Source organism: Streptomyces geranii, assembly GCF_002954775.1.
GTDB lineage: Bacteria > Actinomycetota > Actinomycetes > Streptomycetales > Streptomycetaceae > Streptomyces > Streptomyces geranii.
The window spans coordinates 1-57,671 of sequence record NZ_PJME01000049.1 but is presented as its reverse complement, the minus strand read 5'-3'; the positions used below and the strand labels follow the sequence as shown (position 1 = coordinate 57,671).

The window sequence follows — 57,671 nt, the reverse complement described above, 5'->3', positions numbered from 1 at the left end:
GCGGCCAGACCCCCACGGGCATCCCGGGCGGCCAGACGGAGGAGGAGAACGGCCCCAGCCGTCAGAAGATCTTCGTCGACTGGACGCTCTGCCGGGGCCACGGCCTGTGCGCCGACATCCTCCCCGAGGTCTTCGAACTCGGCCCCGACGGCTTCCCCACCGTCGCCCAGGCGAAGGTCCCCCGGTACGCGGAGGCGAAGGCGCTGCGCGCGGTACGCCGCTGCCCGGCACTCGCGCTGCGCATCGAGGAGGACACCAGGGCCTCGGCCCCCGACCGCCTGCCGGTGCTGTCCCAGCGCGGCGGACGGGGCCGCAGGGCCCTCGGCAGCGGTCGCTGACGCTCGTTCGTAGTCACAGAGGGGGGAGGGCCACCGCGGTGGCCCTCCCCCCTCTGTACGTGCCGAGTCCGTACCTACTGAGCAACGCCGAAGGCGGGCCATCCTGATCGGATGACCCGCCTTCAACTTCCTGTGGAGCTAAGGAGAATTGAACTCCTGACCTCCTGCATGCCATGCAGGCGCTCTACCAACTGAGCTATAGCCCCGCGCGGTGTTGCGACCGGGTTCCCCCGGCGCGACGCCAACATTACCGGTCCCCCCGGTGGACCACCAAATCGTTTCCCGGGGTCAGGCCGTGACGAACGAGTAGAAGCGTTTGAGGGTGCAGTGCTCCTCCAGGAGCCGGCCGTAGATCGGCTCGCCCTCCAGCTCACGGTAGGTCTCGATCGGGTCGCCTTTTATGATCAGCGCCCGTGCGCATTCCTCGCACCAGTACTGGTAGTCATGGTTCACCGGCTCCATGTCACGGACGATCGGCGTACCACTGCCGCACCAGTCGCATTTCCTCCTGTGTGCACCCATCGATCAGCTCCAGCTGTGGCCGCAGGCCGTGCACACGTAGGAAATGCCACCGTTGTCACCGAGCACCTGGGCGACATGGCCGGAACCGCAGGAAGGGCAGCTGAGACGGGTTCTCCTGCCTCGTATGACCGCCGCTTCAGGGAGGTGACCGACCTCCCTGAGGATGCTCGCAGGCATCGCAACTCCCTCCCGTCGGGCCGCGCCCCCTTCCGGCCGTTTGATTCTGCCACGACCGGACCAATACGGTCAGCGACGCCTTCGTACCAGTCCGGACACGGGACCCGCCGAGGCCGTCCCTGCCGGTACGAACGCGCACGTAAGAAGAGCTTCCGCAGAGGTATACGCCTCCGGGCCCCAAGTGACTCAAGCGGGGCGCACGAAAAATCCCGTCCCCCGGAGGGGACGGGATCTTGATCCACGATCATCTGCTGTGGAGCTAAGGAGAATTGAACTCCTGACCTCCTGCATGCCATGCAGGCGCTCTACCAACTGAGCTATAGCCCCGCGTGTTCCTCTCCGGCCTGGCCGGGCGAACAAGAAGAACTTTAGCCTGTGGCCTGCCGGAAAGTGAAATCCGGGTCAGTCGTCGTCACCGAGCACCGGCTCGGGCAGCGTGCCGGCGTTGTGCTCCAGCAGACGCCAGCCGCGGGCGCCCTGGCCGAGCACGGACCAGCAGCAGTTGGAGAGGCCGCCGAGGCTCTCCCAGTGGTGGGACTCCAGGCCGAGGAGGCGCCCGATGGTGGTGCGGATGGTGCCGCCGTGGCTGACCACCACGAGGGTGCCCTGCTCGGGGAGTTTCTCGGCGTGCCTGAGCACCACGGGGGCGGCGCGGTCGGCCACCTCGGTCTCCAGTTCGCCGCCGCCCCTGCGGACCGGCTCACCGCGCTTCCAGGCGGCGTACTCGTCGCCGTGGCGGGCGATGATCTCCTCGTGCGTCAGGCCCTGCCAGACGCCCGCGTAGGTCTCCCGCAGGCCCTCGTCGTGCGTGACCGTGAGGCCGGTGAGGTCGGCCAGCTCCCGCGCGGTGTTCGCCGCCCGCCGGAGGTCCGAGGCGACGATCGCGTCGGGCTTCAGGGAGGCGAGCAGCCGGGCGGCGCGGCGGGCCTGGCCGACGCCGGTCTCGGTAAGTTCGACGTCCGTGGTGCCCTGGAAGCGCCGCTCGACGTTCCACGAGGTCTGGCCGTGCCGCCACAGGATGAGGCGGCGGCCCGGACCCGACCCGCGCGCGGGGGCGCTCAACGCAGCCCTCCGAAGTCGGCGGTGTCCTCCTCGGTCTGGAGCTTGGCGTGCTCGGCGGCCTTGCCGCGGGTGGCCTTCGCGTCGGCGGGCAGCTCCAGTTCGGGGCAGTCCTTCCAGAGGCGCTCCAAGGCGTAGAAGACGCGCTCCTCGCTGTGCTGGACGTGGACGACGATGTCGACGTAGTCCAGGAGCACCCAGCGGGCCTCGCGGTCGCCCTCGCGGCGGACCGGCTTGGTGCCGAGTTCCTTGCTGAGCCGCTCCTCGATCTCGTCGACGATCGACTTGACCTGACGGTCGTTGGGAGCCGAGGCCAGCAGGAAGGCGTCCGTGATCGACAGCACGTCGCTGACGTCGTAGGCGATGATGTCGTGCGCGAGCTTGTCGGCCGCCGCCTGCGCGGCGGCGGAGATCAGCTCGATGGAACGGTCAGTGGCGGTCACTACATGGCTTTCGGTCGGCGGTCGGGGAAACCGTACGGGTACCACTACGGGTACTGCTACGGATACCCAAGGGTCTCACGGACCGCCGACACCACCCCACGTCATTAAAGGGATCACCATTACGGGATCACGAGTACGGGATCACGAGGCGGGCTCGTAGTCCTGGCCGAGGATCACGGAGACGTTCGCGTTCGAGGTGACCGTGCCCTTCTTGACCGCACTGGTGGGCAGGCCCAGCGTCTTGGCGGCCTCGGTGGCGTTCTCCTTGTCGGCGGCGTCGGCGTAGAGCACCTGGGAGGTGGCGGCCGGGGTGCCGGCTGTACCGGCCTCCAGGAAGGTGAAGCCGCCGTTGAGGAGGACCACGCGGGCCTTCTCGGTGTCGGTCTTGTCGCCGGTGGCGTTCTGCACGGAGACACGCACCGCGGCGTCCTTGTCGGGGCTCTTGGCGGTGCCGCCGAGGACCGTCTTGACGACGGAGGAGCTGGCCTGGGCGCTCAGGGTGCCGTCGCCCTGGACGGGCAGCAGCGAGGTCTTGTAGTCGCCGCCCTTGGCGAGGTCGGCGAGTTTGGCGAGGAAGCCGCCGAGGTCCTTGTCGGTCAGCGAGGGGTCGAGGATCTGCGCGAGCGTCTGCACGGTGACGGTCGCCGCCTGGGCGTCGGAGGACAGCTTGCGCAGCACGCCCTGCATGACCGCCCCGAACCGCTCCAGCTGGGCGTCCTGGGTCTCGCCGGAGGCGAGGTAGGTGGCGTAGGCGACGGCCATCTTGCCGCTGAGGGTCTGGTCCTCGCCCTTCTTCACCAGGGGCGCCGTGCCCTTCTTGGCGCTGTCGGGGTCGGGCACGTCCGCGTTGGTGTCGATGTCGATGTTGCCGACCAGCTCGACGAGGTTCTGCAGGTAGGGCGTGTCCAGCCGCCAGGTGCCCTCGATGTCGGTCCCCAGGACGGTGTCCAGGGCGTCGCGGGTCCCGGAGGAGCCGTCGTCGTCCACGGACTTGGCGAGGGTGGTCGTGGAGCCGTCGTCGTCGGTCAGGGCGAGGGAGTTGGGCAGCAGGACGGTGGCGCCCTGCTTGGTGGTGGCGTTGTCGACGAGCAGCACCGTGGAGGTGCCGCCCTTCTTGGTGTTGTGCAGGTGCACGACGACGACGTCCCGCTTCTGGGCCGCCGTGCTGGTCGCACCGCCCGCCTTCGTGTCCGAGGAGGACGTCCCGGGCAGCTTGCCCGCGTACCAGAGGTAGCCGACGCCGCCGACCGCCACCAGGGCGAGTACGACGACCAGGGCGACGGCACGCCCGCGCGCGCGTCGCTTGGCCTCCTCGCGGCGCTCGGTGCGGTTCTCGGTGAAGTTCAGCCAGTCGATGACGTCCTCGGAGTCGCCGTCCGGCTGCTCGACGAAGGCGAACTGCTGGGTGCTGTAGTCGCGTTCGCCCGCGGGCTCCTGCGGGGCCACGGCGGCCTGGGAGACGTCTCCCGCGGTGGGCGGGCCGCCCTGCTGCGGTACGAAGGCGGCCGGTTCGGCCTGCGCGGTGCGTGCGGCCGGTGCGGCGGGCGCCTGCTGCTCGGCGACCCGGGGCTGCTGCCCGCTGCTCGCCGGCTGCCCGTAGGGGTCGTACCCGGTGGCGGGGTTCGCGGTGCCGTAGGGGTCGTAGGAGGGCGCGGCCTGCTGCTGCCCGGTCGCGTAGGGGTCGTAGCCGTACCCCTCGTACCCCTGCTGCTGGGGCGCCTGCTGCCCGTAGGGGTCGTACGACTGCTGCCCCGGCTGCACGTGCTGCTGCTGGTACGGCTGTTGCTGCGGCGGCGGTACCGGCTGGTACACAGGCCGGCCGTAGTCGTCGTAGCCGACGAGCTCGTACTGCTGGTCGCCGTCGTACCCCGAGTCGTATCGGTCGTTCACCGGTGCCCCTCTCGGCTCACTCGCCGCGGTACAGCTCGCGCTTGTCGATGTAGCGCACCACACCGTCCGGCACCAAATACCAGACCGGGTCGCCCTTGGCGACCCTCGCACGGCAGTCTGTGGACGAGATGGCCAGGGCGGGAACCTCGACCAGCGAGACACCGCCCTCCGGGAGTCCCGGGTCGGTCAGGGTGTGACCCGGCCGGGTGACCCCGATGAAGTGCGCGAAGGAGAACAGTTCCTCGGCGTCGCGCCAGGTGAGGATCTGGCCGAGCGCGTCGGCGCCCGTGATGAAGAACAGGTCCGTGTCGGGATTGAGCGCGCGCAGGTCGCGCAGGGTGTCCGTGGTGTACGTCGGGCCGCCGCGGTCGATGTCGATGCGGCTGACCGAGAACTGGGGGTTCTCGGCGGTCGCGATGACCGTCATCAGATAGCGGTCCTCGGCCGGTGACACACTGCGGTCGCTCTTCTGCCACGGCTGCCCGGTCGGTACGAACATCACCTCGTCGAGGTGGAACTGCGCGGCGACCTCACTGGCCGCCACGAGGTGTCCGTGGTGGATCGGGTCGAATGTCCCGCCCATGACGCCGAGGCGGCGCTTGCCCGGGTTCGACGGGCCGGTAGGCATGTCCTGCTCTCCCATGCCTGCAGACACTACCGGCCCCGTCTGAGGGGACCCTACTCAGCGGTCACGGTTGAAACGGGTGGTGATCCACAGCAGGAGCATCAGGATGAAGAAGGCGCCGCCACCGGTGAGGTAGGGGCTGAGGCTCTCGTGGTTGCCGCCGTGCTCCTCGCCCTCGGCGGCAAGGGTGACCAACTGGGCTGCGGTGCTGTGGAAGCTCATCTTCGGCAGGACCTATCCGGTGAGGGCGGGATAAAGACGTCGGCCCATCGTAAGCGTGCCCGCCGACGGGGATCACGCCGACTCCGCCGACAGGCCGCGGCGGGGCTCCGGCGGGGAACTTCCGGGCGCTTTCAGTCGTCCTTCTCCCTGTACCCCCGCAGCAGGAACCACGCGGTCAGGATGCAGCCGAAGAACATCACGATCAGCACGACCCGGAGCAGATCGCCGGATCCCTGTCTCTCGGCGGCTTTCGCGGCCTCGGTGATCCAGTCGCTCGCGGGGGTGTGGTCCATCGGATCCATCGGATCGCTCCTTACGGTGTGCTGCCCCGCCACGGTATCTCCGCCTAGGCTGGGCCCCGCTTCGGGGGGCACATAAGGGCAATCGACGCATGGGGGAACACATGTCCGACGACAGCCACGAGAGCAACGGGCACGGGCCCGGCGAGGGCCCGGACGCCCACGAGAACGTGCCGAGCAGGCAGCGCAGGCGCTTCCCGGGGATCTCCTCGCGGGCGTACGAGCACCCGGCCGACCGCTCCGCCCTGGTCGCCCTGCGCAAGCTCAGCGGGTTCGACACCGTCTTCAAGGCGCTCAGCGGACTGCTCCCCGAGCGCAGTCTGCGGCTGCTGTTCCTGTCCGACTCGGTGCGGGTCTCGGACCAGCAGTTCGTCCACCTCGACGCCATGCTGCGGGACGCCTGCGCCATCCTGGACCTGGAGAAGGTCCCGCCGATGTACGTCAACCAGGACCCCCAGCCCAACGCGATGTGCATCGGCCTGGACGAGCCGATCATCGTCGTCACCACCGGCCTGGTCGAGCTGCTCGACGAGGAGGAGATGCGGGCCGTCGTCGGCCACGAGGTGGGCCACGCTCTCTCCGGCCACTCCGTCTACCGGACGATCCTCCTCTTCCTGACCAACCTGGCCCTCCGCGTGGCCTGGATCCCGCTGGGCAACATCGCGATCATGGCGATCGTCACCGCCCTGCGCGAGTGGTTCCGCAAGTCGGAGCTGTCCGCCGACCGCGCGGGACTGCTCGTCGGCCAGGACCTCAAGGCCTCCATGCGCGGCCTGATGAAGATCGCGGGCGGCAACCACCTGCACGAGATGAACGTGGACGCGTTCCTCGCCCAGGCCGAGGAGTACGAGGCGGGCGGCGACCTGCGCGACTCGGTCCTGAAGATCCTGAACGTCCTCCCGCGCACCCACCCCTTCACCACGGTGCGCGCCGCCGAGCTGAAGAAGTGGGCGGAGTCCCGCGACTTCCAGCGGATCATGGACGGCCACTACCCGCGCCGCACCGAGGACAAGGACACGTCGGTCTCCGGCTCGTTCCGCGAATCGGCGTCGAGCTACGCGAGCAACGTCAAGAACTCCAAGGACCCCCTGATGAAGCTGGTCACCGACATCGCGGGCGGAGCGGGCGACCTGGGCGGCAGGGTACGAAGGGGCTTCGGCGGCTCGACACAACCGCCACGAGACACAACTCCGGACGACTGAAGCACCCTCACACCGTCGGCTGCGCCCCCGCCGCGAGCGACCCGCACAACGCCGTCGTACCGTCCGTGGCGAACGGGTCGGTACCGGCGGGCCCACCCGCCTTGGCGGTCTGTCCGGCCAGCAGCGGCCGAAGGTAACCGACGGAGTCCTCCGCGCAGGACAGCGGCCCCGCCTGGACGTACGAGACGACCAGGCGGGCCTGGTGCATCCGCAGGTCGTCGCGGTCGAAGCTGAAGTGCAGCTCGCGCCGGACGGTGAACAGGGAGGCCTTCGCCTTGTCGCCGGCGCCGGTCGGCCGCAGCGCGTAGACGAAGGTGTGGTCGGCGACGACCTCCAGGGTCGCCGAGTCGGCCTCGGCGGCCCGCAGGGTGCCCCGTACGCGGATCCTGTCGTCGGCGAGCTGGGCGCGGGAGGGGTCGAAGCGGACCAGCCAGCCGGTGGGCGCGTGCCTGCCGTCGGCGGACGGCTGGTCGAAGCTCTGGTCGAACTGGTCGAGCTGGTCGGGGTCGAGCATCACCCGCACGGCACGGACCTCGCCGCCGGTGAGCACCGCCGGGTAGAGCGAGGACTCGACTATGTAGTCCTTGGCGGTGGTCAGGGCGCTGACGACCTGGCTGTCCGAGAAGTGCGCGGTGCTCCGGACGGCGGGCAGCGCGATGCCCTCGGCGCCCACGCCGAACTGGGCCGCCGGGCTGTGTGCGAACAGTTGTTCGGGATCAGTCGCGCCGGGCACGGCACCCTGCGGCGCGAGCGGGATGACGGTCATCCGCAGCGGCTCGGGGGCCCGCTCGGCGACCGGGCTCTGGTAGGGGTTGCGTACGCCCATGTAGATCGCGGTGCCGAAGGCGAGGGCGATCAGTACGACGAGGATCAGCGCCTGCCGGGACAGTCCCCGGTGCAGGGGCTGGCGGCGGCGTACGGCGGGTGCGTGGTCGTCGAGGCGCTCCTGGGCGGAGAACTCCTGGAGCCGGGCAGCACGGACGAACGACTCGTCGAAGACGACGGATCGGTACTCGTCCTCGCCGCCCCCAGGGGCAGCCTCGGGTGTCCCCTCAGGTGGGTCTCCTGGTCCGCCCATACATTCAGAGTAGGTCGCGGGAAGCCCCGGTAAACGCCCTCTCGTACGACAAGTTCTGACAGGTTCTCACCAGGAAGAAACAGGGCGCGGACAGGTTTGGGTCAAGGAGTGCGCGGGATCGCCGAAACGGCCGGCTGGGAGTAGTCGGCGGAGGCCGAGGGAGTCGTCGCGCTGCCCTGTTCGAGGCCGGTCGAGGCGGGCGGCGGCACATGCTCCTGGCGGCTGGAGGACGCCCCTCGGTAGACCGCCGTGAAGGCCAGCGCGACCATGCCGATCCCCATCACGAGGGCCAGCATCCAGGCGACGGGACGGTGCCAGCGGGAGACCTGCTTGCCGTGGGTGCCCGGAGCGCCGTAGCGACCCTCGAGAACCTCGGCGTCGTCCAGATCGTCAAGATCCGGATCGTGGCCGAAATAGCCGGGGTCGTCAGGCCCGAAGCCGTCCTCGAAGCGCTCGTCGTCCCCTCTGGGGCCTCTGGTGTGCGCCCGGCGGGCCTCGGCCTCGGAGGCCTCCGCTCTCGCCTGCGCGGCGGCCAGGAGGCGCTCGACGGCGGTCGGCTCGTGCACCACGGCCGCCCGTACGAAGGCCTCGTCGAAGACCACGGAGGCGAACTCTTCGTCCGACACCCCGCGGTCGTGGTCGTCTTCGGGCTCCCAGCCGTCAGGGAAGAACGGCGTGCCCCCCACGTCCTCCGGCACACGTCCAGAGTAGACCGGGGGTGTCAATTTGGGCAGGCGGTAGGGAAATTCAGCTCCTGGATGAGATGCGTTTCATGCGCCGCAGTACGCGGTGGGGCACGCGATACGCCAGAGGCACGGCACCGCTCGAACACCGGGCACCCGACGCGGAGCCACGATCGCCCAGGTCCGCCCCCGGGGCACTCGCTCCGGCCACACCCGCCGACACGCCTTTCTGCCGGGGGTCCGGGGGTCGCCCCCCGGAAAGGCACAGCATGCGCCGCAGCAGTCCGTGGGGCACGGGATGCGCCAGAGGCGCGGCACCGGTGGGCGCTCGCGTCCAGGCGGGCGCCCTTCTCGCGCTGCCGTGATCGGGCGGCTCAGCGGCGGATGTGGCCGTCGCCCGTCACGATGTACTTCGTGCTGGTCAGTTCCGGGAGGCCCATCGGGCCCCGGGCGTGGAGTTTCTGGGTCGAGATGCCGATCTCCGCGCCGAAGCCGAACTGGCCGCCGTCCGTGAAGCGCGTCGAGGCGTTGACGGCGACCGTGGTCGAGTCGACGAGCTGGGTGAAGCGGCGGGCCGCCTGCTGCGAGGTCGTGACGATGGCCTCCGTGTGGCCGGAGGTCCACAGGCGGATGTGTTCGACGGCCTTGTCGAGGGAGTCGACCACGGCGGCGGCGATGTCGTAGGACAGGTACTCGGTGTCCCAGTCCTCCAGCGTCGCCTCGACGACGGTCGCCTTGGAGTCGGCGGCGTACGCCAGCACGCGCGGGTCGGCGTGCACGGTCACCCCGGCCTCCGCGAGGGCGTCCAGGGCGCGCGGCAGGAACTCGGCGGCGATGTCCTGGTGGACCAGGAGGGTCTCGGCGGAGTTGCAGACGCTGGGGCGCTGGGCCTTGGAGTTGATCAGGATGTCGACGGCCATGTCGAGGTCGGCCTGGGCGTCGACGTAGACGTGGCAGTTGCCGACGCCGGTCTCGATCACGGGGACCGTGGACTCGCTGACGACTGTCTGGATGAGGGAGGCGCCGCCGCGCGGGATGAGGACGTCCACCAGGCCACGCGCGCGCATCAGCTCCCGTACGGACTCGTGGCTCTCGCCGGGCACGAGCTGGACGGCGTCCGCGGGCAGCCCGGCCCCTCCGACGGCGTCGCGCAGGACCCGTACGAGGGCGGTGTTGGACTCGTACGCGGAGGACGAGCCGCGCAGCAGTACCGCGTTGCCGGACTTCAGGCAGAGGGCGGCGGCGTCGACCGTCACGTTCGGGCGGGCCTCGTAGATGATGCCGACGACGCCCAGCGGGACGCGGACCTGGCGCAGGTCGATGCCGTTGGGCAGGGTCGAGCCGCGGACGACCTCACCGACCGGGTCGGGCAGCGCCACCACGTCCCGGACGTCGGAGGCGATCGCGCGCACCCGCTCCGGGGTGAGCGTCAGCCGGTCGATGACCGTCTCGCTGGTGCCGGCCTCGCGCGCGCGGGCGATGTCCTTGGCGTTGGCCTCGACGATTTCACTCGTACGGACTTCCAGCGCGTCCGCGATGGCCAGGAGCGCGTCGTCCTTCTCGGCCCGCGGGAGGGGGGCGAGGTCGGCGGCGGCTGCCTTGGCGCGGTAGGCGGCCCGGGTGACCGGGGACATCGAGTCGTACGGCGAAAGCGTGGTCATGGGGGAAGCGTAGTGCGCCGGGCGAAACCGTCCACCGGCTATCCCAAACCCCGAGACAACCCTCTCAGAGCCCGCAAATCAGCCGGGCGGGCCCCTGGAGGCATGCCCCTAGAAAGGGTGGACGCCGACCGGGGTCGCCGGGAGGGGGCCGTAGCCCTCGGCGATGCGGTGGTGGTAGGTCTCGCGGTCGATGACCTCCAGGCCGACGATCTCCCAGGGCGGCAGCTGCGCGGTCTGGCGGTGCTCGCCCCACAGCCGCAGGGCGACGGCCGCGGCGTCGTGCAGGTCGCGGGCCTCCTCCCAGTAGCGGATCTCGGCGTGGTCGTTGGCGTAGCGGCTGGTCAGGAGGAAAGGGTGGTCGTGGGCCAGCTGTTCCAGTCCGCGTCTGACCTCCTTGAGCGGGGCCTCGGCGCCGGAGACGCTGAGCGTGACATGCCACAGCCGGGGCACGTCCTTGGGCTCCTCGTACGCCTCCTCGTAGCGGGCGCCGGCCACGACACTCGTCAGGGCGCGCTCCTCGCCCACCTTGCGGGAGGCGGTTCCACCGCGGGACGCCGCCGCCCCAGGGCGCACTCGTCTCACGACGGCCTCCTTTACCCGATGGTCTGCCTGATGGGTCGTGCGGAATCTCCCTGAAACAGAGAGAAGCAGGTACGCAGGCTTCATGGGGCGCTTTTGCGGAACGTCCACCTCACGGCGGGCGGATTTGCGGGGCGTTCCCCCTGTTTTCGGCCTTTGCGGGACAGGAGTGAAGGACCGCGAAAAGCAGGCTCAGGGGTTCAGGACGACCAGGTCGTCCCGGTGCACGACCTCGCGCTCGTACGCGGGGCCCAGTTCGCGGGCGAGTTCGCGTGTGGAGCGGCCGAGCAGCTGGGGGATCTCCTTGGCGTCGAAGTTGACGAGCCCGCGCGCGACGGCCTGCCCCGCGCTGTCGCGCAGCTCGACGGGGTCGCCCGCGACGAACTCGCCCTCGACGGCGGCGATCCCGGCCGGCAGCAGCGACTTGCGGCCCTGGACGACCGCGCGCACGGCGCCGTCGTCGAGGGTGAGCGAGCCCTGCGGAGTGGAGGCGTGCTGGAGCCAGAGCAGGCGGTCGGCGGAGCGCCTGCCGGTGGAGTGGAAGTAGGTGCCGGTGTCCCGGCCCGCGAGGGCGTCGGCGGCGTGCACCGCGCTGGTGAGGACGACGGGGATGCCCGCGGCGGCGGCGATCCGGGCGGCCTCGACCTTGGTGACCATGCCGCCGGTGCCGACGCCCGCCTTGCCCGCGCTGCCGATGTCGACGTGGGCGAGGTCGGCGGGTTCGCGCACCTCGGCGATCCTGGACGTACCGGGCTTGCTGGGGTCGCCGTCGTACACGCCGTCGATGTCGGACAGCAGCACGAGGAGGTCGGCGCGCACGAGGTGGGCGACGAGGGCGGCGAGGCGGTCGTTGTCGCCGAAGCGGATCTCGTCCGTGGCGACGGTGTCGTTCTCGTTGACGACCGGGAGGGCGCCCATCGCGAGGAGCTTGTCGAGGGTGCGCGCGGCGTTGCGGTGGTTGGCGCGGCGGCTGGTGTCGTCGGAGGTGAGGAGCACCTGCCCGACGCGGATGCCGTGCCGGGCGCAGGAGGCGGTGTAGCGGGCGACGAGCAGCCCCTGCCCGACGCTCGCGGCGGCCTGCTGCCGGGCCAGGTCCTTGGGCCGGCGGCGCAGGCCAAGAGGGGCGAGACCTGCGGCGATGGCCCCGGAGGAGACGAGGACGATCTCCTTCGCACCGCCGCTGCGGCTCTTGGCGAGGACGTCGACGAGCGCGTCGACCCGGTCGGCGTCGAGCCCGCCGGCCGCCGTGGTCAACGACGAGGAACCCACTTTGACGACGATCCGGTGAGCCTCTGCGACGGCCTGCCTTGCCCCTGCCACCTGCGGTCTGTCCCCTCGGGTCGTCCGGCTGTGCTGGGGGGCAATTTACGCGAACGGCCCCTGGGGACGCGCGTCGGTCCAGTGGGCGGACGGAGCGTCCCGGAACGGCCCGCCCCCGGATCTCAGGTCCGCGTCGCAGCCGCCGCCTGCCGCTTCTGCCCCGCGTTGCGTGCCTCGGCCTTCACCGCGAGGTCGGCCGTCGCGGTGTTGAACTGCTCGATGGACGGCGGCTCGTCGGGCCCGAGCAGATACCGCTTCAGCTCGGCGCGCTCACCGGCCAGCGGATCGGCCGCCGGATCGCGTACGGCATCCAGCAACTGCCCCAGTTCCTCGGCGCCGTTGCTGAGGATCACGGCGGCCCGTACGGCGGTGTTCTGCCGTTTGAACTCCTCCGCGCCCAGCTCCGCCGAGTCCGTCACGGCGTACGGCTTGCCGCTCTCGATGAAGTCGGAGACCACGCTGGAGATGTCGGAGACCATCGCGTCGGACACGTTGAAGCAGTCGTACAGGCGCGGTTCGGCGCCCGTGACGACCCGGTGCTCGGCGGCGCCGAAGGAACGCCAGTACGCGTCGTTCCACTCGGTGCGCAGCCGCGCGATCTCCTCGTGCCGCTCCAGGTCGACGACGCCGTCGCGGGTCGCCTCCGCCTCGTCGCCCTTCTCGCCGCCGGGCCCGGTCAGTTCGGCGAGCCGCGCCTCGACACGGGCGAGGTCGGCCCCGGCCCGCGCCCGCTCGTCGCCGTCGCCCTGGAAGCGCGGGTCGGCGGCCCGCTCGGCAGCCGCCGACTCGACCAGCGCGGTGATCCGCGCGTGGGCAGCCCCGGCCTCCTCGCTGCGGGTGCCGGTGAAGGGGTGCGGCTTGTACAGCACCCGGACCGGCGGTTCGGCCGACACCAGTGCGCGCACGATGTTCTCGCCGGCGAGCAGGAGGGAGGTGTTGCCGGGGTCGTCGTCCCAGCCCTCCCAGGTGGGCGCGTAGAGAACCGTGGGGCAGTGTTCAACAGCGGCTCCGCCGCGGGGCCCCTCCGGTCCCCCCTCCGCCCGCCGGATGGGCGCCAGTTGGGGCCGCCCCACCTCGACGATGTCCTCGTCGCGCACGCCCACGTCGGCGATGGCGTACCGGTCGCGTCCGGCCCGCCCGGCGACCCACACCTCGTCGTAGGCCTTGCTGAAGGGGTTCACGCTGGCGATCTTGTCGCTGTCGCCGTGCCCGATGAAGACGTGCTTCATGGTCGGTACGCGCAGCAGGTGGATGTTCTTGCCGACGTTCGCGGCGTAGAGCGCGACCCGGACCGTGCGCAGGTCCAGGTTCATCAGATGGATGCCGCCGGGCACACAGATGACGGGGACGGTCGTGGGCGCGAGGCTGTGCAGGATGACGCGTTCGCGCAGGACGATCAGCGGCCGGGTCTCCAGCTGCTCCATCGTCTCCAGCCACATGTTGACCTGGTACGCCGAGTCCTTGGAGCCGGAGAAGTACAGCAGCGTCTGCGGCCGGTACTCGCGCAGCCACGCGTCCGTCGCGGCCAGCACCGTCTCCGCGTCCGGCGGGATCCGGCGGCCCCGGACATAGGGCGCGAGGGCGATCACGTAGAGGAAGGCCAGCCCGAGGGTGATGCCGACGCCGGTCATGCCGTACACCGTGGAACCGGTCTCGACGGTGATCAGGATGCCGGTGATCGCGGCGAGGTCGAGGTGGAGCATCTTCTCGGTGGAGCGGTCGAGCAGGAAGCGCGGCGGGGCGTCCGGGATGGGGATGCGGGAGGCCAGGTCGACGTTGCGGGTGGCGACCGGCATCCGGCGGCGGTTGCGGATCAGCGTGGTCAGGGCGCCGTGCGGGGCCTGGAAGCCGTAGAAGGCGATGAAGCAGGCGATGGCCGCGTAGAAGATCAGGCTCCGGGAGAGGTCCGCGCGGGCCAGGAGCAGCAGCACCAGCAGTTCCCGGACCAGGAACCGGATGGAGGCGCCCGCCCTGACCTTGCCGAGGCGGTTGATCAGATAGCTGCCCCGGCGGTGCAGATAGTGGTCCGCGAGGTAGGTCACTGCGGCGGCTGCGGCGAAGGCGGGCACGCTCGGGAGGAGCGCGGCCAGCATGAGACAGGGGAAGCCCAGCATCATGAGGACCGCCGCGGCCAGTTCGGCCGGGCTGCCCACCCGGGCGACGCGAATAGCAGTGGAAATCAAGGAGAACCTGTATCTGAGAAAGACCCGGAAATCGGTCGGGAAATCATCGGGGAGCCTGTCCGGCGGTTTTTTCGCATTCCGTACGGTCCGGATACCGAAATTCGCCGTCGCGCTTCATGCCAGGTCGTCGTCCTGGCGGTCGAGGACGCTGGCGAGCGCCTGTTCGAAGCCGGACGCGCGGCCCGCGGGGGCCGTCGGGTCCTGCTGGCGGACGTCGATGACATGCCCGGTCAGCTCGGACAGCAGCACGTCCAGCGACGTACGGGCCACCGCCTCGGAGGAGAGCAGCGAGCCCGCGGGCTCCTCGCCGAAGGCCTTCGTACGCATCGGGGTGGCCGTGCGCTCCGGGTTGACGCAGTTGACGCGGACGCCGTCGGCGGCCCACTCGTCCGACAGGGCCTGGGTGAGGTTCACCATCGCGGCCTTGGTGGAGGAGTAGAGGCTGTACTCGGCCCGGCCACGCGTGTAGCTGCTGGAGGTGTAGAGCAGCAGCTGGCCCTTGGTCTCGGCGAGGTACTTGTAGGCCGACCGGGCGATCTGCACGGGGGCCAGGTAGTTGACCTTGAGCGCTTCCTCGATGGTCGCGTTGTCGGTCTCGGCGAGCTTGCCGATGCGCAGGACGCCGGCCGTGTTGACGACGTGGTCGATGCGCCCGGTCTCGGAGTACGCCTTGGACAGCGCGTCGTCGACCTCCTCCGGGTTCTCGACGTGCGTCCCGGTGGTGGACCGCCCGAGCGCGTACACCTTGGCGCCGTACCCCTCGGCCAGCTCGGCGATGTCCTTGCCGATGCCGTACGACCCACCGAAGACGACGAGGGTCTTGCCGGTGAGCAGTTCCCGGTACGCCTCCTCGCTCATCTGCTGGGGCGTGGCGGTGGAGGCGAGCTGGAAGAGCTTGTCGGCGATGAAGACGTCGACGGGCTGGGTGACCTTCATGTTGTACTCGTCGCCCGCGACGACATGGATCGGCACGTCCGGCAGGTATTTGAGTACGACCGAACAGTCGTCCGTGGCCTGGAAGTTCGGGTCGCCCGCCGCGACCTCGTAGGCCCGCCGGATGGTCGACAGCTTGAACGCCTGGGGCGTCTGCCCGCGCCGCAGTCGCGACCGGTCGGGAATCTCGGTGATGAACTCACCGTCTTCCCCATGGGTCCGCGTGACGATGATCGTGTCGGCGGAGGGAATGGCCACGTCGACGGCCTGGAACCGCTCCAGGGCGACGACACAGTCGTCGATGACCCGCTGGGACAGCAGCGGCCGTACGGCGTCGTGGAAGAGGACGTTGCGGTCCTCGCCCTCCTCCAGCCCCTCCCCCAGCGCGGCGATGGCCCGCTCGGTGGTGTCGTTGCGCGTGGCGCCGCCCTCAATGATCCGGGTGACCTTCCGGAAACCGGCCTTGGCGACGATCTTCTCGACGTCCGGCACATAGCCGGGCGCCATCAGGACGATGACGTCGTCGATCGAGTCGGCCTGCTCGAAGGTGTTCAGGGTGTGCTCGATGACCGCCTTCCCGGCGATCTTCAGCAACTGCTTCGGAATCGACAGGCCCACCCGCTGACCGGTGCCGCCCGCGAGGACGACGGCGGTGGTGCGGGGCTTTGCTTTGCGCTGGGACACGGGCGACCTACCTCGGGGCAACAGAGAACCCTGAAATCGTCCCACCTGCGGTAACCGCAATGCAAGGTGAGCGCCGCCCGGCGCATATGCGTGCGCAACCTGTCATTCACCGGAAATTATTTCCAGTGATTCTGCTTACGGTCGCCCGTGTGCCCTTTCGCCGGTCAGACCTGTTCAGACCTGCCGTACCCCCGGTTTCCCGGAGTCGACGCGGAGTTTGGCGAGGGTGCGGGCGGGCGAGGTGGGCTTGGTCACGGTGTTCACGACCCGGACCTGGGCGTCGATACCGGCCCGCCGGATGTCGAAGAGATGGTATCCGCGGTGGTTGTCGATGACCTTCCAGTGCGGATTGTCCCCCATGCGCGGGTCCCACTCCTTGTGGAAGGCGACGGGGTCCTGGTCGCCGGCGCTGGATATGGACGTACCGACGAACTCGGCACCGACGACCGCCGAGCCGGGGTCGGCGAAGTCCCGCTTGAGGTCGCTGATCATGGTGAGATGCCGGTCGCCGGAGAGGACGACGGGGTTACGGACGCTCGCGAACTCGGCGAGCAGGGCGTTGCGTTCGACCTGGTAGCCGTCCCAGGCGTCGTAGTACCAGAGCTTGCCGTCGCCGATCTTGAGGTCGGTCTCGGCCATCATGATCTGCGAGGCGATGAGGTTCCACCGCGCCTGCGACCCCCGCAGGCTGTTCAGCAGCCACTGCTTCTGCGCGGCACCGAGCATGGTCATCGCCGGGTCGAGGGCACCGGCCTGGGTGGTGGCCTGGTCGCTGCGGAACTGCCGGGTGTCGAGCACGTTGAGCCGCACGAGCCGCCCGAAGTCGAGCCGGCGGTGCATCCGGATGTGCGGCCCGTCGGGCACCGAGGTGGCGCGGACGGGCATGTGCTCGTAGTAGGCCTGGTACCCGGCGGTGAGCCGCGCGACGAACGCGTCATGGGTCTGCTTGTCGGGATCCTGAGGGATGTCTCCCGCGAAGTCGTTGTCGATCTCATGGTCGTCGAAGGTGACGACGAAGGGCGCGGCGGCGTGCATCGCCTTGAGGTGCGGGTCACTGCGGTACTGGGCGTACCGGTTGCGGTACTGCACGAGGCTGTACGGCTCGCCGCTGCCCTCGTGCCTGCGTACGCCGGTGGTCGCGGGCGGGGACTCGTAGATGTAGTCGCCGACGAAGACGACGAGGTCGGGGTCCTGGGCGAGCATGTCGGCGTACGGGGTGAAGTAGCCGTGCTGCCAGTTCTGGCAGGAGGCGAGCGCGATGCGCAGATGGCTGCCGGAGACGAGCGGCCGGGGAGCGGTACGGGTACGCCCGACCGGCGAGAGCTGCCCGCTGGTCCGGAACCGGTACCAGTAGTGCCGGTCGGGGCTCAGCCCGCGCACATCGGCGTGCACGCTGTGCCCGAACTCGGGCCGGGCCCAGGCGTACCCGCGTTTGACCTTGCGCCGGAACTTGGAGTCCTCGGAGATCTGCCACTCGACCACGACGGCCCGGTCGGGCATCCCACCGCCGTTGAGCGGGTCGGGGGCGAGCCGGGTCCACAGCACGACACCGTCGGGCAGCGGATCACCGGAGGCGACCCCGAGACTGAACACCCCGCTGGGCAAGGGGGTTTGCGCGGCCCGGGCGGTCCCCGCGAGCAGCAACTGCCCGGAAGCGGCGGCTCCGGCAGCGGCGGCGGCTCCAACGGTCAGAAACCGACGTCTTCCGGGCGGCACGGCGTCACTCATCGTCGAACTCCCTTGCCTGGGCAGCTTCTTGGACCTACGGAAGCTCCCACGACAGCCCGACCGACCGAGTACGACGAGGCAGACAAGAGGAGACCCCTGAGCAATGAATCAGGGGAAGATCATAGACAACGACATGAACAGGCCAGAAGGCAGGGTCTTTTCAGCATTTCAGCCTGTCCGGCGTTTGAGGACGAGGCCGGCCCGGGCATTTCAGCCCGTCCGGCGTTCGAGGACGAGGCCGTCCAGGCCGATAGGGGGGTCTGGGGGCGCAGCCCCCAGGAAGGGATGGGACGGGTAGGGGCGGCGGGGGCGAGAAAGGCCCCACCGCACCCTCACGCCCCCTTAGAACGGCTCGAAGTCGTCGAACTCCCGCTGCACATCGTCCCGCTCGGCCTGCTGATCACGCCGCCGCTGCGCAGCGGGCCGCGGCACGTCGAGACGGTGGTCCTCACCACGCCGCCCGAGCATCTCCGCACCGGCCATCACCGTGGGCTCCCAGTCGAAGACGACCGCGTTGTCCTCGGGCCCGATGGCCACGCCGTCCCCCGCCCGGGCCCCCGCCTTCATCAACTTGTCCTCGACACCGAGCCGGTTGAGCCGGTCGGCGAGGTAACCGACCGCCTCGTCGTTGTTGAAGTCGGTCTGCCGCACCCAGCGTTCGGGCTTCTCGCCCCGCACCCGGAACAGCCCGTCCTCCTCCAGGACGACGGTGAAGCCCGCGTCGTCGACGGCCTTGGGCCGGATGACGATCCGCGTCGCCTCCTCCTTGGGCTTGGCGGCCCGCGCCTGCCCGACCATCTCGGCGAGCGCGAACGACAGCTCCTTCAGCCCGATATGGGCGACGGCGGACACCTCGTACACGCGGTAGCCGCGCGACTCCAGCTCGGGCCGCACCATCTCGGCGAGGTCGAGCCCGTCGGGTACGTCGACCTTGTTCAGGACCACGATCCGGGGCCGGTCCCCGAGCCCGCCGTACTGCTTCAGCTCCTCCTCGATCATGTCGAGGTCGGAGACGGGGTCACGCTCGGACTCCAGCGTCGCGGTGTCCAGCACATGCACGAGCACACTGCACCGCTCGACGTGGCGCAGGAACTCAAGGCCGAGCCCCTTGCCCTGGCTGGCGCCGGGAATGAGCCCGGGCACGTCGGCGATGGTGTACACGGTCGCGCCCGCGGTCACCACACCCAGGTTGGGCACAAGCGTGGTGAACGGATAGTCGGCGATCTTCGGCTTGGCCGCGCTCAGCACCGAAATCAGCGAAGACTTCCCGGCGCTCGGATACCCCACGAGCGCCACATCGGCGACGGTCTTCAGCTCCAGGACGATGTCCTGCAGCCCCCCGGGCACCCCGAGCAGCGCGAACCCGGGCGCCTTGCGCCGGGCGGACGACAGCGCGGCGTTGCCGAGCCCACCACGCCCGCCCTCGGCCGCGACGAAGGAGGTCCCGTGCCCGACCAGGTCGGCGAGCACGTTCCCCGCCTTGTCCAGCACGACCGTCCCGTCCGGCACCGGCAGCACCAGGTCCTGGCCGTCCTTGCCGGAGCGGTTGCCGCCCTCGCCGGGCTTGCCGCTGGTGGCCTTGCGGTGCGGGGAGTGGTGGTAGTCGAGCAGCGTGGTGACGGACTGGTCGACGGTGAGGATCACATCGCCGCCGCGTCCGCCGTTGCCGCCGTCGGGCCCGCCCAGCGGCTTGAACTTCTCACGGTGGACGGAGGCACAGCCGTGACCTCCGCTACCCGCGGCGACATGCAGCTCGACGCGGTCCACGAAGGTGGTCATGGGATGTGCCTCCAGTTACGTACGTACATCGTCAGGCAGAAATCTCTGCACAGGTGGAACAAGCGAAAGGCGGACCCACTTCCCGTAGAGGAAGTGAGGTCCGCCTCGCGAAGAACTGCGTTCTGTGGAGCCTGAGTGATCAGGCGACCGGAACGATGTTCACGACATTGCGCCCACGGTGCGTACCGAACTCCACCGCACCGGCGGCCAGCGCGAACAGCGTGTCGTCCTTGCCACGGCCGACGCTCGCGCCGGGGTGGAAGTGGGTGCCACGCTGGCGGACCAGGATCTCACCGGCGTTGACGACCTGACCGCCGAAGCGCTTCACGCCGAGCCGCTGAGCATTGGAGTCGCGACCGTTCCGGGTGGACGATGCGCCCTTCTTGTGTGCCATCTCTCCTCAGTCCCTTACTTCGCAGCCGCGGGGATCTCAGTGACCTTGATCGCCGTGTACTGCTGGCGGTGGCCCTGACGACGGCGGTAGCCGGTCTTGTTCTTGTAGCGAAGGATGTCGATCTTGACGCCCTTGTGGTGGTCCACGATCTCGGCCTGGACCTTGATGCCGGCCAGGACCCACGGGTCGCTGGTCACGGCGTCGCCGTCGACAACGAGCAGCGTAGAGAGCTCTACGGTGTCGCCAACCTTGGCAGTGGAAATCTTGTCAACCTCAACGATGTCGCCGACAGCAACCTTGTGCTGGCGACCACCGCTGCGCACGATGGCGTACACGCGGATCTCACTCTCTCGCTCGGGAACGGCACCCCCGCAGTCCAGCCGCCCGACAAAAGGCGAGCGGCCTCTCCCGCCGCACCGAAAGGTCCGGTGCTCAGGAGGATGCAGGTTTACGGGGATGTAGGCGCGTCACGGATAAAACTATGGACACGCCGACGGTCAAGATTACGGGCCCGGCCTGAACGGGTCAAACTGAGCGGGTTTCCCCGTCCGCAGGCCCCGCAAACACGGCGGCCCGCCCGGTGCTGAACCCGGACGGACCGCCGTACCGCAACTGTCGGCCAGGAGGGATCAGCCCTCCGAGGCCGAGGCCGAGGCCGAACCCGTACCCGCCGAGACCGACTCCGACGCCGACTGCTCGGCGGCGGCAGCCGTCTTCTTCGACGCCACCGCCTTCTTCGTCGTGGCCTTCTTGGCGGCCGTGGTCGTCTTCTTCGCGGCCGTCTTCTTGACCGCCGTGGTCTTCTTCGCGGCGGCCTTCTTGGCCGTGGTCGCCTTCTTGGCGGCGGTCTTGCGCGCCGTCTTCTTGGCGGGCACCGCCTCCTCGGCCTCGACCTCGGCCGTGACCGCTTCGGGCTCGGTGGCCGCGGGGACGACCACGACGGCCGCCTCCGCGGACGAGGTGGGCGCGGTGGCCTTGCGCACGGCACGTCGCCGCGGCCGGGCCGGAGCGGCGCTCTCGGCAGCGACGGCCTCCACCGGAGCCTCGACCGAGGCCGGAGCCTCCGCCGGAGCCGGAGCAGGCTCCACGACCGTCTCGACGACAGGCGTCGTCACCACGGTCTCCGCCACGGCCTCGTCGGCCGCCTTCGGCGACCCGGCCGGAGCGGACACCTTGCGGGTGGCCCGCCGACGCGTACGCCCCTTGGGAGCCGCGTCGTCCTGCACCGGCGCCTCGACGACCGGGTCCTCGACGGCCACGGGCGCGGCCTGAGCCACGACCTCGGGCACGACGACCGGAGCCGCCTCCACGACCACCGGAGCCTCGGCGACCACGGGCTCGGCCGTACGGGCATCGGCGCGACGCCCGTCGGACGCGCGCGACTCCGCCCTGGGCGCCCCCGCCGGAGCCGAGGCCCGACGGCTCGCGCGCCGCCTGGAACGGCCACCGCGGCCGGCCGCGGCCTCCGCCTCGGCGGCACTGCTGTACAGCTCGTCGTCGGGCTCGAAGAAGGGCTCCGGCGCCGCGACCTCGGCGGCGACCTCGGCCGCCGTCTCCTCGATGTCGTCGTCCGCGTCGACGATCACGTCGTGCTCGTGGGTGTCGTGCGTGTGCTCGTGCTCGCTCTCGGCGCCGCCACGGCCGCGCTTCTTGCGCTTGCCGCCGCCCCCGCTGGAGCTGGGCTGCTCCATGTGCACGATGACACCGCGGCCGTTGCAGTGGACGCAGGTCTCGGAGAACGACTCCAGCAGGCCCTGTCCGACCCGCTTGCGGGTCATCTGCACGAGGCCCAGCGAGGTGACCTCGGCCACCTGGTGCTTCGTACGGTCGCGGCCCAGGCACTCGAGCAGGCGCCGCAGCACCAGGTCGCGGTTGGACTCCAGGACCATGTCGATGAAGTCGATGACGACGATGCCGCCCAGGTCGCGCAGCCGCAGCTGGCGCACGATCTCCTCGGCCGCCTCCAGGTTGTTCCTGGTGACGGTCTCTTCGAGGTTGCCGCCCTGGCCGGTGAACTTGCCGGTGTTGACGTCGACGACGATCATCGCCTCGGTCTTGTCGATCACCAGCGAGCCGCCGCTGGGCAGCCACACCTTGCGGTCGAGCGCCTTGGCGAGCTGCTCGTCGATGCGGTACGTCGCGAAGACGTCGACCTCGGAGGTCCACTTCGACAGGCGGTCGACCAGGTCCGGGGCGACGTGGGACACGTACCCGTGGATGGTCTGCCAGGCCTCGTCACCGCTGACGATGACCTTGGTGAAGTCCTCGTTGAAGATGTCGCGCACGACGCGGACGGTCATGTCCGGCTCGCCGTACAGCAGGGACGGCGCGTTCGAGCTGCCGCCGCTCTTCGACTTCTTCTCGATGTCCTCCCACTGCGCCTGGAGCCGCTCGACGTCACGGCGCAGCTCGTCCTCCGAAGCGCCCTCCGCGGCCGTACGGACGATGACGCCCGCGTCCTCGGGGACGATCTTCTTGAGGATGGTCTTCAGACGCGCGCGCTCGGTGTCGGGCAGCTTGCGGCTGATGCCGGTCATCGACCCCTCGGGGACGTAGACCAGGTAGCGGCCGGGCAGCGAGACCTGGCTGGTGAGCCTGGCCCCCTTGTGCCCGATCGGGTCCTTCGTGACCTGCACGAGCACGGACTGCCCGGACTTCAGCGCGCTCTCGATGCGCCGCGGCCCGTGGGCCATCCCCAGCGCCTCGAAGTTGACCTCACCGGCGTACAGGACGGCGTTGCGCCCCTTGCCGATGTCGATGAACGCGGCCTCCATGGACGGCAGCACGTTCTGGACCTTGCCCAGGTAGACGTTGCCGACGTACGAGGTCGACTGCTCCTTGTTGACGTAGTGCTCGACGAGCACGTTGTCCTCAAGGACGCCGATCTGGGTGCGGTCGCCGTACTGGCGTACGACCATCACGCGTTCGACGGCCTCACGGCGGGCCAGGAACTCGGCCTCGGTGATGATCGGGACGCGGCGGCGGCCCTGCTCGCGGCCTTCGCGGCGGCGCTGCTTCTTGGCTTCGAGACGCGTGGAGCCCTTGATCGACTGGACTTCGTCGCTCGGGTGCTCCTCGCGCTTCGCACGCGGCTCGCGGACCTTGACGACGGTGCGCTCGGGGTCGTTCTCGGCGCTGACGATCTCGCTCTCGCCGGAGGAGTCACCGGCCCGACGCCGGCGACGGCGCCGACGACGGCTGCTGGCGGAACCGGAACCACCCGGCTCGTCGCGCTCGTCCTCCTCGGCGTCCTCGTCCGCCTGGTCGGCGGTGTCATCGGCGTCCTGGGCGCTCTGCTCGCCCGCGTACTCGTCGTCACCGGAGTCGCCGTCGGAGTCGGCGGACTCACCACGGCGCCTACGACGGCCACCGCGACGGCGGCGCCGACGCGAACCGGGGCCCTCGTCACCGTCGTCGTCCGTGTCGGTGTCGGCGGTGTCCTCGGTGGACTCGTAGGCGTCGTCGACGCCTTCCGTCTCCTCCGGCTCCTCGACCACGACGGGCGCGGCGGCCACGGGCTCGTCGTCGTTACGGCCACGACGGCGGCGACGGCGCGGGGTGGGCTCCTCGACGACGGTCTCGGCGACCGGGGCGGCCTCGACGACCTCCTCCTCGACCTCCTCGATCTCCTCGGCCGCTTCGGCGGCAGCCGCGGCGGCGGCCCGCTCGGGCGTCTGGAACATCGGCTCGGTGAAGACGGGCGCCTGGAACACGGCGACCGCGGGACGCCTGGGACGCCGTCCACCCTCGCTGTCGCCGTTCCCGACAACGGGCGCGGGCGCGGAGAACCCGACGGCGGCCTTACGGGCGACCCGGCGCCGTCCGCGACGCGGCGAGGCGTCCTCGGCGGCGGGCTCGGGCTCGACGACCTCGGCGGCCACCGCGACGGGCGCGGGCGCCTCTTCCACGGGGGCGGCCTGGACGGCGGCCTCGGGCTCGGGCGTGGAGACGCGGCGCGTGGCCCGGCGACGGGTACGCGGAGCGGGCGCGGCCTCCTCGACGGCGGCGGGCGCTTCGGCGGCCACACTCTCGTCGCTCGCCTTGCCGTTCTTCTCGCCCTGCTCGCCGCTCTCCTCGGCAGTCGGGGCGGACACGGCGGCGGTCACGGCAGGTTCCTCGGCCGCCTCGGCGGCCTGGGCGGGCGCACCTGCGGGCGCCGACGCGCGCCGGGTGGCCCGGCGGCGGGTACGAGGAGCGGGCGCCTCGGCGGCCACGGCTTCCTCGGTGTTCTGAGCGGCCTCCACGGCCTTCTCCGCGACCTGGTCGGCCTCGGCGGCCGGTATGGCCGGCGCCGTGGTCTCGGCCGCGGGGGCGGTCTCCGCGACAGGCGGTCCCGCGGGGCGGGACGCGGCGCGGCGCCGACGGCGCGGCGGCAGGGTGTCGCTGGGGGTGTCGTGTGCGGAACCCTCGGTGGGCTCCGAAGCGGGTTCGGTCGGTTCGAGCATGCGGGCGGTTCTCCCGTCAGGCTCCCGGGCGCCGCACCTGGTCCGGCTTGGATGCCGGTGACGTCCGCGGCTCGCGCAGTGCGCGGTGCCGCCGTCCGGGGCGCGGGCGCCGCACGGGAGCTCTCTAGTGTCCTGTCTCGCCGGTTCCGTAAGCCATGTTGCGTACGGCCTGGCGAAAGTCTTGTGGTCGGTGCGCTGCCCGACCCAGGTGGCTCCCGAGTACGAGGGCGGCGCTACGACGTGCGTCCCTTCGCGGGACCTTCCTTACGCCGGCGCCTGCGACGCGGCGGCAGTCGGAGTGGCCATGGAGAGGGCCACCGCTGCCTCGCGGTCGGGCGCGAGCGGGTCGGTCACCGTGCCGGTCTCTTCATCGAACAGCCCCTGCGCCAGCCTGGTCACCCCTGCGGGGACCGGCGGCGCCAGGTCGGCCACGGCGCGAAGACCGGACAGGACGTCGTCGGGTCGAACGGCAGGCGTCACGTGCCGAACAACCAGCCGCAGTATCGCACAGGGCTGGACCACAGGCCTATCAGCCTGTGGACTGTGCGTCTCATCACCTGGTTCAGCGCCTGTTTCGAACGCCTCCAGGCCCGCGACCGCGCCCCGGGCATCGAAGGTTCGCATGCCGTTCTTGGCGAGGCGCTGGACCTCGACCGTCTCGGCGGCGTTGAAGAGGTCGACGGCGCGGCGCGCTTCCTCGGGCGCCACTCCGTCCAGCCGCAGCTCCCACACGGAAGCCGTGAGCCGGTCGGCGAGCCCGGAGGTCCGGGCCTCGACCGCGTCGACGATGTCGAGCCCGGTGGGCAGCGACTCGTCGAGCAGCTCGCGCAGCTTGTCGGGATCGCGCGCTTCGGTGAGCGCGATCTCCAGGTACTCCGCCTCGCTGCCCGTGCCGGTGGCTGCGGCATTGGCGTACGACACCTTCGGATGCGGTGTGAACCCCGCCGAGTAGGCCATCGGCACCTCGGCACGGCGCAACGCACGCTCGAAAGCGCGCTGGAAGTCACGGTGGCTGGTGAACCGGAGGCGGCCACGCTTGGTGTAGCGCAGTCGGATGCGCTGCACCGTCGGCGCGGGCGGCGGGCCTTCGGGCTGTCGCTTGCCCAGTGGAGTCAGTCCTTCGTGAGTGCGGTCGTACTGCTACCTAGAGTACGTCCGTCGGCGCTCGCTGGTTCCCGCCGGTCCACGGCGACCGCTTCCTTCGGCTCCCCGAAGAACATCCGCCTGACGTCGGCCCGCGCCTGCCGCGCCGAGTCGCGCGCGGCGGCGAGCGCCTGCCGGGTGACGCGTCCCACACTGCGCGCGGCCTCTGCGGCGGGCCGCAGCACGGCGTCCCGTACGAAGTGCCCGACCGGCGTCAGCACCGTCCGGTACGCCCAGCGCACGGGCTCCACGAAGATCCACCGAAGGAGGGTCCCCAGGAACCGTCCGACGGCGAGCGAGATGTGCCCGGCGATGCGCCAGGCGTGCCCGAGCGCGGACCAGACCTCGCGCCCGACGACGGCGAGGACGCGTCCGACGGGCGTCAGGACCCAGCGCCACAGGGCGAGCGCGGGCAGGACGAGGAGCAGGCGCAGCAGCCAGTACAGGACGAACCCGATCCCGGTGCAGACCATGCCGACCACCCACGCGATCCCCTGGACACACCAGGCGACGGCCTTGCCGACCGGCGTGAGGACCCACTCGTACAGCCACCGCGCGGGTACGACGACCAGGTACCGCACAAGCCAGGCGGCCACGGCGTACAGGCCGAGCCCGAGGGCCGACGCGCCCGCACCGAGTCCCTTGAGCACCCACAGCACCGCGTGCCCCACCGGCGTGAGCACGCGCGCGTAGACCCAGCCCAGGCCGGCGCCGATGCCCCGGCACACCCAGCCGAGCCCCGCGCCGATGCCCCGGCAGATCCAGGCGAGCCCGTGCCCGAGCGGCGTCAGGACGTGCCGGAAGAGCCACACCAGGGGGACGACGACCAGCACCTTCCCGAGCCAGCCAAGGGCCATGGCCAGGGGTGTGACGACGTACCGCCACAGCGCGACGAAGGGCCAGACGAGGACGGCCCACGCGACCCAGGACAGCGCTCGCCCGAGAGGCCGCAGCACCGTGTCCATGAGGAGGCGCCAGCCGACGACGAGCCCGTCCCACACCATCCGCACCGGCACGACCAGCACGAGCACGACGATCCGCACGGGGATGCGGATCGCGACGACGAGACACCCTTCGGGCTGCCGTCCGGGCTGCCGTGTCTCGACCTTCGTGGCCGGTTTCTCCAGATCCATACCGACGTAGACGCGCCAACCCCCCGTCCGGATGCGGTGTATCCGAAAAGTGATCAAGACGAGGGACAACGGCACTAAACCTCCGACTTCTCCCCCCACCTTTCCCCCACCTTTCCCCGCCACCTCTCCCCGGCGTGCCCCGCTGCGAGAATGCGCGCATGCCGACGTCGAACGCGCTGGACCCGAACAGGCTTGCCGAGTACTGCGCTTCGACCCTGGACGAGCACGACTGCCCGTCGGCCTCGGTCGCCGTGGTCGAACACGGCAAGGTGACCCTGGCCGAGGCGTACGGCCTCGCGGACGTCACCGCACACCGCCCCGCCACCCCCGAAACCGTCTACGCCCTGGCCTCGATCACCAAGCCCATGACGGCGACGGCGATCTGCGTCGCGGCCGACGAGGGCCTGCTGGACCTGGACGCCCCTGTGCCGGTACCGGGCGACCACCCGTGGCCGGACCCGACAGCGCGCCAACTCCTCCAGCACCGAGGCGGCTTCGGCGCGCACTACGACTTCCACTACGGCGACCCCGCCACCGGCACCCGCGTCGACCCGACCCCGTACGCGAGACTGCACCGCCCTCCGGGCACCGCCTTCGAGTACGCCAACCTCGGCTACCGGGCCCTGGGCCGGCTGCTGGAGACGGCATCGGGCCAAGGGCTCGCGGACTTCGTACGGGAGCGGGTGTTCGAGCCCCTGGGCCTGGGCGCCCTCCACCTGGGCCCCGCCTACCCCGGCCCGGCCCCCTCCGCGACCCGCTACACGACCGCCGGACGCGCCTATCCGCCGTACTGCGACACCAGCCACCCCGGCGCCACCCTGGGCTGGGCTCCCGCAGCCCAACTGGCCCTGTTCGCCCAGTCGTACGACCGCCTGCTGAGTCCGGAGACGGCGGCGGCCGTCCGTACGGCGGGCGGCCAGGTCAACCCGGGCCTCGGCTACGGGCTCGGCTGGTGCCTGTCGCTCGGCGCCGGTCCCCTGGTGCAGAGCCACGGCGGCGGGATGGGCGGAGTCGCGGCGATCGTCGTGACCGTGCCCGAGCGACGGCTGTCGGTGTCGGTACTGACCAACAGCACGAACAAGGCGGCCCGCGACAGCATCACCAACCACCTCCTCACCACACTGCTTCCCGACCACTCCCCCGAGTCGATCTCCCCCGCCCCGGACGACCCCGTACGCCCCCTGAACCTCCCAACTCCCCGCTGGGAAGGCACGATCAGCACCCCGGAGGGAGAGATCCCGCTGTCACTGACGGTCTCCCCGGAGGAGGCCCGGGCCCGCCTGCACGTGAACGACGAGACGACAGAAGCCCCGGCGACCGCATCACGTGACTGGTCCTTCCAGGCGACCTTCCCCTTCCAACTCCCCACCACGGACGCCCGAATGAACAGCCCGGTCTTGTCCCTCCAACTCCGCCACGGCCGCGACGGCACCCTGAGCGGCGTGGCGCTGGCGCACAAGTCCGGTGACGCGGAAGGCCTGTTGGGCAATCTGCTCACGCACCCCTGCCGACTGCGCGAGGCTGCTTGACTGCCCCCATGACGAAGACTCTCGGTGCCCCCAGGCCCGACCAGGCGTCCTACATGCTGCGCGCCGCCGCCGAGGACGCGGGACGGACGTACAAGCGACACCTGCTCGACCTGCTGGACCTCCGCCCGGGCCACACCGTCCTGGACGTCGGCTGCGGCCCCGGCACCGACCTCCCGGCGCTGGCGGAACGGGTCGGCCCGACCGGCCGGGTCATCGGCGTCGACCAGGACCCGGCGATGCTGGCGACGGCCCGCGAACGCGCCGCCGCCATCGGCACGGTGGAGATCCGGGAGGCGGACGCACACGCCCTGCCGGTCGCCCCCGGCACGGTGGACCGAGCCAAGATCGACCGGGTCCTGATGCACGTACGCTCCCCCGAGGCCGTACTGACCCAACTCCACACCGCCACCCGCCCCGGCGCCCTCGTCGGCCTGGCGGAACCCGACTGGGACACCCTGGCGGTGGACGCGGCCGACCTGGAGACGAGCCGCGCCTTCACCCGCTACACCACCGAGAAGGTGGTCCGCCACGCCACGATCGGCCGCAGCCTGGCCCGCCTGGCGACCAGGGCGGGCTTCCACATCGAGACGACGACCGCGACGACCCCGGTCTTCACGGACTTCACCGCCGGCGACCACACCCTGGGCCTGGGCCGGAACATGCAACAGGCCATCGCGGAGGGCCACATCGACAAGACGGCGGGCGAGACCTGGTTCAACGGCCTCGCCCACGGTCCCTTCTACGCGTCGTTCACCCTGGTGACGGTGGTGTGCTCGCGCCTGTGACCTCGGCAGAGGTCCGATGACCAACCACGACAGCTACGGCACCAGCACTCACACCACTGGCAGTTGGCCCGGCTGTTCGCCGACAGCGCCTGCGGACGCGTCGAGATCCAACCCAACGCCATCCCCGGAGACGACGCCCAGGACAGCCATTGATCCACTTCGACGAGGCGTTGTCAGAGGCATACGGCAACCTGGCCCCATGAACAGCTCGAACGACACGGCACCCACACGCCGCACGCAGCCGGAGCTCAACTGGGTTGCATCCATGGGTGGCCCGCTCATCGTCATACCGGTATCGGCGTTGCAGGAGTGGAGCGGCTGCACGGAAGCCGGAATGATCATCGGCGACACCGATGACCCGGACGACTACGACCGCGCATGCGCGGTGGAAGACCTCGCTGCTGTGATCGACGTGGGCCCGGCCGGCGCGCAAGCCCTTGTCCTGGGTGATGAGTCGGCCAGGACCTGCTATCTGCCCGAACGAAGAGCTTTCGTGCGCCGACTCGCCGCGGACTCCGACACAGAACTCCTCGTGGCCGCCGAGAGGCTGCTGGACAACCCCACCACCGCGTGGGAGGCGGCGGGGGTATGGGAAACGGATGGCCCGGCGATGCTCATGGACTCCGCCGAGGCCGGAGCGGATCTCGATCGGCCGTACCCCGACCGCCCCGAACTGCCAGAACAAGCCCCTGTGGCTGTACCGGCAGGCCGCTGGATCGTCCGAGCGGTCCACGTGACCAGCGAGTTTCCTTGGGTGGGCGTGGTCCAGCTCGTTCCGGAACGAGGCGCCGACGTCTCCGCGTCAACGCCGGACAGCTCACCCCGTCCGTAGTCAGTCCTCAGGCCCGCCGGCCAACAGGCTCCAGGAGCTTCCAGCCCTCAGACCCACTCCAACTCACTCACGTCAGTGCACGTGCCCGCTGATCGCAGCGTCCGTCTTGACCGTCAGCGGCAGCAGCTTCTTGCCCGTAGGACCGATCTGAATGCTCGTGTCCAGGGCAGGACACACCCCACAGTCGAAGCAAGGCGTCCACCGGCAGTCCTCGACCTCGGTCTCGTCGAGGGAGTCCTGCCAGTCCTCCCAGAGCCAGTCCTTGTCGAGGCCCGAGTCGAGGTGGTCCCAGGGCAGGACCTCCTCGTACGTGCGTTCGCGCGTCGTGTACCAGTCGACGTCCACGCCGAACTCAGGCAGCGTCTTCTCCGCGCAGGCCATCCAGCGGTCGTACGAGAAGTGCTCGCGCCAGCCGTCGAAACGGCCGCCGTCCTCGTACACCGCGCGGATCACCGCGCCGATGCGGCGGTCGCCGCGGGACAGCAGTCCCTCGACGATGCCGGGCTTGCCGTCGTGGTAGCGGAAGCCGATCGAGCGGCCGTACTTCTTGTCGCCGCGGATCTTGTCCCGGAGCTTCGTGAGGCGCGCGTCCGTGTCCGCCGCCGAGAGCTGCGGGGCCCACTGGAAGGGGGTGTGCGGCTTGGGGACGAAGCCGCCGATCGAGACCGTGCAGCGGATGTCGTTCATGCCGGAGGCCTTGCGGCCCTCGGCGATCACGTTCATCGCCATGTCGGCGATCTGGAGGACGTCCTCGTCGGTCTCCGTCGGCAGGCCGCACATGAAGTACAGCTTCACCTGGCGCCAGCCGTTGCCGTACGCCGTGGAGACGGTCCGGATCAGATCCTCCTCCGAGACCATCTTGTTGATGACCTTGCGCATGCGTTCCGAGCCGCCCTCGGGGGCGAAGGTCAGACCCGAGCGACGGCCGTTGCGCGTCAGTTCGTTCGCCAGGTCCACGTTGAACGCGTCCACGCGGGTCGACGGGAGCGACAGGCCGATCTTGTCCTCGGTGTAGCGGTCCGCGAGCCCCTTCGCGATGTCGCCGATCTCCGAGTGGTCCGCCGAGGAGAGGGAGAGCAGACCGACCTCCTCGAAGCCGGTCGCCTTCAGGCCCTTCTCCACCATGTCGCCGATGCCCGTGATCGAGCGTTCACGGACCGGGCGGGTGATCATGCCCGCCTGGCAGAAGCGGCAGCCGCGGGTGCAGCCGCGGAAGATCTCGACCGACATCCGCTCATGAACGGTCTCGGCGAGCGGGACCAGCGGCTGCTTGGGGTAGGGCCACTCGTCCAGGTCCATGACCGTGTGCTTGCTGACCCGCCACGGGACGCCGGACCTGTTCGGTACGACTCGGGCGATCCGGCCGTCCGGCAGGTACTCCACGTCGTAGAACGCCGGGATGTAGACGCTGCCCGTCCTCGCGAGGCGGAACAGGACCTCCTCGCGACCGCCCGGCCGGCCCTCGGCCTTCCAGGCGCGGACGATGTCCGTCATGTCGAGGACGGCCTGCTCGCCGTCGCCGATGATCACCGCGTCGACGAAGTCGGCGACGGGCTCGGGGTTGAAGGCAGCGTGGCCGCCGGCCAGCACGATCGGGTCGTCGATCGTGCGGTCCTTGGACTCCAGCGGGATGCCCGCCAGGTCCAGCGCCGTCAGCATGTTCGTGTAGCCCAGCTCCGTGGAGAAGGACAGCCCGAACACGTCGAAGGCCCCGACCGGACGGTGGCTGTCCACCGTGAACTGCGGCACGTGATGCTCGCGCATCAGCGCTTCCAGGTCCGGCCACACGCTGTACGTGCGCTCGGCGAGGACGCCCTCACGTTCGTTCAGTACCTCGTAGAGGATCATGACGCCCTGGTTGGGCAGCCCGACCTCGTACGCGTCCGGGTACATGAGCGCCCAGCGGACGTCGCACTCCTCCCAGACCTTGACCGTGGAGTTCAGCTCGCCGCCCACGTACTGGATCGGCTTCTGCACATGCGGGAGCAGGGCTTCGAGCTGTGGGAAAACCGACTCGGCAGACATCGCGGCGTTACCTTCGTGAGCTGACGGGGATGACCACCAAGCGTAACCTGCCCGGAGGACTCCCCCCGCCCGGATGAAATCAGGCCCTAAACCTCCATCGAGCCCTGAATCGTCGCCCATTCCTGGGGCAGCGCCTCCTCCACCCGCTCGGCCCGCCGCTCCTCCCGCCCGTACAGCAGCCCGTACGTGAAGGTGTCCTCCCCCGCCGTGTGCGCCGCGGCCGACAGCTCGCCCAGCGTCGTACGGACCATGTAGCTGTCCTGGTGGTCGCCGAGCAGGCTCTGCAGGGCCTTCATCGACCTGACGAGCGACTTGGCCGGGGCGCCGAGCGCGGGGCCCGCCGTCTCGGCGGCGTACCGGGTGCGCTTGGCCTTCTTGCGGGCCTCGTGCAGCCCGAGGTCGCGGTCGGTGCCGGGCGGCTGTGCCATGCCCTCGTCGATCAGCGCGGCCACCTTCGCGAAGTCCTTGCGTACGGCCTTGGCGAGCACCTTCTCCGGGTCCTTCGCCGCCGACTTCAGCAGCGGGGGGCCGGTGACCACGGCGTCCAGGGTGTCGAGGAGGGTCAGATAGCGGGCCGAGTCCAGCACCCCGAGCAGTCGGCTGCGCGCTCCGCCGTACTCGGCCGTCGACCAGGCCGCCAGCCGCTCGTGGACCGGGCCGTGGACGAGGGCGGGGGGCAGTTCGCCGACGGCCGCGTCCAGCCGTTCGGCCAGTACCTCCTGGTCGCGGCCCACGCCCAGCTCGCCTGCGAGCCACTTCAGCTCGTCGCCGATCGGGTCGGTGACCTCCCGGTCGAGCACCTCGCGGAACGACTTGAAGGTGCTGCGCAGCCGCCGGGTGGCGACCCGCATGTCGTGCACGGACTCCTCGGTGTCCTGGCGCACGGCCGGGTCGAGGTCGACGATGGCGTCCCGCTGCGCGCGGACATAGGCAAGGACATGGTCCCCGGCGGTGACGGGCTCGCCGGGCTCCTCCTCGGGCCGGGGCCGCCCGCCCTTGGTCTCGGCGAGCGCCCGCGCCAGCTTCGACGCGGACTTCGACGGCCGTACGCCCGCCTTGCGCAGCCGCTTCTCCACCTTGTCCAGGAAGCGGGTGTCGCCGCCGTCGGCCAGCTCCACCTCGATCTCGGTCCACTGGGCGGTGCCGTCACCGCCGAACAGCCGCTCCGCCCGTACGGTGTCCACGCCGACCTCGGCGAGCTGCTTGCCCTCCGCGTCGACGAGGTCGCGCACGTCCCGCGCGGAGCGCAGCCGGACCACGGGCACAAGCTGCCCCTCACGGACCCGGGCGCGGACCAGCCCGGCGAGTTCCTCGGGGACGGTGTCGGAGAGCGGGACCTGGATCTCGTCCCGTACGCCCGGGCCGACCGGGAGTTTGAGGTGCCAGCCGGCGTCGGAGCCGCCGGTGCGGCGGCGCAGGGTGATCGACGCGGAGGCGAGGCGCAGGTCCGAGGTGTCGTAGTAGGTCGCGTCCAGTTCGGCGGTGCCCTTGTCGAGGACGTCCGCGACCCCGGAGACACCGGTCAGGTCGGGCAGCCCGCTGTCGTCGGATTCGTACTTCCGCTCGATTTCCCGCTTTGTGTCCGCCATGAATTGAATCTAGTCACGATTCGACGCCGACGGCAGTCCCCAAAGGTCGCTCATTGGCCATCCGGGACACCTTCGCCGTTCGCTCGAAGGTCGCCCGGACGTCACCCACCAGCAACCTCTACGCCGACATGGGTCTCTGCACCCGGATCGACTGCAACAGCCCCACCGCCACCCACACGGCGAACATCGACGATCCTCCGTAGGACACGAAGGGCAGTGGCAGACCGGCGACCGGCATGATCCCCAGGGTCATCCCGATGTTCTCGAACGACTGGAACGCGAACCACGCGATGATCCCGGCGGCGACGATCGTGCCGTACAGCTCGGTCGTCTCGCGGGCGATCCGGCAGGCCCGCCACAGCACCACGCCGAGGAGCAGGATGATCAGGCCCGCGCCGACGAAGCCCAGCTCCTCCCCCGCCACCGTGAACACGAAGTCCGTCTGCTGCTCCGGGACGAACTGGCCGGTCGTCTGCGAGCCGTGGAACAGACCCGTGCCCGTCAGACCGCCCGAACCGATCGCGATCCTCGCCTGGTTGGTGTTGTAGCCGACGCCGGACGGGTCCAGCTCCGGGTTGGCGAAGGCGGCGAAGCGGTTGATCTGGTACTCGTCGAGGACGCCGAGCTGCCAGATCAGCACCGCGCCGAGCCCGCCCGTGCCCAGGAGGCCGAAGATCCAGCGGTTGGAGGCACCGGAGGCGAGCAGCACCCCGAGCACGATGATGACCATGACCATGACCGACCCGAGGTCGGGCATCAGCATGACGATCATCATCGGTACGGCGGCCAGGCCCAGCGCCTGGAGGACCGTGCGGTGGTCGGGGTAGAGCTTGTCGCCCGCGTCGACCCGGGCGGCCAGCAGCATCGCCATGCCCAGGATGATCGTGATCTTCACGAACTCCGAGGGCTGGAGCGAGAAGCCGCCGCCGAGCACGATCCACGCGTGGGCGCCGTTGACGGTCGCGCCGAGCGGGGTCAGCACCACCAGGATCAGGAAGACCGAGAGGCCGTAGAGGATCGGGACCGCGGTGCGCAGGGTGCGGTGGCCGAGCCAGACCGTGCCGATCATCAGACAGAACCCGATGCCGGTGTTCATCAGGTGCCGGATCAGGAAGTAGTACTGGTCGCCCTGGTTGATCTCGGTGCGGCTGCGGGTCGCCGAGTAGACCAGGATCGCGCCCATGAAGGACAGCGCGAGCGCGGACAGCAGTATCGGCCAGTCCAGCCTGCGGGCCAGCGAGTCGCGGGCCAGCAGCCGGGACAGGGACGAGCGCTCGGGGCCGTAGCCGGAGACGGAGAAGGTGTTCGCGCCGGTCATGTCGTCGTCGTCCTTCGCATGCCGCGCGTACTCCGCCCGCGCCCGCGTCTACGGCCGCCCCGGGCTCGGCGGGCGCTGCGGTTGGTGCGTGTCCCCTCCGAGGCGACCGTGGCCGGCGGCAGCTGGCCGCCCGCGACGACGAGGGTCTCGTCGGTGGCCTTCGGCGGGACGTACGGCTTGATCTTCGGGGCGTCGATCGAGCCGTCCGACTCGATCTTCGGCAGGGTCTTCTGCGGGGTGGGCAGCAGCGCCTTCCTGCTGTCGATCTTGCCGTCCGGGGAGACGCCGTACAGAGCCTCGTATATTTTCCGGACGGCCGGTCCGGAGGCCCCGGAGCCCGTACCACCCTGGGAGATCGTCATGACGATCGTGTAGTCCTTGGTGTACGTCGCGAACCACGAGGTGGTCTGCTTGCCGTAGACCTCGGCCGTACCCGTCTTGGCGTGCATCGGGATCTTGTCCTGCGGCCAGCCGCCGAACCGCCAGGCCGCCGAACCACGGGTGACGACCCCTTCGAGGGCACCGTCTATGTCCTTCAGCGTCGCCTTGGAGATCGGCAGCTTGCCGTGCGACTTGGGCTTGATCGTCTGGACGGACTTGCCGTCGGCGCTGACGACCGCCTTGCCGACCGTCGGGTCGTACAGCGTGCCGCCGTTGGAGATCGCCGAGTAGATCGTCGCCATCTGTATCGGCGTGACGAGGATGTCGCCCTGTCCGATGGAGTAGTTGACGGAGTCACCGGCGCGCATGAGGTTGCCTTCGAGGCAGTTCTCGTAGGCGATCTGCTGGGCGTAGGTGCCGCCCTTCTTGCCGTACTTGCACCAGGAGGCCTTGTTGGCCTTCCAGTAGTCCTGCTTCCACTTGCGGTCGGGGACGCGGCCGGAGACCTCGTTGGGGAGGTCGATGCCGGTCACGGCGCCGAGGCCGAAGTCGTGGGCGGTGGTGTAGAACCAGTTCTTCGCGTTCTTGTTCGGCTTCAGTCCGCCGTCCTTCGCCCACTGGTCGTGGGCGAGACGGTAGAAGACGGTGTCGCAGGAGACCTCGATGGCGCGGCCGAGGCTGATCGGGCCGTACCCCTTGGACTCGTAGTTCTTGAAGACCTGGCCGCCGATCGAGTACGAGCTGGAGCAGTCGTAGTTCCCGTCGAAGGGGTAGCCCGCGTTGACCGCCGCCGAGGTCGAGATGACCTTGAAGATCGAGCCGGGGGCCGCCTGGCCCTGGATCGCCCGGTTGAGCAGCGGGTAGTTGGAGTTCTTGCCGGTCAGCTTGGCGTAGTCCTTGGCGGAGATGCCGCCGACCCAGGCGTTCGGGTCGTAGGTCGGGTTGGACGCCATCGCGACGACCCGGCCCGTCTTGGCCTCCATGACGACGACCGCGCCCGCGTCGGCCTTGTAGTTCTCGTTGGTGTTGTCGTCGAACCCCTTGCGGGCTTCCTTCATCGCGTCGTTCAGCTCGTACTCCGCGACCCGCTGGACGCGGGCGTCGATGCTGGTGACGAGGTTGGAGCCGGACTGGGCGGGGTCGGCCTCGGCGGTACCGATGACGCGGCCGAGGTTGTCGACCTCGTAGCGGGTGACGCCTGCCTTGCCGCGCAGTTCCTTGTCGTACTCGCGCTCAAGGCCGGACCGGCCGACCTGGTCGGAGCGCAGGTAGGGCGAGTCGGTGTCCTGCGCCTTGGTGATCTCCTCGTCGGTGACCGGGGAGAGATAGCCGAGGACCTGGGCGGTGTTGGAGCCGCCGGGGCCGGCATACCGGCGTACGGCCTCGGGCTCGGCGGTGATGCCGGGGAAGTCCTCGGAGCGCTCGCGGATCTGGAGGGCCTGGCGGGCGGTGGCCTCGTCGGTGATCGGGATCGGCTGGTACGGCGAGCCGTTCCAACAGGGCTGGGGCGTCTTGGCGTCGCACAGGCGGACCTTGTCCTGGACGTCCTTGGGCTTCATGCCCAGGACCCCGGCGAGCTTGGTGAGGACGGCTTCGCCGTCGTCCGCCATCTTCAGCAGTTCGGTGCGGGACGCGGAGACGACCAGCCGTGTCTCGTTGTCCGCGATCGGCACCCCGCGCGCGTCCAGGATCGAACCGCGGACCGCGGGCTGCACGACCTGCTGCACATGGTTGCCGGACGCCTCCTTGGCGTAGGCGTCGCCCTCGCGGATCTGGAGGTACCACAGCCGGCCGCCGAGCGTGCCGAGCAGGGAGAGGACGAGGATCTGGATCACGACGAGCCGGATCTGGACGCGTGGCGTCCGGCCGGTCTCGGGAATGTTGGTCACTGGTGCTGCCTCCCCCTCTCAGAGCGCCGACGAGTGTGGCGTGGCTGTGCGTGGCGTAGACGTGTGTGGTGCAGACGTGTGTGGCTTGGTCGTGCGTGATGCGGGCGTGTGTGCGTGTACGAATGATGAACGGGCGACCTGTGAGGCCGCGTTCCGCCCCGGCGAACCCGTTCGAGTGAACTCACCCGTGGTCACAGGCGCTTGACCCCCTTGATGCGGCCGGCCCGGGCCGCCTTCGACCTGGCCGCCTTCACCTTGAGGCCGCCGCGCTGGCTGCCGATGCGCAGTCCGGTACCGGAGGAGAGCCAGCCCGAGGAGATGTCGCTCTTCTTGGCCGAGGAGTTGGCCTCGGCGAGCGGGTCGTTCTCCGCTCTGCGGGCCAGGAACATGATGCCGGGGACCACGAAGGGCGCGAGCAGCAGGTCGTAGAGCGCGGCCGTGAACAGCAGGCTGGTGAGGCCGACATTGCGGGCGGCGGTGTCGCCGACGAGGGCGCCGACACCGGCGTACAACAGGGTCGTGCCGACGGCGGCGGCGACCACGACGGCCATCGGTCCTGTCGCCGACTTGAGCTGCCCGTTCTCGGGTTTGACGAGACCCGCCAGATAGCCGATGACGCACAGCACGAGGGCGTAGCGGCCGGCCGCGTGGTCGGCGGGCGGGGCGAGGTCGGCGAGGAGTCCGGCGCCGAACCCGACGAGCGCGCCGCCCACATGGCCGTACACCAGGGCAAGGCCGAGGACGGTCAGCAGCAGCAGGTCGGGGACGGCGCCCGGGAGGTGCAGGCGGGCGAGGACGCTCACCTGGACCACCATGGCGACGACCACCAGGGTGACGGAGAGGAGCATCCGGTTGAAACGCATCAGGGAGTTCAGCTCCTACTGCTCTTGCTGGAACTGGCCGTCGGCCGCCGGCGCGGACGGGGTCACCGTGACGGTGACCGTCGGTGTGGGCGTCGGCTTCGGCTTGGCCGGGAGGACGGTGTCGCGCGGGTCGGTGCGCGGGGCCTCGACGACGACACCGACGATGTCGAGCTTGGTGAAGCCGACGAACGGCGTGACGTAGATCGTGCGGGTCAGATCGCCGCCGGACGGATCGACCCGGGACACGACACCCACGGGTACGCCGGGCACGAACGGCTTGTCGGCCTGCGAGCCGAAGGTGACGAGCCGGTCGCCCTTGCTCACCTTGGCCTTGCCGTTGAGGAGCTGGACGCGCAGCGGCCGGTCGCCCTGGCCCGAGGCGAAGCCCAGTTCGTCGCTGCCCTCCATGCGCGTGCCGACGGTGAAGTCGGGGTCGTTGGCGAGCAGCACGGTCGAGGTGCCGGGGCCGACGGTGGTGACGCGGCCGACGAGTCCGTCGCCGTTCAGCACGGTCATGTCGCGGGTGACGCCGTCGTTCGCGCCGATGTCGATGGTGACCGTCCAGGAGAAGCCCTGGGCCGCTCCTATGGCGATGACCTCGGCGCCCTTGATGCCGTACTGCCCGGCACCGGCCGACTTGAGCATCTTGTCGAACTGGCCGAGACGGCTGCGGTTGCGGTCGTCGCTGCCGAGACGGGCCTTGAGCGCCGCGTTCTCGTTCTCCAGCGTGGCGAGCCGGTCGTGGCGGTCACCGGAGTCGCGTACGGCGGAGACCGCGTCGCCGACCGGGTCGACCACGGTGGCCACCCCGTCCTCGACCGGCCCGAAGACGGCTGCCGCGGCCTGCCGGGCACCGTCGACCGGTGAGTCCTCCCCACCGCGGATGTCCACCGTGATCAGCGCGAACGCGATCGCGATCAGCAGCACCAGGAGCAGCCGGCTCTCTCGTGTGTCCCTCACGTGCGGCGGCCGTGCCTTCCTCAAGAGAATTCTGGGGCAACAGGGTTTTGGGGGTGATCGAGTTCTTTGGGGGAGCTTATGCCTCTATACCAACGATCCGCCGCACGAGAGGAGATCATCTCGTACGGCGGAATCGAAGAGTTACGTCATCTGCGCGGCTGGGCGTCCAGGACCTGCTGGAGCGCCTCGAACTCCTCCACGCACTTGCCGGAGCCGAGCGCCACGCTGTCCAGCGGGTCCTCGGCGATGTGGATGGGCATGCCGGTCTCCCGGCGCAACCGCTCGTCGAGCCCGCGGAGCAGGGCGCCGCCGCCGGTCAGGACGATCCCGCGGTCCATGATGTCGCCGGACAGTTCGGGCGGGCACTTGTCGAGGGTGGTCTTCACGGCGTCGACGATCGCGTTGACCGGTTCTTCGATGGCCTTGCGCACTTCGGCCGCGGAGATCACGACGGTCTTGGGCAGCCCGGAGACAAGGTCCCGGCCGCGGATTTCGGTGTGTTCGTCGTTGTCGAGGTCGTACGCCGAACCGATCGTGATCTTGATCTGTTCGGCAGTCCGCTCACCCAGCAGAAGGGAGTACTCCTTCTTGATGTGCTGGATGATCGAGCTGTCCAGTTCGTCACCCGCGACGCGGATGGACTGGGCGGTGACGATGCCGCCGAGGGAGATGACCGCGACCTCCGTGGTGCCGCCGCCGATGTCCACCACCATGTTGCCCGTGGCCTCGTGGACCGGCAGGCCGGAGCCGATGGCCGCGGCCATGGGCTCCTCGATGATGTGCACCTGGCGTGCGCCGGCCTGGGACGAGGCCTCGATGACGGCGCGGCGCTCGACGCCCGTGATGCCCGAGGGCACACAGACGACGACACGGGGACGGGCGAGATACCGCCGCTTGTGAATCTTCAGAATGAAGTAGCGGAGCATCCGCTCGGTGATCTCGAAGTCGGCGATGACGCCGTCCTTGAGCGGGCGCACGGCAACGATGTTGCCGGGCGTCCTACCGATCATCTTCTTCGCTTCCGATCCGACCGCGAGAATGCCACCGGTGTTGGTGTTGATCGCGACGACGGACGGCTCGTTGAGTACGATCCCGCGACCCCTGACGTACACCAGCGTGTTGGCGGTCCCGAGGTCGACAGCCATGTCACGGCCGATGAACGACATTGAGTTCCCCATCAGGATTCGTCTGGCCTTCCCAAGTTGAAGCGTGCGAGGGCTTTGCTTCGGGACGGCGAAGTGGGTGCGGGTGGCGTGAAGGCTTACATCGTAGTCTCGCCTGCACGAACACCGCGCGAGGGTCTTCGCCATTGTCAGCATGCGATGTGCCGTCTCGCTTCTGGAGACGGGCGTTCGGGGGTAGGCGTTCCCCCGATCGGCACGCATATGCCGGAGGACGGCCGGTTTTCGACGGCCGTCCCAGGTCAGACAATCCTCGGGCATCCGGGTGAGGTGACGGTCCCTCAGGTACGGATCGAACAGAAACTACGCAAGAAGTTCACCGGACGGATACGCGGAAACTCAGTCGCGGCCGGGGAAGAAGATCTTCAGCTCGCGCTCGGCGGACTCCTCGGAGTCGGAGGCGTGGATCAGGTTCTCGCGGACGATCACGCCGTAGTCGCCGCGGATGGAACCGGGGGCGGCGGCGATGGGGTCGGTCGGCCCGGCGAGCGCCCGCACACCCTCGATGACCCGCTCGCCCTCGACGACCAGGGCGACGACGGGGCCGGAGGCCATGAACTCGACGAGGGGCTCGTAGAAAACCTTGCCCTTGTGCTCGCCGTAGTGCTGCTCCAGCGTCTCCTGGTCCAGGGTGCGCAGCTCCAGCGCGGTGATCCGCCAGCCGGCCTTGCGCTCGATCCGGCCGATGATCTCGCCGGTCAGGCCGCGACGGACGGCGTCGGGCTTGAGCAGGACGAGGGTGCGCTGAGTCACGGGGGTGGCTCCATTCGAGGTCACGTGTGTGCGGTGCTCAGAGGCTACAGGGCCGCCCTGCGCGGGTGTCACGCAGCGTCAGGACTGGTACTACCGGTCGACCGGGCCTGCGCGGCGAAACGGGCCTTGGCCTCGTCGATCTTGCGTCCGTAGTGCACGGACGCCCACCACAGCGCGGCGAACATCGCGCCCATGAAGAACATCGTCGGGACGATGAAGCCGGACGCGATGAGCGCGATCTGCAGGGCCCAGCCGAGCTGGATGCCGCCGGGCCGGGTGATCACACCGCAGAGCAGCACGCACAGCAGCATGGCGATGCCGCTGACCGTCCAGACGGTCGATGTGGACAGGTCGGGGTCCTTCATGGCGACGAGACCGGCGAAACCGATCACGAAGACCTCGCCGATCAGCGTCGAAGCACAGAGCGTACGCACGGGAACTCAGCCCCTCCCCAGGAGCAGTCGGGCCTCGCCGACGGTGATGACGGAGCCGGTGACGAGGACGCCGCCGCCGGAGAACTCCCCGTCCTCCTCGGCGAGGGTGACGGCGGCCTCCAACGCGTCGTCGAGACGCGGCTCGACCTGGACGCGGTCGTCGCCGAAGACCTCGACGGCGATGGCGGCCAGCTCGTCGGCGTCCATCGCGCGGTGGCTGGAGTTCTGCGTGATCACGACCTCGGCGAAGACCGGTTCGAAGGCCTCCAGCAGGCCCCTCGTGTCCTTGTCGCCGCTCGCGCCGACCACTCCGATCAGCCTGCTGAAGTCGAAGGCCTCGCCCACCGCCTCGGCCGTGGCCCGCGCGCCCGCCGGGTTGTGCGCGGCGTCGAGCACGACGGTGGGAGAGCGCCGTACGACCTCCAGCCGCCCCGGGGACGTCACCGCGGCGAACGCCTTGCGGACGGTGTCGACGTCGAGGGGCTCGGGCCGCTGGGTGCCGACGCCGAAGAACGCCTCCACGGCGGCGAGGGCGACGGCCGCGTTGTGGGCCTGGTAGCCGCCATGCAGGGGCAGGAAGATCTCCTCGTACTCCCCGCCGAGGCCGCGCAGCGACAGCACCTGTCCGCCGACGGCGACCGTGCGGCTGACGACGCCGAACTCCAGGCCCTCCCTGGCCACCGTGGCGTCCACCTCGACGGCCTTCTTCAGCAGCACCTGGGCCGCGTCGACCGGCTGCTGGGCGAGGATGACGGTCGCGTCCTGCTTGATCACGCCGCCCTTCTCTACGGCGATCTCACCCGGCGTCTCACCCAGCCGGTCGGTGTGGTCGAGGTCGATGGGCGTCACGACGGCCACATCGGCGTCGATGACGTTGGTGGCGTCCCAGGTGCCGCCCATGCCGACCTCGACGACGGCCACGTCCACGGGGGCGTCCGCGAAGGCCGCGTACGCCATGCCCGTGAGGACCTCGAAGAAGGAGAGCCGGAACTCCTGCTGGGCGTCGACCATCTCGACGTACGCCTTGATGTCGTCGTACGTCTCGACGAACCGCTCGGCGGAGATCGGCGCCCCGTCGAGCGTGATCCGCTCGGTGATCGACTGGACGTGCGGGGAGGTGTACCGGCCGGTGCGCAGGTCGAAGGCGCCGAGGAGGGCCTCGATCATGCGGGCGGTGGAGGTCTTGCCGTTGGTGCCGGTGATGTGGATCGAGGGGTACGCGCGCTGGGGCTCGCCGAGGACGTCCATGAGCGCGGCGATGCGGGTGACGCTGGGTTCCAGCTTGGTCTCGCCCCAGCGGGTGGCGAGGTCCGCCTCGACGGTGCGGAGGGCTTTGTCGACCTCGGGGTCGGCGGGGCGCCCGGGGACATCGACCTGCGGCACGCCGCCGGCCTGCGTCCGCAGGGTGCGGCTGCCTGCCTCGATGACCGCGAGGTCGGGGTCGCGGTCTGTCTCGGCGTCGATGATGTCGTCGAAAGGGTCGGTGTCGCTCACGGGGGTCAGTCTACGGAGGGGGCGCCCATGGGGTGGGGTGGTGGGGGTTTCGTTGGCGGGTGCGGGTGCGTTGTGGCTGGTCGCGCAGTTCCCCGCGCCCCTGACGGCGACGAGGGCGCCCGGAGCTTCACAGCTCCGGGCGCCCTCGTGCCGTAGAAACCCCTACGCCTGGGGCAGGCTCTCCAGCTGGGTCTGGATGCGGGTGATGTCCTCGTCCGCCTTTGTCAGGCGGGCCTTGATCTTGTCGACCACCTGGTCCGGGGCCTTTGCCAGGAAGGCCTCGTTGCCGAGTTTGGCCTCTGCCTGCTGGCGTTCCTTCTCCGCTGCCGCCAGGTCCTTCGCGAGGCGCTTGCGTTCCGCCGGGACGTCGATCGTGCCGGAGAGGTCGAGGGCGACCGTGGCGCCGGCGACCGGGAGGGTGGCCGTGGCCGCGAAGCCCTCACCCTCCGGCTGGAGGCGGAGGAGCTGGCGGATGGCCGGTTCGTGTGCGGCCAGGGGTGTGCCGTCGAGGGTGAGGCGGGCGGGGACCTTCTGGCCGTCCTTCAGGCCCTGGTCCTTGCGGAACCGGCGGACCTCGGTGACGACCCGCTGGACCAGCTCGATCTCCTTCTCGGCGGCGTCGTCGCGGAAGCCGCTGTCGGACGGCCAGTCGGCGGTGACCAGGGTCTCGCCGCCCGTCAGCGTCGTCCACAGGGTCTCGGTGACGAACGGGACGACCGGGTGCAGGACCCGCAGCATCACGTCGAGGACCTCGCCGAGGACGCGGCCGGAGACCTTCGCCTGCTCGCCGCCCGCGAAGAAGGTGGTCTTGGACAGCTCGACGTACCAGTCGAAGACCTCGTCCCACGCGAAGTGGTACAGCGACTCGCTGAGCTTCGCGAACTGGTAGTCGTCGTAGAACGCGTCGATGTCCGCCACGGTCTTGTTGAGGCGGGACAGGATCCAGCGGTCCGTCGCCGACAGCCGCTCCACGGGCGGGAGTTCGCCCTCGACCGTGGCGCCGTTCATCAGGGCGAAGCGGGTGGCGTTCCAGATCTTGTTGGTGAAGTTGCGGGACGCCTGGACCCAGTCCTCGCCGATCGGGACGTCCGCGCCCGGGTTGGCGCCCTTGGCCAGGGTGAAGCGGACGGCGTCCGAGCCGTACTTGTCCATCCAGTCGAGGGGGTCCACCGCGTTGGGGTTGGACTTCGACATCTTCTTGCCGAACTCGTCGCGGACGAGTCCGGTCAACGCGATGGTGTGGAAGGGGACTTCGCCGTCCATCGCGTAGAGGCCGAACATCATCATCCGGGCGACCCAGAAGAAGATGATGTCGTGGCCGGTGAGCAGGACGTCGGTCTTGTAGAACTTCTCCAGGTCCGGGGTCTGTTCGGGCCAGCCGAGCGTGGAGAACGGCCAAAGGCCGGAGGAGAACCAGGTGTCGAGGACGTCCTCGTCCTGCGTCCAGCCCTCGCCGGTCGGGGTCTCGTCGTCGGGGCCGACGCAGACCGTCTCGCCGTCCGGGCCGTACCAGACCGGAATGCGGTGGCCCCACCACAGCTGGCGCGAGATGCACCAGTCGTGCATGTTGTCGACCCAGTCGAAGTAGCGCTTCGACATGTCCTGCGGGTGGATCCTGACCCGGCCGTCGCGGACCGCGTCACCGGCGGCCTTGGCGAGCGGCTCGACCTTGACCCACCACTGCATCGAGAGGCGGGGCTCGACGGTCGTCTTGCAGCGGGAGCAGTGGCCCACGGAGTGGACGTACGGGCGCTTCTCGGCGACGATCCGGCCCTGCTCGCGCAGCGCGTTGACGATCGTGGAGCGGGCCTCGAAACGGTCCAGGCCCTGGAAGGGGCCGTGGACGGTGATGATGCCGCGCTCGTCCATGACGGTCATGGAGTCGAGGTTGTGGCGCTGGCCGATGGCGAAGTCGTTCGGGTCGTGGGCCGGGGTGACCTTGACCGCGCCGGTGCCGAACTCGGGGTCGACGTGGGTGTCCGCGACGACCGGGATCGTGCGGTTGGTCAGCGGGAGCTTGATCTGCTTGCCGATGAGGTGGGCGTACCGCTCGTCGTCCGGGTGGACCGCGACGGCGGTGTCGCCGAGCATCGTCTCGGCGCGGGTCGTCGCGACGACGACCGTGTCCTCGCCCTCGCCGTACTTGATGGAGACGAGTTCGCCGTCGTCGTCCTGGTAGTCGACCTCGATGTCCGAGATCGCCGTGAGACACCGCGGACACCAGTTGATGATCCGCTCGGCGCGGTAGATCAACTCGTCGTCGTACAGCCGCTTGAAGATCGTCTGGACGGCCTTGGAGAGGCCCTCGTCCATCGTGAAGCGTTCGCGGCTCCAGTCGACGCCGTCGCCGAGGCGGCGCATCTGGCCGAGGATCTTGCCGCCGTACTCCTCCTTCCACTGCCAGACCCGGTCCACGAACTCCTCGCGGCCCAGGTCGTGGCGGGACTTGCCCTCCTCGGCGAGCTGCTGCTCGACCTTGTTCTGGGTGGCGATGCCCGCGTGGTCCATGCCGGGGAGCCAGAGCGACTCGTAGCCCTGCATGCGCTTGCGGCGGGTGAGGGCGTCCATGAGCGTGTGCTGGAAGGCGTGGCCCAGGTGGAGGGAGCCCGTGACGTTCGGTGGCGGGATGACGATCGTGTACGCGGGCTTGTCGCTCTTCGCGTCGGCGGCGAAGTAACCCCGGTCCACCCAGCGCTCGTACAGCGGCCCCTCTACCTCGGCCGGCGCGTACTGGGTCGGCAGTTCGGTAGTGGGCGCTGGTGGCTGCTGCTGAGCGTTCTCGGTCACCCGGTCAGTTTAGGGGCGTCACGGCCGTGTCCCGAAACACGTTTCTTTCGTAACGGTGGCACACCCGGGGCAACTCGGGCGCCCGGCCTGCGCGAGGATGTCAGGAACACATAAGCATTCTGGAGGGGAACCCAGAGATGAGCCACAACCAGCCGGGCCCGTACGGCGAGCAGCCGCAGCAGCCCGGACCATACGGGCAGCCGGCCCAGTCGGGTCCTTACGGCCAGCCGCCCCAGGCACCTCCGGGCCCTCCGACGGCTCCCCAGCCCGGCTACGGCTACCCCCAGCAGGCGCCCCCGCAGCCGGGTTACGGCTATCCGCAGCAGGCTCCCCCGCAGCCCGGGTACGGCTATCCGCAGCAGGGCGCTCCGCAGGGTGCGCCGAACCCGTACGGCCAGCAGCAGCCGCCGTACGGCCAGGCCCCGTACGGGGTTCCGCAGCCGCCGCCCGGTGGCGGCAAGAAGAAGACCACCGCGATCGTCCTCGGGTCGGTGGCCGTCGTGGCCGCCATCGCCGTGGGGGCGTGGTTCGTGCTCGGCACCGACGGCGGCTCGGGCGGCGGGTCCGCCATCGCCGACGACGGCGCGCACAAGCTGACGGCGCCCGCGACCGTGCTCGGCGGCGAGTACAAGAAGAGCGGGGACTCGGCGGCCGACGGGCTGAGCGAGGACGAGATCAAGGACGCCGAGGCCTGGGGGGTCGAGAACCCCAAGGACATCAGCGCCGTGTACGCCTCGGGCGAGAGCCTCACCGCCAAGACCCTGATGTTCGCCGGGGTGTACGGCACGATCGACGACCCGGAAAAGGTCGTCGACGCGATGTTCGCCCAGATGAAGTCGGAGTCCGCGAAGGGCACTTCCGCCGACGACGGCAAACTCGTGGGCAGCCCGCAGGAGTTCACGCCGGCCGGCTTCGAGAACGGCATCATGAAGTGCCAGCAGATCGAGAGCACTGAGTCGGGTACGACGACGAAGATGCCGTTCTGCATCTGGGGCGACCACAGCACGCTCAGCTACGTCCTGACGTACGACCTCGCCTCGCTGGCCTCGGGCAAGGCCTCCACCATGGAGGAGGCGGCCGAACTCGCCGCCAAGCTCCGCGCGGACGTGCGCGTCAAGGCCTGACACCGGCTCCAACTGCGGAGGGGCCCCGGTCTGTTGACCGGGGCCCCTCCGCAGTCGTACGGAAATGCGCTGCTGTTACGCCGTCTTCTGCTCGCCCGGGCCGCGCCCTCGCGCGTCCCTCGGGATCAGGGTCGGGTTCACGTTCGACAGGACGACGTCCGCCGTGATGACGACCCGGGCCACGTCCTTGCGGGACGGGACCTCGTACATCACCGCCTGGAGGACCTCCTCCATGATGGCGCGCAGGCCGCGGGCGCCGGTCTGGCGCAGGATCGCCTGGTCGGCGATGGCCTCCAGGGCCTCGCGCTCGAAGTCCAGCTCCACGCCGTCGAGTTCGAAGAGGCGCTGGTACTGCTTGATGAGCGCGTTGCGCGGCTCGACCAGGATCTGGAGGAGTGCCTCGCGGTCGAGGTTGTGCACGGACGTGATGACCGGGAGGCGGCCGATGAACTCGGGGATCATGCCGAACTTCACCAGGTCCTCGGGCATGACGTCCTCGAAGCGGTCCTTCGCCTCCAGCTCCTTCTTGGAGCGGATCGTGGCGCCGAAGCCGATCCCCTTGGCACCCGCGCGGGACTCGACGAGTTTCTCCAGGCCCGCGAAGGCGCCGCCCACGATGAACAGGACGTTCGTCGTGTCGATCTGGATGAACTCCTGGTGCGGGTGCTTGCGTCCGCCCTGCGGGGGTACGGAGGCCGTGGTGCCTTCGAGAATCTTCAGCAGGGCCTGCTGGACGCCCTCGCCGGACACGTCACGCGTGATCGACGGGTTTTCACTCTTCCGCGCGACCTTGTCGATCTCGTCGATGTAGATGATCCCGGTCTCGGCCTTCTTGACGTCGTAGTCCGCCGCCTGGATCAGCTTCAGCAGGATGTTCTCGACGTCCTCGCCGACATACCCGGCCTCCGTCAGCGCCGTCGCGTCGGCGATGGCGAACGGGACGTTGAGCATGCGCGCGAGGGTCTGCGCGAGGAGGGTCTTGCCGGAGCCCGTGGGGCCCAGCAGGAGGATGTTGGACTTCGCCAACTCGATGGCGTCGTCACGGCTTTGGCCGCCGCTGTTCTCACCGGCCTGGACCCGCTTGTAGTGGTTGTACACCGCGACGGACAGGGCCTTCTTGGCCGACTCCTGACCGACCACGTACCCCTCGAGGAACTCGTAGATCTCGCGGGGCTTGGGGAGTTCCTCCCACCTGACCTCGCTGGTCTCCGCGAGTTCTTCCTCGATGATCTCGTTGCAGAGATCGATGCACTCGTCGCAGATGTACACACCGGGGCCTGCGATGAGCTTCTTGACCTGCTTCTGGCTCTTGCCACAGAACGAGCACTTGAGCAGATCGCCGCCGTCACCGATGCGTGCCACGGTGTGCTTCCCCTTCGCCTGGGAGACGCCTAGGTCCAGCGACTCCTGGTGCTGCCTTATGTCCGACGGTACCTTGCCGGGCCCCCCGTTCGGGCCCCCCTTGGCGCGGTTCACTTTGTCGTGCACCAGTCGTGCACCGAGTGGAACCGTGCCAAGGGGCGGCAGACGATACAGCTTTCACGTCTGCCGGTACGTCTACCAGTACGTCAGCGGACGCTTGCGTTGTTCATCTTGCGGGTGGAGATGATCTGATCGATCAGGCCGTACGCCAGCGCGTCCTCGGCCGTGAGGATCTTGTCGCGCTCGATGTCCTCGCGGATCTTCTCGATCGGCGTGGTGGAGTGCCTGGCCAGCATGTCCTCCAGCTGGGCACGCATCCGGAGGATCTCGTTGGCCGCGATCTCCAGGTCGGAGACCTGGCCGCGACCGGTCTCGCTGTAGGGCTGGTGGATCAGCACGCGCGCGTTGGGCAGTGCCATGCGCTTGCCCGGCGTACCGGCCGCGAGGAGGATCGCGGCGGCGGAGGCCGCCTGGCCCATGCAGACCGTCTGGACGTCCGGCTTCACGAACTGCATCGTGTCGTAGATGGCCGTGAGGGCCGTGAACGAGCCGCCGGGGCTGTTGATGTAGACCGAGATGTCCCGGTCGGGGTCCATCGACTCCAGGCACAGGAGCTGTGCCATGACGTCGTTGGCGGAGGCGTCGTCGATCTGCACGCCGAGGAAGATCACGCGCTCCTCGAAGAGCTTCGCGTACGGGTCGTACTCACGCACGCCCTGCGAGGTGCGCTCGACGAAGCGCGGGATGACGTAGCGCGATTCGGCGCTGGGGCCGGTGTACTGCGCCTGGGCGGCCTGTGCCGCCCTCGTACGGTCGTAGAGGCCGCTGCCGGGGAAGTCGTTCACGATGTCTCCTGAAAGGGGCTTAGGCGGGGGCTGGAGGGCGTTGAGGGCGCTTACACCCCTGTGCCGCCGCCGCCCGGGATGCCGGCGGCCGTGGCGATGACGTCGTCGATGAGGCCGTACGCCTTGGCCTCCTCGGGGTCGAACCAGCGGTCGCGGTCCGAGTCCCGGGTGACCTGCTCGACGGTCTGGCCGGTGTGCTGCGCCGTCAGCTCGGCCATGCGCTTCTTGGTGTGCAGCAGCCGCTCGGCGTGGATCTTGATGTCCGAGGCCGAACCGGCGAGGCCGGCGGAGGGCTGGTGGATCAGGATCTCGGCGTTCGGCAGCGCGAAGCGCTTGCCGGGTGTACCCGCGCTGAGCAGGAACTGGCCCATGGAGGCGGCGAGGCCCATGGCGATCGTCATCACGTCGTTCTTGATGAACTGCATGGTGTCGTAGATCGCCATACCGGCCGTGATCGAGCCGCCGGGGCTGTTGATGTAGAGGTTGATGTCCTTGTCCGGGTCAGCTGCGGCGAGAAGCAGCAGCTGCGCGGTGATCTTGTTCGCGATGTCGTCGTCGACCGGCTGGCCGAGGAAGATGATCCGCTCGTTGAGCAGCCGGTTGTAGACCTGGTCGCCGAGGCCACCGCCGATGGAAGGCTCGCCGGCGGCGGAAGGCATCAGATTCGTCACGTCGTATCCACCTGCTCGTCTTACGACGGCGCCGGGCCGTCTCACGTGTTCTGCCGGGGCGTGGGGCCGTCCGGCGGTTATTCGGGGACTCCCCTGCCCTCGTACTCATGGACCCTAACGCGCGGGTCCCTCCGGGGAATCCCGGGAAAGGAACTGTTCGCTGTGAGCGCATGCGCTCCGCTGGGTTGAGCAGGGTTTCCGGTGCGGGTCGGCTGTGTCGTGGGCGGGGTTTCGGTGAGCGTCACGGGGCTGCGCCCCGGGCCCCCTGCCGCGTCTCGCCGTGGCTCCGCCGGTAGTGGTCGGGTGCTGGTCCGTCGTGGCTTGTCGCGCAGTTCCCCGCGCCCCTTTGGGGCGCGTCGCCGTGAACGGAGATGACGATGGGCCCCGGCGGCATGGTGCTGTGCCGTCGGGGCCCGTCGTCGTACGTGCTTCAGAGGTGCTGGTGGTGTCAGGCCTCGGGCTTGTCCTCGGTGGACTCGGCCTCTACGGCCGGGGTCTCCTCGGAGGTGGGCTCCGTGGTCTCGTCCTCTTCCTCGTCGTCGAGGTCGATGATCTCGCCGTTGGTGTCCTTGACCGTGGCCGCCTCGACGACTACCGCCAGGGCCTTGCCTCGGGCCACCTCGCCGACCAGCATCGGGACCTGGCCGCCCTCGACGACCGCCTGGGCGAACTGGTCGGGGGACATGCCGGAGGAGGCCGCGCGGCGCATGAGGTGCTCGGTGAGCTCCTCCTGGTTGACGTTCAGCTTCTCCTTGTTGACCAGCTCGTCCAGGACGAACTGGGTCTTGATGCCCTTGACCGCGGCTTCCTTGGTCTCGGTGTCGAACTCCTCGGCCGTCTTGCCCTGGATCTCCAGGTACTTCTCGAGGTCGAGGCCCATCTGGCCGAGCTGGTGGTGCTCCAGGTTGTGCTTGCGGGTGTTGATCTCGTCCTCAAGGAGCTTCTCGGGGACGGGCACCTCGACCAGTTCGAGCAGCTTCTCCAGGACTCGCTCCTGGGCCTGCGTGGCCTGGTCGTACTGCTTCATGTTCTCGAGGCGCTTGCGGCTGTCCGCCCGCAGCTCCTCCAGGGTGTCGAACTCGGAGGCGAGCTGGGCGAACTCGTCGTCCAGGGCAGGCAGTTCGCGGGCGGCGACCTGGGTGACCTTGACGGTGACCTCGGCCTCCTTGCCGGCCGCCGAGCCGCCCTTCAGCTCGGAGGTGAAGGTGGCCTCGCCACCGGCCTCCACGCCCGTCACCGCGGCGTCGACGCCCTCCAGCAGCTCGCCGGAGCCGATGGTGTAGGAGACGCCGCTCGCGACGCCGTCCTCCAGCACCTCGCCGTCGACCTTGGCCTCCAGGTCGAGCGTGACGACGTCGCCGTCCTCGGCGGCCCGCTCGACCGGGGAGGTCGAGGCGAAGCGCTCACGGAGCTGCTCGACCGACTTGTCGATGTCCTCCTCGGTGACCTCGATCGCGTCGACCTCGACCTCGATGCCGGAGTAGTCCGGGATCTCGATGGTCGGGCGGACGTCGACCTCGGCGGTGAAGTTCAGCGTCTCGCCGTCCTTCAGCTCCGTGATGTCGACCTCGGGCTGGCCCAGGACGTTCAGCTCGGCCTCGTTGACCGCGTCGGTGTAGAACTTCGGGAGCGCGTCGTTGACCGCCTCCTCCAGGACCGCACCGCGGCCGAACCGCTGGTCGATGACGCGCGCCGGGATCTTGCCCTTCCGGAAGCCCTTCACCGTGACCTGCTGGTTGATCTTCTTGTACGCCGCGTCGAGGCTGTCCTTGAGCTCCTCGAAGGGCACCTCGATGCTGAGCCGAACCCGAGTCGGGTTCAGGGTCTCCACGGCGCTCTTCACGGTTCGGTCTCCTTGGGGGCTGACTTCTGGGGGTTCGCTGAGATTTCTGCTGAGGTACTGCTGCTGTCCTCTGCCGACGGCGTCTGCCGGGTCGGCCGAGCCTCAGCGGATTTAGCGGCCCTTGAGAGACGTAACAACGCAGACACACGGGCGCGCAGTTTGCATACTAGCCGCAGGGGGGACACGCCCCAAAAGGTGATCTTGCCGGACGTCCGGCAGGTGGTCGGGGTGGCGGGATTTGAACCCACGGCCTTCCGCTCCCAAAGCGGACGCGCTACCAAGCTGCGCCACACCCCGTCTGGTGCGACACGTAGGGTACATGCCCGCAGGCCATGGGGTTGCCGCATTTCACGACTGGGAACCGAGTGTGCGTCGAAGGGCCGCGAACCGCTACGATGCTCTCTGTGCCGCGGTCTGCTGACCTGCGGCGCGCGTGTGCGGGCGTAGCTCAATGGTAGAGCCCTAGTCTTCCAAACTAGCTACGCGGGTTCGATTCCCGTCGCCCGCTCTCTCTCGCCGTCGGCCCGGTTCCCCTGGAACCGGGCCGATCGCGTTTCCCCACGGCGGTCAGAACTGGATCTCGTTGATCGTGTCGGCTATCGAGTTCAGGAATCGTTGGATGTCGTCGGCCATGCCGGTGGAGGCGAGGAAGAAGCCGAAGAGGATGGCGACGACCGCCGGGCCCGCCTTGATCGTGCCTCCGCGGATCAGCACCACCAGGATGATTCCCAACATCAGCACCACTGACAACGAAATGGCCACACTGATCACACCCTACGGTCGGTCCGCTCTACCGGCCCAGGGATGCGTTCCCTCGCACCCCCGCCAGATCCATCGTGCCACCAACCGGGCCACCGTATGCGGCCGGTGACGCATCATCGGCCCCACCGGATTGATTTGTCCGCACAGACGAACCCACGGCACATGAATCCGTTCTTTATGGGTAATTAGACCGACTTCTCCCCCTCTGAAGCTTCATGAAGTCTCATGAAGTGCCATGAAGTCCCAGCAGTGCGCGCATTTTGGCGTACTTCTCGGTGAGGCGGGCGCGGGTCGGGGCGTCAAGTGCCGCCAGGCGGGCGGGGTTCGCGTTGTGCGCGAGGTCCGCCTCCTTGACCAGGAGTGCGCCCGGGGTGTCCAGGACGCGCCGCGCGTACGCCTCCGGGGGCTCCCCCGCACGCTTGGTGACGGCCAGCACGATGTCCTTCGTGCGGCGGGACAACGCGGCCTCCTCCAGCCAGTCCGCGGAGAGCGCGTCGTCCTCCACGGCGTCGTGCAGCCAGGCCGCCGCGATCTGTTCCTCGTCGCCGCCACGCGCGCGTACGCCCTCGGCGACCGCCTGGAGGTGCTCCGCGTAGGGGCGGCCCGCCTTGTCCGTCTGCGTGGCGTGTGCGGCCCGGGCCGCGGCCTCTACTTCGGCCAGGGTCAGGGGGGTTGGGTTGTTCGTCATCCGGCCAGTCTGTGGGGTCCGAGTGATCCGGGCGGTCCGGGCGAGGGCCGAGGATAGTTTGGTAAAGTAAGTATTGACGTTTTCTTGACGCTCTCTTGACTCAGGAGGCAGGCTCATCGGTCACGCGGACACTCTCATCGCCATGGGCGGCGCTTTTCTCGCCGCCGCCGTCCTCGCCCGGCTCGGCAGCCGGATCGGGCTCCCGACCATCCCCCTCTTCATCCTCGCCGGGATACTCCTCGGCCCGCACACCCCCGGCATCGTGCTCGTCTCGGACCCGCACGACATGGAGATGCTCTCGGCGCTCGGGCTCGTCCTGCTGCTCTTCTACCTCGGCCTCGAATTCCACCTGGACGACCTCAAGGCGGGCGGCCGGCGGATGGCGCTGGCCGGGGGCACGTATCTCGCGCTGAACGTCGGCGCCGGCCTGGGCTTCGGATTCGCCCTCGGATGGGGCACCTCCGAAGCGCTGGTCCTCGCCGGGGTACTGGGCATCTCGTCCTCCGCCATCGTCACGAAGGTGCTGGTCGACACCGGACGGCTGGGCAGCCCGGAGGCCAAGCCGATCCTCGGGATCATCGTCGTCGAGGACGTGTTCCTCGCGCTCTATCTCGCCGCGCTGCAGCCCGTGTTGTCCGGGGCGGACTCCCTGGGGGCCGCGGTTCTCGACGGCGGCAAGGCCTTCGGGTTCCTGTTGCTGCTGGCGCTCGCGGCGCGATTCGGTACGCGGGTCGTGGGGCGGCTGTTCGCCGTCGAGGACGACGAGTTGCTGGTGATCTCGTTCCTGGGCGCGGCCGTGTTCGTCGCCGGGGTGTCCGAGTGGTTCGGGGTCGCGGACGCGATCGGGGCGTTCATGGTGGGGCTGATGCTGGGGAGCACGGCTTCGGGAGAGCGGATACGGAAGCTGGTGCATCCGTTGCGGGACGCGTTCGGGGCGATGTTCTTCTTCGCGTTCGGGCTGTCGATCGATCCCGGGGATCTGCCGGTGGTGGTGTGGCCGGTGCTGGCGGCTGTCGCCGTGACGATGGTGATGAACGTCCTGGCCGGGGTGGGGGCCGCGCGGATCTACGGGTTTGGTCCACGGGGTGCTTCGGTGATCTCCACCACGCTGCTGGCGCGAGGGGAGTTCGCTCTGATCCTGGCGACGATGGCTGCCGGGGCGGGGCTGGACGAGCGGCTGTCGCCGTTCATCGCGGGGTATGTGTTGGTGCTGGCGGTTCTGGGGCCGTTGGCTGCGGGGTGGGTGCCCATTTTCTTCGCCCCCGCCGCCCCTGCCCTTCCCGTCCTCGGGGGCTCCGCCCCCGAACCCCCGTATCGCGCTGAAAGCGCTCGTCCTCAAACGCCGGACGGGCTGAGTGGTGCCGACCGGCGCTGAAAAGTTCCGTCAGATCGTCGCCTGCGCCGTGGGGCCCTCTCTGCAGATCAGCAGGAGGGCCCGGTCGTCGTTCACGTCCTTCGCCACCGCCTCGATCAGATGCCAGGCCGCGCCGTGGAAACCTCCGGCCACATAGCGGTCCGCTTCGCCGGTCAGGCGGTCGATGCCCTCGACGATGTCCCGGTCGGAGGTTTCCACCAGGCCGTCCGTGAAGAGCATCAGTACGTCTCCGGGCCGCAACGATCCCTTGACCGGGTCGAACTGGGCGCCGTCGTACACGCCCAACAGCGGTCCCTCCGCGGCCTTTTCCTCCCAGCGGCCGGTGCCCGCGCTGAGCTGCAGGCCCGGCGGGTGGCCCGCGGAGAAGAGTTCGTAGTCGCCCGAGTCCAGGTCCAGGACGAGGTGGATCGAGGTCGCGAAACCCTCGTCCCAGTCCTGGCGGAGGAGGTAGCCGTTCGCCGCCGGGAGGAATGCGTGGGGCGGGAGGGAGCCGAGGAGGCCGCCGAAGGCTCCGGACAGGAGCAGGGCTCTTGAGCCCGCGTCCATGCCCTTGCCCGACACGTCCGTCAGGACGACCTCCATCGTGCGGCCCCCGTTCGTCCGGGCCGCCACCACGAAGTCGCCCGAGAACGACTGGCCGCCCGCCGGGCGCAGCGCCATCTCCCGGTGCCAGCCCTGCGGCAGCTGCGGCAACTTGCTCTGGACGCGGATGCGTTCACGCAGGTCGAAGAGCATCGTGCCGCCTCGGCGCCAGGGGACGCCCACCCGGCTGCGGAACTGGGCGATCAACAGGCCGAAGAAGCCGCATGCCGCCACGACGAGGACGACGCCGGGAGTGACCCTGCTCGGGCCCTCCGTGTACGGGCCCAGCTTCACCGACTCCACGATCAGGGCCGACGCCGCCGCCGCGTACAGGCCCAGCAGGCTGGCCGGGCGGAGCAGGAGGCCGCCCGCGACGATCGGGAGGACCAGCAGGGCAGGTGAGCACCACACCGAGTTGGCGAGGGTCATGGTGGCGATGAGCGGGATCGTGATGAGCAGGCCCGCGAGCGCGATCCAGTCCGATCCGTCGCCCCGGAAGTAGTCCACGGCGGATCTGCGCACGCCGGTGCGGACCCGGTGAACCTGCTTCTTCAACCGGGCCGTGAACGTCTCGGCCTCCGCGCGCCGCTCTCGTCCTGCTGCCATTAGTTCGGGACCCTATCCATCGGACCAGCTGCTTGGCACGGGAGGTCCCACTTGTCCCCCGTCCGAGCTTCAACTTCACAGTGAAACCCACCGGGAGCCGGTCCGAGGCCCCGAGAGAGAAATTCCCTCGCTCGTCCCGCATTGCCCTGGTAGGCATGGTCTATGACGACCTCCAGGACTCCCGGCACGCCCTCCGGTACCCCCCACAGCACGGCCGACCTGCGGGTACTCCGGTCCGAGGACTGGGATCAGTGGTACGACAACCTGCTCCGCGCCTTCGGTGGAACGCCCGAGTCCGCCGAGGAACGGGAGTTGTGGAAATCACTCACCGAGCTGGACCGTTCCGTGGGTGCCTGGGACGGTGACGTGTGCGTCGGCAGTGCGGGTGCCTTCACCTTCCGGCTAACGGTACCCGGTGGAGCGTCCGTCCCGGCCGCGGGCGTGACCATGGTCGGGGTGGCCGGCACGCACCGCAGGCGCGGGGTGCTCAAGTCGATGATGCGCCGGCAGCTGGACGACGTACGGAGCTGGGGTGAGCCCCTGGCGGTGCTGACCGCGTCCGAGCCCGCCATCTACGGACGGTTCGGGTACGGCTGTGCCACCCAGTCGCTGACCGTCGAGATCGACACGACCCGGGTACGTCTGTCCGTGCCGGACGGGACCGATGACGTACGGCTGCGGTACGCCGTACCGGCCGAGGCCCTGGACGACTGCGAGGCGGTGTACGCGCGGCGGGTGCCGGAGCGGCCCGGGATGCTGGCGCGGATGCCCGGCTGGGCGGCGGGGATGGTGCTCGATCCGGAGAGCGAGCGGGACGGGGCCTCGCCGCTGCAGTGCGTTGTCGCCGAGCGGGGTGCGGAGGTCGTGGGGTACGCCCGGTACCGGGTCAAGCCCGACTGGGACTTCTCCGGGGCCAACAGTGCGGTGGTCGTCGAGGACGCGGAGGCGCTCGACGCCGCCTCGCACGCCGCCGTGTGGCGGTTCCTGTTCGATCTCGACCTGACGTCGAAGATCATCGCGCGCGGGCGGCCGGTCGACGAGCCCTGGCATCACCTGGTGTCGGACATCCGGCGGTGCGGGCTGCGCCGGCGGGACGCCCTGTACGTACGCCTGGTGGACCTGGGAGCCGCGCTGGAGGCGCGGACGTATCTCGCGCCCGTGGACGTCGTGTTGGACGTCGAGGACGCCTTCTGCCCCTGGAACTCGGGGCGTTGGCGGCTGAGCGGCGATGCGAAGGGTGCGGTGTGCGTGCGTACCGAGGACGCGGCTGATCTCGCGCTGTCCGTACGGGAGTTGGGGGCCGCCTATCTGGGCGGGGTGTCGCTGGCGGGGCTGGCTTCGGCCGGGCGGGTGCGGGAGGTTCGGCAGGGGGCGCTGGCCGAGGCCTCGGTGGCCTTCGGGTCGGTGGTCACGCCCTGGCTCTCGCACGGGTTCTGATCCGTCGTACGGGTTCTGATTCGGCAGCCTGCGGTGCCCGGTCACTTTCGTTGGCAGGCCGGGCACCAGAAGAGGTTGCGGGCGGCGAGATCGGCGGTGCGGATCTCGCCGCCACAGAGGTGGCAGGGCAGGTTGGCCCTGCGGTAGACGTAGACCTCGCCGCCGTGGTCGTCGACGCGCGGCGGGCGGCCCATCGCCTCCGGGGTGTGCTCCGGGCGGACGGTGTCGATGCGGTTGTTGCGCACGCCCTCGCGCATCAGGGCGACCAGGTCGGTCCAGAGCGCGGTCCACTCGGCGGGGGTGATGTCCTTGCCGGGGCGGTACGGGTCGATGCCGTGCCGGAAGAGGACCTCGGCGCGGTAGACGTTGCCCACGCCCGCGATGACCTTCTGGTCCATGAGGAGGGCGGCGATCGTCGTACGGCTGCGGCTGATGCGGGTGTAGGCCGTGGCGGGGGTCGCGTCCTCGCGCAGGGGGTCCGGGCCCAGGCGGGTGTGTATCGCCTGCTTCTCGGGGTCCGTGATCAGGGCGCAGGTGGTGGGGCCCCTGAGGTCGACGTACGCGGTGTCGTTCGCGAGGCGGAGGCGGACCGTGTCGGTGGGGGGTGGGGCGGGGGTGTCGCCGAAGTTGACCTTGCCGAAGAGGCCCAGGTGGATGTGGATCCAGTCCGATTCGCGGAAGCGGAGGAAGAGGTGTTTGCCGTGGGCTTCGGTGTGGGTGAGTTCGGCGCGGTCGAGGAGGGCGGCTGCGTCTGAGAACTTGCCCTGGGGGCTGGTTACTTGGGGGTGCGTGCGGAGGAACGCGGTGCGGTAGTCCTGGGCGAGGCGGTGGATCGTGTGCCCTTCCGGCACGGGTGCTCCTTCTTTTTTCGCGGGTGGGTGGGGTGGGGGTGCCGTGGGGGTTTTCTCGCCCCCGCCGCCCCTACCCGTCCCATCCCTTCCGGGGGGGGGGGCCCCCCCCCCCCCCCCCCCGGCCG

At 69.7% G+C, this 57,671-nt stretch carries 48 protein-coding genes and 4 tRNA genes (1 of these 52 running past the window's edge); 9 read left to right on the top strand and 43 right to left on the bottom strand.

Annotation, left to right across the window (positions count from 1 at the left end):
* Positions 1 to 338, top strand: the 3' end of a protein-coding gene (locus CW359_RS36305) for an NADH-quinone oxidoreductase subunit NuoF family protein (protein WP_105974485.1). Its footprint begins 1,282 nt before the window's first position; the window shows 338 of its 1,620 coding nt (coding positions 1,283-1,620); its start codon lies off the left edge, out of view; its stop codon occupies positions 336 to 338.
* A gap of 133 nt (positions 339 to 471) precedes the next feature.
* Here CW359_RS36305 and CW359_RS36300 read toward each other — a convergent pair.
* From CW359_RS36300 to CW359_RS45550, 9 genes are all read right to left on the bottom strand, one after another.
* A tRNA-Ala gene (locus CW359_RS36300) sits at positions 472 to 544 on the bottom strand.
* An 82-nt stretch (positions 545 to 626) separates the two neighbouring features.
* Positions 627 to 860 (bottom strand): hypothetical protein, encoded by a 234-nt coding sequence (locus tag CW359_RS36295; RefSeq protein ID WP_044472114.1) that lies wholly within the window; start codon positions 858 to 860, stop codon positions 627 to 629.
* 431 nt (positions 861 to 1,291) lie between these two features.
* Positions 1,292 to 1,364, bottom strand: a tRNA-Ala gene (locus CW359_RS36290).
* A gap of 75 nt (positions 1,365 to 1,439) precedes the next feature.
* On the bottom strand, positions 1,440 to 2,099 hold the full coding sequence (locus CW359_RS36285; RefSeq protein ID WP_105974484.1) for a histidine phosphatase family protein: 660 nt from the start codon (positions 2,097 to 2,099) through the stop codon (positions 1,440 to 1,442).
* Positions 2,096 to 2,539, bottom strand: coding sequence for a ribosome silencing factor (gene rsfS / locus CW359_RS36280; protein ID WP_105974483.1), 444 nt, complete (start codon positions 2,537 to 2,539; stop codon positions 2,096 to 2,098). Before rsfS ends, CW359_RS36285 begins: the two co-directional genes overlap by 4 nt.
* Positions 2,540 to 2,680: 141 nt before the next feature.
* Complete coding sequence (locus tag CW359_RS36275; protein ID WP_105974482.1) at positions 2,681 to 4,429, bottom strand: LCP family protein; 1,749 nt, start codon at positions 4,427 to 4,429, stop codon at positions 2,681 to 2,683.
* A gap of 16 nt (positions 4,430 to 4,445) precedes the next feature.
* Positions 4,446 to 5,072, bottom strand: coding sequence for a nicotinate-nucleotide adenylyltransferase (gene nadD, locus CW359_RS36270; RefSeq protein ID WP_105974481.1), 627 nt, complete (start codon positions 5,070 to 5,072; stop codon positions 4,446 to 4,448).
* A gap of 39 nt (positions 5,073 to 5,111) precedes the next feature.
* On the bottom strand, positions 5,112 to 5,276 hold the full coding sequence (locus tag CW359_RS46085) for a hypothetical protein (RefSeq protein WP_198655517.1): 165 nt from the start codon (positions 5,274 to 5,276) through the stop codon (positions 5,112 to 5,114).
* A 131-nt stretch (positions 5,277 to 5,407) separates the two neighbouring features.
* On the bottom strand, positions 5,408 to 5,578 hold the full coding sequence (locus tag CW359_RS45550) for a hypothetical protein (RefSeq protein WP_157968702.1): 171 nt from the start codon (positions 5,576 to 5,578) through the stop codon (positions 5,408 to 5,410).
* A gap of 101 nt (positions 5,579 to 5,679) precedes the next feature.
* Here CW359_RS45550 and CW359_RS36265 point away from each other — a divergent pair, with 101 nt between their 5' ends.
* Positions 5,680 to 6,777 carry a M48 family metallopeptidase gene (locus CW359_RS36265; protein WP_105974480.1) on the top strand — a complete coding sequence of 366 codons (1,098 nt, stop codon included), beginning with the start codon at positions 5,680 to 5,682 and terminating at the stop codon, positions 6,775 to 6,777.
* Positions 6,778 to 6,784: 7 nt separating this feature from the next.
* On the opposite strand, the gene CW359_RS36260 is transcribed toward CW359_RS36265, so the two are convergent.
* The 14 genes from CW359_RS36260 to CW359_RS36195 all read right to left on the bottom strand — a co-directional run bounded on the left by CW359_RS36260 (position 6,785) and on the right by CW359_RS36195 (position 26,520).
* Entirely contained in the window at positions 6,785 to 7,855 is a 1,071-nt protein-coding gene (locus tag CW359_RS36260) for an SCO2583 family membrane protein (RefSeq protein WP_105974479.1), read from the bottom strand.
* Between the two features lie 101 nt (positions 7,856 to 7,956).
* Positions 7,957 to 8,553: an SCO2584 family spore wall biosynthesis protein gene (locus tag CW359_RS36255; RefSeq protein ID WP_105974478.1), complete on the bottom strand. Its 597-nt coding sequence runs from the start codon at positions 8,551 to 8,553 to the stop codon at positions 7,957 to 7,959.
* A 359-nt stretch (positions 8,554 to 8,912) separates the two neighbouring features.
* A complete protein-coding gene (locus CW359_RS36250) occupies positions 8,913 to 10,199 on the bottom strand; it encodes a glutamate-5-semialdehyde dehydrogenase (RefSeq protein WP_105974477.1) in 1,287 nt (428 codons plus the stop codon).
* Positions 10,200 to 10,307: 108 nt separating this feature from the next.
* Positions 10,308 to 10,772: a hypothetical protein gene (locus CW359_RS36245; RefSeq protein ID WP_105974476.1), complete on the bottom strand. Its 465-nt coding sequence runs from the start codon at positions 10,770 to 10,772 to the stop codon at positions 10,308 to 10,310.
* Between the two features lie 198 nt (positions 10,773 to 10,970).
* Positions 10,971 to 12,098, bottom strand: a complete 1,128-nt coding sequence (gene proB, locus CW359_RS36240; RefSeq protein WP_105974475.1) for a glutamate 5-kinase — start codon at positions 12,096 to 12,098, stop codon at positions 10,971 to 10,973.
* A gap of 122 nt (positions 12,099 to 12,220) precedes the next feature.
* Complete coding sequence (locus CW359_RS36235) at positions 12,221 to 14,251, bottom strand: hypothetical protein (RefSeq protein ID WP_105974474.1); 2,031 nt, start codon at positions 14,249 to 14,251, stop codon at positions 12,221 to 12,223.
* A 144-nt stretch (positions 14,252 to 14,395) separates the two neighbouring features.
* Complete coding sequence (locus CW359_RS36230) at positions 14,396 to 15,898, bottom strand: bifunctional cytidylyltransferase/SDR family oxidoreductase (protein ID WP_105974473.1); 1,503 nt, start codon at positions 15,896 to 15,898, stop codon at positions 14,396 to 14,398.
* Positions 15,899 to 16,072: 174 nt separating this feature from the next.
* Positions 16,073 to 17,626, bottom strand: a complete 1,554-nt coding sequence (locus tag CW359_RS36225) for an alkaline phosphatase D family protein (RefSeq protein WP_105974472.1) — start codon at positions 17,624 to 17,626, stop codon at positions 16,073 to 16,075.
* A gap of 342 nt (positions 17,627 to 17,968) precedes the next feature.
* The gene (obgE, locus tag CW359_RS36220) at positions 17,969 to 19,405 is read right to left on the bottom strand and encodes a GTPase ObgE (protein WP_105974471.1); all 1,437 of its coding nucleotides are present in this window, start codon (positions 19,403 to 19,405) and stop codon (positions 17,969 to 17,971) included.
* Between the two features lie 139 nt (positions 19,406 to 19,544).
* A complete protein-coding gene (gene rpmA / locus CW359_RS36215; protein ID WP_105974470.1) occupies positions 19,545 to 19,799 on the bottom strand; it encodes a 50S ribosomal protein L27 in 255 nt (84 codons plus the stop codon).
* A gap of 14 nt (positions 19,800 to 19,813) precedes the next feature.
* Positions 19,814 to 20,134 carry a 50S ribosomal protein L21 gene (gene rplU / locus CW359_RS36210; RefSeq protein WP_006374708.1) on the bottom strand — a complete coding sequence of 107 codons (321 nt, stop codon included), beginning with the start codon at positions 20,132 to 20,134 and terminating at the stop codon, positions 19,814 to 19,816.
* Positions 20,135 to 20,428: 294 nt separating this feature from the next.
* Entirely contained in the window at positions 20,429 to 24,244 is a 3,816-nt protein-coding gene (locus CW359_RS36205; protein WP_105974469.1) for an Rne/Rng family ribonuclease, read from the bottom strand.
* 264 nt (positions 24,245 to 24,508) lie between these two features.
* Positions 24,509 to 25,309: a TIGR03936 family radical SAM-associated protein gene (locus tag CW359_RS36200; protein ID WP_105974468.1), complete on the bottom strand. Its 801-nt coding sequence runs from the start codon at positions 25,307 to 25,309 to the stop codon at positions 24,509 to 24,511.
* 47 nt (positions 25,310 to 25,356) lie between these two features.
* Positions 25,357 to 26,520: a hypothetical protein gene (locus CW359_RS36195; RefSeq protein ID WP_105974467.1), complete on the bottom strand. Its 1,164-nt coding sequence runs from the start codon at positions 26,518 to 26,520 to the stop codon at positions 25,357 to 25,359.
* Between the two features lie 158 nt (positions 26,521 to 26,678).
* Between CW359_RS36195 and CW359_RS36190 the strand changes: the two genes are divergently transcribed.
* From CW359_RS36190 to CW359_RS36180, 3 genes are all read left to right on the top strand, one after another.
* On the top strand, positions 26,679 to 28,049 hold the full coding sequence (locus tag CW359_RS36190) for a serine hydrolase domain-containing protein (RefSeq protein ID WP_105974466.1): 1,371 nt from the start codon (positions 26,679 to 26,681) through the stop codon (positions 28,047 to 28,049).
* A gap of 8 nt (positions 28,050 to 28,057) precedes the next feature.
* Positions 28,058 to 28,834 (top strand): methyltransferase domain-containing protein, encoded by a 777-nt coding sequence (locus tag CW359_RS36185; protein ID WP_105974465.1) that lies wholly within the window; start codon positions 28,058 to 28,060, stop codon positions 28,832 to 28,834.
* 199 nt (positions 28,835 to 29,033) lie between these two features.
* Entirely contained in the window at positions 29,034 to 29,666 is a 633-nt protein-coding gene (locus CW359_RS36180) for an Imm21 family immunity protein (RefSeq protein ID WP_232838762.1), read from the top strand.
* A 72-nt stretch (positions 29,667 to 29,738) separates the two neighbouring features.
* Here the strand turns inward: CW359_RS36180 and CW359_RS36175 are convergent, their stop codons facing one another.
* The 11 genes from CW359_RS36175 to CW359_RS36125 all read right to left on the bottom strand — a co-directional run bounded on the left by CW359_RS36175 (position 29,739) and on the right by CW359_RS36125 (position 45,340).
* Positions 29,739 to 31,691, bottom strand: a complete 1,953-nt coding sequence (locus tag CW359_RS36175) for a TIGR03960 family B12-binding radical SAM protein (RefSeq protein ID WP_105974463.1) — start codon at positions 31,689 to 31,691, stop codon at positions 29,739 to 29,741.
* 86 nt (positions 31,692 to 31,777) lie between these two features.
* Positions 31,778 to 33,280: a CYTH and CHAD domain-containing protein gene (locus tag CW359_RS36170; protein WP_105974462.1), complete on the bottom strand. Its 1,503-nt coding sequence runs from the start codon at positions 33,278 to 33,280 to the stop codon at positions 31,778 to 31,780.
* Positions 33,281 to 33,398: 118 nt separating this feature from the next.
* The gene (gene rodA, locus CW359_RS36165) at positions 33,399 to 34,598 is read right to left on the bottom strand and encodes a rod shape-determining protein RodA (RefSeq protein ID WP_105974461.1); all 1,200 of its coding nucleotides are present in this window, start codon (positions 34,596 to 34,598) and stop codon (positions 33,399 to 33,401) included.
* Positions 34,595 to 36,868, bottom strand: coding sequence for a penicillin-binding protein 2 (gene mrdA / locus CW359_RS36160; RefSeq protein ID WP_105974460.1), 2,274 nt, complete (start codon positions 36,866 to 36,868; stop codon positions 34,595 to 34,597). Before mrdA ends, rodA begins: the two co-directional genes overlap by 4 nt.
* Positions 36,869 to 37,059: 191 nt before the next feature.
* Positions 37,060 to 37,731, bottom strand: coding sequence for a rod shape-determining protein MreD (gene mreD, locus CW359_RS36155; protein WP_105974459.1), 672 nt, complete (start codon positions 37,729 to 37,731; stop codon positions 37,060 to 37,062).
* Positions 37,732 to 37,746: 15 nt separating this feature from the next.
* Positions 37,747 to 38,691: a rod shape-determining protein MreC gene (gene mreC, locus CW359_RS36150; protein ID WP_105974458.1), complete on the bottom strand. Its 945-nt coding sequence runs from the start codon at positions 38,689 to 38,691 to the stop codon at positions 37,747 to 37,749.
* A gap of 146 nt (positions 38,692 to 38,837) precedes the next feature.
* Complete coding sequence (locus CW359_RS36145; RefSeq protein WP_053741250.1) at positions 38,838 to 39,857, bottom strand: rod shape-determining protein; 1,020 nt, start codon at positions 39,855 to 39,857, stop codon at positions 38,838 to 38,840.
* A 354-nt stretch (positions 39,858 to 40,211) separates the two neighbouring features.
* A complete protein-coding gene (gene ndk, locus CW359_RS36140; RefSeq protein ID WP_006375945.1) occupies positions 40,212 to 40,625 on the bottom strand; it encodes a nucleoside-diphosphate kinase in 414 nt (137 codons plus the stop codon).
* Between the two features lie 68 nt (positions 40,626 to 40,693).
* The gene (locus CW359_RS36135) at positions 40,694 to 41,059 is read right to left on the bottom strand and encodes a DUF4233 domain-containing protein (RefSeq protein WP_105974457.1); all 366 of its coding nucleotides are present in this window, start codon (positions 41,057 to 41,059) and stop codon (positions 40,694 to 40,696) included.
* Positions 41,060 to 41,065: 6 nt separating this feature from the next.
* Positions 41,066 to 42,553: a bifunctional tetrahydrofolate synthase/dihydrofolate synthase gene (folC, locus tag CW359_RS36130; protein ID WP_105974456.1), complete on the bottom strand. Its 1,488-nt coding sequence runs from the start codon at positions 42,551 to 42,553 to the stop codon at positions 41,066 to 41,068.
* Positions 42,554 to 42,715: 162 nt separating this feature from the next.
* The gene (locus tag CW359_RS36125; RefSeq protein ID WP_105974455.1) at positions 42,716 to 45,340 is read right to left on the bottom strand and encodes a valine--tRNA ligase; all 2,625 of its coding nucleotides are present in this window, start codon (positions 45,338 to 45,340) and stop codon (positions 42,716 to 42,718) included.
* Positions 45,341 to 45,477: 137 nt separating this feature from the next.
* Between CW359_RS36125 and CW359_RS36120 the strand changes: the two genes are divergently transcribed.
* Entirely contained in the window at positions 45,478 to 46,464 is a 987-nt protein-coding gene (locus CW359_RS36120) for a hypothetical protein (protein ID WP_105974454.1), read from the top strand.
* Between the two features lie 75 nt (positions 46,465 to 46,539).
* Here the strand turns inward: CW359_RS36120 and clpX are convergent, their stop codons facing one another.
* The 5 genes from clpX to CW359_RS36095 form a co-directional block, all read right to left on the bottom strand.
* Positions 46,540 to 47,826 (bottom strand): ATP-dependent Clp protease ATP-binding subunit ClpX, encoded by a 1,287-nt coding sequence (clpX, locus tag CW359_RS36115; protein WP_105974493.1) that lies wholly within the window; start codon positions 47,824 to 47,826, stop codon positions 46,540 to 46,542.
* Positions 47,827 to 48,032: 206 nt separating this feature from the next.
* On the bottom strand, positions 48,033 to 48,731 hold the full coding sequence (locus CW359_RS36110) for an ATP-dependent Clp protease proteolytic subunit (RefSeq protein ID WP_105974453.1): 699 nt from the start codon (positions 48,729 to 48,731) through the stop codon (positions 48,033 to 48,035).
* 50 nt (positions 48,732 to 48,781) lie between these two features.
* Positions 48,782 to 49,390: an ATP-dependent Clp protease proteolytic subunit gene (locus CW359_RS36105; RefSeq protein WP_044474085.1), complete on the bottom strand. Its 609-nt coding sequence runs from the start codon at positions 49,388 to 49,390 to the stop codon at positions 48,782 to 48,784.
* A 460-nt stretch (positions 49,391 to 49,850) separates the two neighbouring features.
* Positions 49,851 to 51,245, bottom strand: coding sequence for a trigger factor (tig, locus tag CW359_RS36100; protein ID WP_105974451.1), 1,395 nt, complete (start codon positions 51,243 to 51,245; stop codon positions 49,851 to 49,853).
* Between the two features lie 220 nt (positions 51,246 to 51,465).
* A tRNA-Pro gene (locus tag CW359_RS36095) sits at positions 51,466 to 51,542 on the bottom strand.
* Positions 51,543 to 51,682: 140 nt separating this feature from the next.
* On the opposite strand from CW359_RS36095, the gene CW359_RS36090 reads away from it, so the two are divergent.
* Positions 51,683 to 51,753: transfer RNA gene (locus tag CW359_RS36090), tRNA-Gly, on the top strand.
* A 59-nt stretch (positions 51,754 to 51,812) separates the two neighbouring features.
* Here CW359_RS36090 and CW359_RS36085 read toward each other — a convergent pair.
* Positions 51,813 to 52,007: a hypothetical protein gene (locus CW359_RS36085; RefSeq protein ID WP_006383514.1), complete on the bottom strand. Its 195-nt coding sequence runs from the start codon at positions 52,005 to 52,007 to the stop codon at positions 51,813 to 51,815.
* Positions 52,008 to 52,230: 223 nt separating this feature from the next.
* Complete coding sequence (locus tag CW359_RS36080; RefSeq protein WP_105974450.1) at positions 52,231 to 52,695, bottom strand: HD domain-containing protein; 465 nt, start codon at positions 52,693 to 52,695, stop codon at positions 52,231 to 52,233.
* A gap of 142 nt (positions 52,696 to 52,837) precedes the next feature.
* On the opposite strand from CW359_RS36080, the gene CW359_RS36075 reads away from it, so the two are divergent.
* Entirely contained in the window at positions 52,838 to 54,070 is a 1,233-nt protein-coding gene (locus tag CW359_RS36075) for a cation:proton antiporter (protein ID WP_232838761.1), read from the top strand.
* A 9-nt stretch (positions 54,071 to 54,079) separates the two neighbouring features.
* Here CW359_RS36075 and CW359_RS36070 read toward each other — a convergent pair whose 3' ends face one another.
* The gene (locus CW359_RS36070) at positions 54,080 to 55,258 is read right to left on the bottom strand and encodes a PP2C family protein-serine/threonine phosphatase (protein WP_105974448.1); all 1,179 of its coding nucleotides are present in this window, start codon (positions 55,256 to 55,258) and stop codon (positions 54,080 to 54,082) included.
* A gap of 162 nt (positions 55,259 to 55,420) precedes the next feature.
* Between CW359_RS36070 and CW359_RS36065 the strand changes: the two genes are divergently transcribed.
* The gene (locus CW359_RS36065; protein ID WP_105974447.1) at positions 55,421 to 56,695 is read left to right on the top strand and encodes a GNAT family N-acetyltransferase; all 1,275 of its coding nucleotides are present in this window, start codon (positions 55,421 to 55,423) and stop codon (positions 56,693 to 56,695) included.
* A gap of 41 nt (positions 56,696 to 56,736) precedes the next feature.
* Here the strand turns inward: CW359_RS36065 and CW359_RS36060 are convergent, their stop codons facing one another.
* The gene (locus CW359_RS36060) at positions 56,737 to 57,546 is read right to left on the bottom strand and encodes an Fpg/Nei family DNA glycosylase (RefSeq protein WP_105974446.1); all 810 of its coding nucleotides are present in this window, start codon (positions 57,544 to 57,546) and stop codon (positions 56,737 to 56,739) included.
* Between the last annotated feature and the right edge of the window lie 125 nt (positions 57,547 to 57,671).

Bases quoted from the DNA above. Each gene is read 5' to 3' on its own strand.
- CW359_RS36295 (WP_044472114.1), bottom strand. From the start codon at position 860: ATGGGTGCACACAGGAGGAAATGCGACTGGTGCGGCAGTGGTACGCCG.
- nadD (WP_105974481.1), bottom strand. From the start codon at position 5,072: ATGGGAGAGCAGGACATGCCTACCGGCCCGTCGAACCCGGGCAAGCGC.
- CW359_RS46085 (WP_198655517.1), bottom strand. From the start codon at position 5,276: ATGAGCTTCCACAGCACCGCAGCCCAGTTGGTCACCCTTGCCGCCGAG.
- CW359_RS45550 (WP_157968702.1), bottom strand. From the start codon at position 5,578: ATGGATCCGATGGACCACACCCCCGCGAGCGACTGGATCACCGAGGCC.
- CW359_RS36265 (WP_105974480.1), top strand. From the start codon at position 5,680: ATGTCCGACGACAGCCACGAGAGCAACGGGCACGGGCCCGGCGAGGGC.
- CW359_RS36260 (WP_105974479.1), bottom strand. From the start codon at position 7,855: ATGGGCGGACCAGGAGACCCACCTGAGGGGACACCCGAGGCTGCCCCT.
- CW359_RS36250 (WP_105974477.1), bottom strand. From the start codon at position 10,199: ATGACCACGCTTTCGCCGTACGACTCGATGTCCCCGGTCACCCGGGCC.
- CW359_RS36225 (WP_105974472.1), bottom strand. From the start codon at position 17,626: ATGAGTGACGCCGTGCCGCCCGGAAGACGTCGGTTTCTGACCGTTGGA.
- obgE (WP_105974471.1), bottom strand. From the start codon at position 19,405: ATGACCACCTTCGTGGACCGCGTCGAGCTGCATGTCGCCGCGGGTAGC.
- rpmA (WP_105974470.1), bottom strand. From the start codon at position 19,799: ATGGCACACAAGAAGGGCGCATCGTCCACCCGGAACGGTCGCGACTCC.
- CW359_RS36205 (WP_105974469.1), bottom strand. From the start codon at position 24,244: ATGCTCGAACCGACCGAACCCGCTTCGGAGCCCACCGAGGGTTCCGCA.
- CW359_RS36195 (WP_105974467.1), bottom strand. From the start codon at position 26,520: ATGGATCTGGAGAAACCGGCCACGAAGGTCGAGACACGGCAGCCCGGA.
- CW359_RS36190 (WP_105974466.1), top strand. From the start codon at position 26,679: ATGCCGACGTCGAACGCGCTGGACCCGAACAGGCTTGCCGAGTACTGC.
- CW359_RS36185 (WP_105974465.1), top strand. From the start codon at position 28,058: ATGACGAAGACTCTCGGTGCCCCCAGGCCCGACCAGGCGTCCTACATG.
- CW359_RS36180 (WP_232838762.1), top strand. From the start codon at position 29,034: ATGAACAGCTCGAACGACACGGCACCCACACGCCGCACGCAGCCGGAG.
- CW359_RS36175 (WP_105974463.1), bottom strand. From the start codon at position 31,691: ATGTCTGCCGAGTCGGTTTTCCCACAGCTCGAAGCCCTGCTCCCGCAT.
- CW359_RS36170 (WP_105974462.1), bottom strand. From the start codon at position 33,280: ATGGCGGACACAAAGCGGGAAATCGAGCGGAAGTACGAATCCGACGAC.
- rodA (WP_105974461.1), bottom strand. From the start codon at position 34,598: ATGACCGGCGCGAACACCTTCTCCGTCTCCGGCTACGGCCCCGAGCGC.
- mreD (WP_105974459.1), bottom strand. From the start codon at position 37,731: ATGCGTTTCAACCGGATGCTCCTCTCCGTCACCCTGGTGGTCGTCGCC.
- CW359_RS36145 (WP_053741250.1), bottom strand. From the start codon at position 39,857: ATGTCGTTCATCGGCCGTGACATGGCTGTCGACCTCGGGACCGCCAAC.
- CW359_RS36120 (WP_105974454.1), top strand. From the start codon at position 45,478: ATGAGCCACAACCAGCCGGGCCCGTACGGCGAGCAGCCGCAGCAGCCC.
- CW359_RS36105 (WP_044474085.1), bottom strand. From the start codon at position 49,390: ATGCCTTCCGCCGCCGGCGAGCCTTCCATCGGCGGTGGCCTCGGCGAC.
- CW359_RS36080 (WP_105974450.1), bottom strand. From the start codon at position 52,695: ATGACGAACAACCCAACCCCCCTGACCCTGGCCGAAGTAGAGGCCGCG.
- CW359_RS36075 (WP_232838761.1), top strand. From the start codon at position 52,838: ATGGGCGGCGCTTTTCTCGCCGCCGCCGTCCTCGCCCGGCTCGGCAGC.
- CW359_RS36070 (WP_105974448.1), bottom strand. From the start codon at position 55,258: ATGGCAGCAGGACGAGAGCGGCGCGCGGAGGCCGAGACGTTCACGGCC.
- CW359_RS36065 (WP_105974447.1), top strand. From the start codon at position 55,421: ATGACGACCTCCAGGACTCCCGGCACGCCCTCCGGTACCCCCCACAGC.